Raw genomic sequence first — 54014 nt, 5'->3', positions numbered from 1 at the left:
AACAGCACGCCGTCCAGCGCGGAGTCGATCAGCTCGTTCGCCTTCACGGCGGTCTGGCCGAGGAACTCGCCCACCAGGTCGGCGCGCTGGGCCTCCACCAGGTGGTCGCCGGAGAGCAGCCCGAGGGCGTGGAAGACCCGGCCGAGGATGCGGGCCACGGTCGTCTTCCCGGTGCCCGAGGGGCCGGAGAAGACGAAGTGGCGCTTCGGCGGCTGGACCGGCAGGCCCTGTTCGGCCCGCAGTCGGGACATTCTCAACTGGGCGGACAGTGCCCGTACCTGGCGCTTGACCGGCTCCATGCCGACCATCAGCGAGAGTTCCGTCAGGGCCGCGTCCAGCTCCCGCTCGTCGCCGCCGGCCCGGGGCTCGGGCACGGCGGCGGCGCGGGGCTGTACCCGGCCGAGGGCGGGCAGTGACGGTGGTACGGCGGCGCCGCCGGGCGGCGCGCCCGAGCCGGAGCGCTCCCCGGCGGCCTGCGGCGCGCCGTCGGCCGGCGAGCCGTCCAGCAGGGCGCCGCCGGTCGGGCCGCCACCGTTCAGGGCCCCGTCCGCCGGGGGGCCGTCGACCGGTCCGGCGTCCATCAGTCCGGCGTCGACCAGTCCGGCCTCCGCCAGGGTGGCGTTCACCGAGGGCCCGCCGTCGGGGAACCCGCCGGTCGGTACGGTGCCGTTCGACACCCCGTCGCCGGAGACGGTCGCGCCGCTCGGCCCGCCCGCCGCGTCCCCGAACTCCTCGCCGTACCCGGGCAGTCCGGCGAACCCGGCCTCCTCCGGAAACCCGGCGTCGACACCCGGCCCGCCCGGTCCCGCGGCGTCGCCCGCACCCGGGCGCCCGCCCGTCGGCAGCCCGTCCGCGAGCACGTCGGTGAGTCCGTCCGCCAGCCCGTCCTCGGCCGAGATGGCCGTCAGCCGGGCCGCGGCGTCCATGAACGCCGGATCCGCCCGGTGCACCGCCCGGTAGAGCGGCAGCGCCGCGGCGCTGCGCCCGGCCCCCTCGTACGCCCGGGCCAGCCAGTACCGCAGCTCCTTGCGCTGCGGCTGCTCGGAGCGGCAGCGGGCCAGCGAGGCGGCCAGCGGGGCCTGCGCCTGGGCGCACATGTCGAGGCGCACCCGCGCCATGCCGGCGAACAGCCCGGCCTCGATGCCGAGCAGCGGGTCGTCCAGCAGCCGGTCGGTGTCCCGGATCAACTGCTCCCAGTCCTTGAGCAGGTAGGACCGGCAGGCGTACAGGAAGCGGGCGGACGGGTCCTCGCCGGGTGCCGGGCACTGCTCCAGCGCCCCGTCCAGCTCGGCCAGGTGGCGGCCGTCCAGCCAGTGCGAGGCGTGTGCCAGCGCGAGGTCGCGGGCGTCCTCCAGCACCGGCTGGACCCACCAGCCCAGCCAGTACCAGGAGCTGAGCGGCCGTCGGTGCAGCCGCCGCTGCTCGCCGAACCGCTTCTGGTGGCGGTACATGGCCAGCAGGGCGGCCGAGGTGTCGCTGCGCAGCGCGTGCAGTCCGAGCCAGGCGTCGGCCATGCCCGGGTCCAGCCGGACGGCGGCCCGGAACTCCTCCTCGGCCCGGGTGTACGCACCGGCCGTGTACGCGTCCATGGCGCGCAGCCAGGCGCGGTCGGCGAGCCGGTCCGGCCCACCCGCCGTGCTGTCGGAACTGTCCACCGTCGTCACTCACGCCCCCCGCGGTGCGGCCGGGGCTCGGCCGGCGAGTCGCCTGCGCCCAGCCTGGCCGGTGGTCGTCGACCCCCTGTCGCGCATATGCGCCTGCCAGGAATCGTACCGGCGCGGGGCTGATCCGGAAGGGTGCCGTACAGGGTCAAATGTGAACGCGCGAGCGGCTCTTGAGCGCTCGGACGAGGAAACGGGCGGTGGGGGAGCGAGTTTCGGAAACGGACCGGACGGCGTCCCCGGCTCACGGGGGAACAAGCCGGGGGCGCCGGGTCCGAGGCGGCCGGAAGCTGTGGTTCCGGCGGCTGGGGAGAACCTAGATCCTGGCGACGTCGCAGGTCAAGGCGATGGTTGAAGGTTCACCCACGGTGCCCGGGGCGATCCGGCCGGTCACCCCGTCGACCCGCGTCGCGGCGTACGGACGGCTCGGATCGGCGGCGAAATGCGCCGATTCGGCCCGGGCCCAGCCCGCCCAGAACTCGGCCAGATCCGGACCGTCCCGCTCCTCGCCGCGCCGCCGGGCCGAGGCCGCGTCCAACTCCATCCAGATCACCCGGGCCAGCCAGGGCCGCACCGCCCGCCGCCCGGCGCCGACCCCCTCCACCAGCACCACCGGGGCGGCCGGCACCCGCGCCGTGCCCGCGAAGCGGCGCAGCGTCCAGTCGTACACCCGGTACTCGGCGTCCTGCCCGGCCGTCAGCGGCTCCAGCACCTGCTCGCGCAGCCGTCCGGTCCAGCCGAAGAGCTCGCTGTGGGTGGCCAGGTCGTCGAGGTGGACCACGGGGGCCCCGCCGAGCGCCGCCGCCAGTCGTCCGGCGAAGGTGGTCTTGCCCGAGCCCGCGTGCCCGTCCACCGCGACCAGCCGCACCGGCCCGCAGGAGGGCGGCAGCGCGCGCAGCTCCGCCGCGAGCGCGGTCAGCCGGTCGTCCGGAGCGGGCCGGGGGCGGGGCGGGAAGGGTTCGGATGCAGCCACAACGTCAACCCTACGGTGCCGTAGCCCGCCACTGCGGACAGATCATCTGTGCAGGTCGTGACGCCGACGCGGGTTTCGGGCATACTCGCCTTCGCCACGACTGTGAACGGCCGTTCACCGCAACCCGGTGCCGGTCGGTCCGACCAGCCACACCCACGCCGGGTCAGCCGACACCTCGGTCCGGCGCCCGATCGAGGAGGCGACCACCGCCATGACCCCCTCCCCTGTGAAAGCCGTGGAGCGCCAGCTGCCCAGCGAGGAGGCCCGCGAGCTGCTGAGCCTCACCCGCGACCTGGTCCAGCGCGAGCTCCAGCCCCGTGCGGCGGAGGACGAGGCCGCGGGCCGCTTCCCGCGAGAGGTCTTCCGCACCCTCGGCGAGGCCGGCCTGCTCTCCCTCCCGTACGACGAGAAGCACGGCGGCGGCGAACAGCCCTACGAGGTGTACCTGCAGGTGCTGGAGGAGCTCGCGGCCGGCTGGCTGGCCGTCGGCCTCGGCGTCAGCGTGCACACCCTCTCCTGCCACGCGCTGGCCACCTTCGGCACCGGCGAGCAGCGCGACACCTGGCTGCCCGCCATGCTCTCCGGCGAGCAGCTCGGCGCCTACTGCCTCTCCGAGCCGCAGTCCGGCTCCGACGCGGCGGCGCTGCGCACCCGCGCCGACCTCGACGGCGACGTGTACGTGATGAACGGCACCAAGGCCTGGATCACCCACGGCGGCCGGGCCGACTTCTACAGCGCCCTGGTGCGCACCGGCGGTGACGGTCCCAAGGGCATCAGCTGCCTGCTGGTCCCCGGCGACCAGCAGGGCCTCTCCGCGGCCCCGCCTGAGCACAAGATGGGCATGCGCTCCTCGCCGACCGCGCAGCTGCACTTCGACGGCGCCCGGGTGCCCCGCGAGCGGCTGATAGGCGAGGAGGGGCAGGGCTTCCAGATCGCGCTCGCCGCGCTGGACTCCGGCCGCCTCGGCATCGCCGCCTGCGCGATAGGCGTCGCCCAGGCCGCGCTCGACCTCGCCGTCGACTACGCCCGCACCCGGCGCCAGTTCGGGCGCCCGATCGCCGAGTTCCAGGGCCTGTCCTTCATGCTCGCCGACATGGCCACCCAGATCGAGGCCGGCCGCTCGCTCTACCTGGCCGCGGCACGGCTGAAGGACGCAGGTCGGCCGTTCTCCAAGGAGGCGGCGATGGCCAAGCTGTTCTGCACCGACGCGGCGATGCGGGTGACCACCGACGCCGTCCAGGTGCTCGGCGGCTACGGCTACACCCAGGACTTCCCGGCCGAGCGGTACATGCGCGAGGCCAAGGTGCTGCAGATCGTCGAGGGCACCAACCAGATCCAGCGGCTGGTGATCGGCCGCCACCTCACGAAGGCCTGAGGCCTTTCCTCCACACGGCCTCCGGCCGTCACTCCAGGGTGCGGAGTGACGGCCGGAGGCGTTCCCGGTGGCGTGTCAGCTCGCCTTGGCGGTGCGGCCGGCCAGCGCCGGACGGCGGCGGCGCTGCTCGGGGATCGCGGCCCGCAGCGCGGCGACGGTCGGGAGGGCGGGCGCCGCCGGAGCGGGGGCGACCGCGGCGAGCCGCACCGGCCGGTGCGCGACCGCGTGCGAGAACGGCTGGGTCCGCCAGTCCAGCCCGGTCGGGAGCTTGAACAGCGCGTCGAACCGGGCCGGCTCGGCGTCCTCCGGGGCCTCGACCTCGGCCAGGTCGTCCGTCGGCGTGCCGGAACCCGGGCAGATCGCGGGGGAGAAGGGGTTCCAGGCGGTCGGCAGCAGCGCGTGCTGCGGTAGCCGCTCCTCGTCCGCGACCAGGGCGATCGGGCGGCGGCACTCGGGGCAGTCGACCCGGAAGATGTCCCAGTTCTCCGCCTCGCCCGGGTCGGTGCCCGGCATGTGGTCGACCGCGAGGTCCTCGCGGTCGGTCATATCGTCGGTCTCGTCGGCGCCCAGCACGCGCTGGTCAGTAGCAGGCATGAGGATCCCCCTAGGATCGGGCCCGGCGTGGTCGTCCAGGGCCACAACCAGCAATTCCCTGTGATCCGGACTCATAACCCTGCGCTCCCGTGCACCGTGATGCACCGGGTGTGTCCTTGGCCACACCGGATGCCACATTCGCCCGGCATGTGCCCGCCCGGCACCTGCGGTCCTGTCCTGTGCCACCTCGTGCGCCCCCCGTGCTCCCGACCGGGTAGGTTTGCGCACTGTGGAGGATCTCGACCAACGCATCGTCCAGCTGCTCCTCGAAGACGGCCGGATGAGCTACACGGACCTGGGCAAGGCCACCGGCCTGTCCACCTCGGCGGTGCACCAGCGGGTGCGCCGCCTCGAACAGCGCGGGGTGATCCGCGGCTACACCGCGATCATCGACCCCGACGCCGTCGACCTGGCACTGACCGCGTTCATCTCGGTCAAGCCCTTCGACCCGAGCGCCCCGGACGACACCCCCGAGCGGCTGGCCGGCCTGCCCGAGATCGAGGCCTGCCACAGCGTCGCAGGCGACGAGAACTACATACTGAAGGTCCGCGTCGGCGCCCCAGGCGACCTCGAGGACCTCCTCGCCCGCATCCGCAGTGCCGCCGGCGTCTCCACCCGCACCACCGTCGTACTGTCCACCCCGTACGAGGCGCGTCCCCCGAAGCTCTGAACCGCGGGCCGGTCTCCGCGGAGGAACCGGTGACGTGCAGACTTGGCCGCATGACCGAACGCAATCTCCGGACCGTCCTGCTGCGCGGCGGCGCCGTCTACAGTCCCGCCGACCCCTTCGCCACCGCGATGCTCGTGGAGGGCGAGCACGTCGCCTGGGTCGGCAGTGACGGCGCCGCCGAGGCGTACGCCGCGACCGCCGACGAGATCGTCGAGCTGGACGGCGCCCTGGTCACCCCCGCCTTCGTGGACGCCCACGTGCACGTCACCGCCGCCGGTCTGGCACTCACCGGTCTGGACCTCACCGGCAGCCCCTCGCTGGCCGCCGCCCTGGAGGCCGTCACCGCCTTCGTGGACGCCCGGCCCGAGCCCGGCGGGGTGCTGATCGGCCACGGCTGGGACGAGACCGGCTGGCCCGAGGGCCGCCCGCCCACGCCGGCCGAACTCGACGCCGCCGCCCGCGGTGCCGCGCTCTACCTCTCCCGCACCGACGTGCACTCCGCGCTCGCCACCACCGCGCTGCGCACCCTCACCGAGGGACTGGCAGAGGCGCCCGGGTTCGACCCCGAGGGCCCGCTCACCAAGGACGCCCACCACGCCGTCCGGCAGACCGCGCTGGCCCACCTCACCCCCGAGCAGCGCCGCCGCGCCCAGCGCGCCACCCTGGCCCGCGCCGCCGAACTCGGCATCGGCGCCCTGCACGAGTGCGCAGGCCCGGAGATCTCCTCGGAGACCGACCTGGCCGCCCTGCTGGCCCTGGCCGCCGAGCACGAGGGGCCCGAAGTCTTCGGGTACTGGGGCGAGTTGGGCGGCGTCGAGACCGCCCGCAGGCTCGGCGCGGTGGGCGCCGGCGGAGACCTCTTCGTGGACGGCGCGCTCGGCTCGCACACCGCCTGCCTGCACCACCCGTACTCCGACGCGGAGCACACCGGCACCGCCTACCTGACCGCCGAGCAGGTCGCCGACCACGTCGCCGCCTGCACCGAGGCCGGGCTCCAGGCCGGCTTCCACGCCATCGGCGACGCGGCCGTCGCCGCGGTGATCGAGGGCGTCCGGGCGGCCGGCGCCCGGGTCGGCGCCGACCGGGTCAAGGCCCTGCGCCACCGCGTCGAGCACGCCGAGGCCCTGGACGACGAGGCCGTCGCCGCCTTCGCCGAACTCGGCCTGACCGCCTCCGTCCAGCCCGCCTTCGACGCCGCCTGGGGCGGCCCCGAGGGCATGTACGTCCAGCGCCTGGGCGCCGAGCGGGCGGCCGCCCTCAACCCCTTCGCCGGGCTGCTGCGGGCCGGCGTCCCGCTGGCCTTCGGCTCGGACGCCCCGGTCACCCCGCTCGACCCCTGGGGCACCGTACGGGCCGCCGCCTTCCACCAGACCCTGGACCACCGGATCTCGGTGCGGGCAGCCTTCACCGCCCACACCCGGGGCGGCTGGCGCGCAATCGGCCGGGACCAGGACGGCGTCCTGGTCCCCGGCGCGGTCGCCAGCTTCGCGATCTGGGCGGCCGGCGAGCTGGTCGTCCAGGCCCCGGACTCCCGGGTGGCCGGCTGGTCCACCGACCCGCGCTCCGGTACCCCCGGCCTGCCCGACCTCACCCCGGGCCACCCGCTGCCGACCTGCCTGCGCACCGTGGTCCGCGGCCGCACGGTGCACCAGCGGTAAACCCCGTGGAGCGGCGGGCCGCCGCGCCCTAGGTTGACCGCCATGACCGAACTGGTGCCCGCCGACTTCACCGTCCCGCGCGAGCTGCTCGCCCCGGAGTTCCGCCTGGAGCCCCTGGGCGAGCGGCACAACGCCTCCGACCACGCCGCCTGGAGCGGCAGCATCGAGCACATCCGCGCCACCCCCGGCTGGGCCGGCCGCCACTGGCCTCCCGCCGCCGGGATGCCCCTGGAGCGGAACCTCGCCGACCTGCGCCGGCACGCCGCCGACTTCGAGGCCCGCACCGGCTTCACCTACACCGTCCTGGAACCCGACCGCGACGAGGTGATCGGCTGCGTCTACATCTACCCGGACCGCGAGGACCCGTCCGCGGTCTCCGTCAGCTCCTGGGTCCGGGCCGACCGCGCCCACCTGGACGCGCCGCTGTACCGCGCCGTCTCCGACTGGCTCACCACCCGGTGGCCCCTACGGGAGTTCCGCTACGCCCCGCGCTGACCCCGGGTGCCGTACCACCGGGCACTCCCGGGTCCGAGCCGACCGGTGGGACGGCCCTACCACCCTCACCTCACGGGCCACCGACGTTCCGGGGTACCTTCTTCGCACAGCGTCCGAACAGCAAGCCCCAGGAAGATGGTGCGCCGGTGGCCACTCCCGTCACCCAGGAACGGTCCGAGGCCGTCCCCGAGCCGCAGGAGCCGGCGCCCCGACCGAGCCGCGGAGCCCGCGCGCTCGCCAAGGTCCGCGCCGGGCTGCCCCGCACCGGCCTCGCCGCGCTGGCCGGCCTGCTGCTGGCCCTCGCCTTCCCGCCGTACGACCTGTGGCCGCTGTCGCTGCTCGGCGTCGCCGCGCTCTCGCTGCTCACCCGGGGCCGCACCTTCCGCCAGGGGCTGTGGACCGGCTTCGCGTTCGGCCTGCCGTTCTTCCTGATGCTGCTCAGCTGGCTGCGGGTGGTCGGCTGGGACGCCACGATCGGCCTGTCCGTCGTGGAGGCGCTGTTCCTGGCCCTGCTCGGCGGCGCGCTGGCCGTCACCTCCCGGCTGCCCGGCTGGCCGCTCTGGGCGGCCTGCCTGTGGATCACCCAGGAGTGGGCCCGGGACCGGCTGCCGCTCGGCGGGTTCCCCTGGGGCCGGCTCGCCTTCGCCAACACCGCCACCCCGTACACCCCGCTGGCCGCGCTCGGCGGCGCCCCGCTGGTGACCTTCGCGGTCGCCCTGTCCGGCGCCCTGCTGGCCTGGGCCGCGCTGCGCCTGCGCGGGCCGGCGAAGGCCCCGAAGGCCGCCGCGCTGGCGGCGCTCGGCGCGGTGGCCGCGCTGCTGGCCGGCTACCTCGTCCCGGTGCCCACGGCCGCCGCCGACACCGTCAAGGTCGCCATCGTCCAGGGCAACGTGCCCAACCCGGGCATGGACTTCCTGGGCCGCCCGATGATGGTCCTCAACAACCACGCCTCGGCCACCGAGCGGCTCGCCGCCGACATCAGGGCCGGCAAGGTCGAGCGCCCCGACATCGTGATCTGGCCGGAGAACTCCTCCGACCTCGACCCGTTCAGCGACCCGCTGGCCCGCCAGCGGATCGACGAGGCGGTCAAGGCGATCGGCGTGCCCACCCTGGTCGGCACCCTGGTGGACGGACCGGACGCGCAGCACGTCCAGAACGAGGGCATCGTCTGGGACCCGGTCACCGGCCCCGGCGCCTCCTACACCAAGCAGCACCCCGTCCCGTTCGGCGAGTACGTCCCCTTCCGCGCCCAGCTGATGACGGTGATCACCCGCCTCCAGCGGGTCGCCCGGGACTTCTACCCCGGCGACCACAACGGCGTGATGCAGCTCGGTCCGGCCCGGATCGGCGACGTGATCTGCTTCGAGGTCGCGTACGACGAGATCGTCCGCGACACCGTGGACAGCGGCGCCCGGGTGCTGGTCGTCCAGACCAACAACGCGACGTACGCCAGGACCGGCCAGCCCGAGCAGCAGCTGGCGATGAGCCGGTTGCGGGCCGTCGAGCACGGCCGGGCGGTGCTGATCGCCGCCACCAGCGGCATCAGCGCGGTGATCGCTCCGGACGGCAGCGTCCAGCAGCGCACCGAGGAGCTGACGGCGGCCGAGCTGTCGGCCACCGTCCCGCTGCGCGACGGCACCACGGTGGCCGACCGGGTCGGTGCCGCCCCGGAGTGGACGCTGGCCCTCGGAGGCCTGCTGGCCTGCGGCGCGGCCGTGCTCATCGGCCGCCGCAAGAAGGACGCTGCCGGAACACCGGCCGAGTAGGAATCGTTGGACCAGGTGGTGCCGTAGCCGGCCCGGACCTCCCGTGCGGCGCGCAGAGCACCGCCTGGAGTGGATTCGTACCGTGACCCAGCAAGCTACCCCCACCCGTCCGGCCCCGCGTAGCAGGCTCCGCCGGGTGCTGCCGCTGCTGATCACCGCCTGGCTGGTGCTGGAGATCTGGCTGCTGGTCCAGGTCGGCTCGTGGCTGGGCGGCTTCACCGTCCTGCTGCTGCTCGTCGGGGGCGCCCTGATCGGCGGCTCGCTGATCAAGCGGGCCGGTCTGAAGGCGTTCTCGGCGGCGGTCGAGCAGAGCAAGAACCCGCAGTCCGAGCAGCCGCAGACCGGCACCAGCATGACGGTGCTGGCCGGCGTGCTGCTGATCGTCCCCGGCTTCCTGTCGGACCTGGTCGCCCTGACCCTGCTCTTCCCGCCCACCCGGGCGCTGTGGCGGGCGGTCGGGCGCCGGGTCGCGGACAAGGCGCTGCGCAGCGCCCCGCCGGCCGGCACCGACCCGCTCGCGGACGCGATGCGGCTCCAGGAGCAGCTGCGCATCCACCGTCCGGACGGCAAGGTGATCCAGGGCGAGGTCGTGGACCAGGAATCCGGCCCGCGCGGCCCGCAGGGCCCGGACACCACCTACCGCCCGCCGATCTCGGGCTGATCCGACCGTTCCCACCGGGCCGCCCGGGGCGCACGCCGCCCCGGGCGGCCCGTCCTTCGCCCGGCGACGGCTCCCGGCCCGTGCCGGGCAGCCGACCGGTCGGACAACGGACCGGGACCGGCCAGCGGACCGGTCGGACAACGCGAAAGGGACCCTGGTGACCAGGGTCCCTTTTCGCGTCCTCCCGCTCGGGGCGGGAGCGAGGTGTCAGGCGCTCTTACGGGTGTCCCGCGGGTGTACCGCGAGGTTCATCCCACCGGAGCGGAGCACGGCCAGCCGTTCGGCCAGCACCTCCTCCAGCTCCTCGCGCGTCCGGCGCTCCATCAGCATGTCCCAATGGGTGCGCGTCGGCTTGATCTTCTTCTCTTCCGGCTCGTCGCCGTCGAGAAGCGCCGCCTCCTGGCCACAGAAGCGACATTCCCAGGTCGCGGGGATCTCCGCCTCGACCGAGAAAGGAACCTCGAAACGGTGTCCGTTCTGACATGCGTACTCGACGGTCTGGCGGGGAGCCAGATCGATACCACGGTCGGTCTCGTAGCTAGTGGCCCCGAGTCGCGTGCCGCGGAGAGCTCGCTCGCTCATGAATCGTGCCTCCCGGGCTTATGGCCCACAGGACTAGTGGTCGCTGTTCTTCGTCGTTCGGTCAACGCTCGGCTTCCGACGAAGATTCCCGTCCCGGGACATGCGTCGTCTGTAGTGCCGCCCCTGTTTGTACCCACCTGCGCCCGATTTGTCACATCTGGCCGGTGATATCACCCTAGGTGTCACCTATTTCACATCTGGTGATCGTGCGGGCTTTCCGTGACGAGCCTACCGGGCCGGGATTCGACGGCGAGGGCCGCCCCCCGGGCGGAGGCCGGAGAACCGGCTCCGGGAGGCGGGTCGGCCCGGCGGTCAGGAGATCGGCCGTGAGCGGATCATCGGCTCGCCCTTGGCCAGCTCGACCGGGTGGGCCGCGGCGGCCGGGTCGGCCGCGGGGACCGTCGGCGGGTGCTCCGGGCGGGGCGGCACGGCGGCGGCCTCGGTGCGGGTGTCCCGGTGCGGCAGCAGGGCGATCACCGCGTCCCGCAGCGGGGCCGGGGCCTCGTCGTCCAGTGGGTCGATGGTGGCGGGCACCTGGAGCCGGACGGGGGCGCCGTTGCCGATCCGGGCGTAGCCGCGGCCGATCGGGGCGTGGGCGGCGGGTGCGATGTCCAGTGGCGCGCCGAGCGCGTCGTGCGCCTCGTCGGGGCCGGCCGGGCCGAGCACCACCCGGGCCCGGGTGGTGGCGCGGACGGTGGCGGTGATCCGGTCCCGGGCGTCGAGGTCGTCGGCGACCACCACGGTGACCCGGGCGGCCCGGCCGTGCCGCAGCGGGAGCTCCAGCAGGTCCTGCGGGTCGGGGCGGCCCTCGGCCCGGGCGAGTTCGCTCAGCTCGGTCGGGTGGTCCAGCAGCAGCCACAGCGGCCGGGTGGCGTCCTCGGGCGGGGCGCTGCCCGCATGCCGGGCGGCGTTGAGCGCGGCCAGCCGGCGCTCGGTCTCGCCGACGGCCCAGTCCAGGGCGGCGAGCGCGCCGTGCAGGCTGGTCTCCACGGTGTGCACGCCGGGCCGGTTCACCAGGCAGGCGTGCTCGCCGGTGCCCGCACCGTCGACCACCACCAGGTCGGCGTACGGGAGGGCCTGGAGCGCGACCGAGCGCAGCAGGCTGGAGGTGCCGTAGCCGGTGACGCCGAGCACCAGCAGGTGCGGCTCGGAGGAGCGCGGGCCGGTGCGCCAGACCACCGGCGGCTGCTGGACGGTGGCACCGCGCCGGATGACCGGGATGGTCCGGGCGGTGCCGTCCTCGTCGGTGAAGCCCAGCACGATCTCGCCGGGCGCGGCCACGAAGCGCTGGGCGGCGATGTCGGCGGGGAGCGGGGCGAGCGCGGTGATTCGCAGCCGGTTGGACTCCTCGTCCCAGTCGAAGCGGTACTCGCGGGCCCGACCGGCCTTCCCCTGGACCACCTGCTCGATCCGGGCCCGGGCGGTCGGCTCGGTGTCGGTGAAGTAGGCCGGGTAGCTCATGTCCAGCCGGGCGAGCCGGCCCTCGCCGTCGAACTCCCACGCGCTGAAGGCGTTCTTGTGGCTGCCCGCGAAGTGGTACAGCGGGTTGGCGTCCTCGGGGCCGCACAGGTACGGGGTGAGCGCCGCGTAGAGGGCCGCGAGCTTGACGTCGGCGACGTTCGGTGCGGGCGGTGCGGGCGCCGCCTTGGGGGTCCGGCCGGCCCAGGCGGCGCTGGCCATCAGGGCGATCAGGGCGAACAGCAGGCCGTGCGGCAGCAGGTAGACGCCGATCAGCATGGCGGCTGTCAGGAACAGCGTCGGGCCGCGGCGATCCTTCGGGGTGTCCTGCCAGCGGGCCTTGGCCCAGTCGACGTGGTGGCGCAGGCCGCGGCCGATGACGGAGAGCGGGGCGAACATGTCGGAGGCGTGGTCCCCGGCGGTCCGGGCGATCGCGCGGCCCTTGCTGAAGTTGCGGTGGAGCGGCATTCCTTGACTCCCCGGGCGGTGGGACGGGTGGGGTGGCGCGGGTGGGGACCGACGGGGCCCGGGGCGGTGGGATCCGCGCCCGGGCCGGTACGGGGGAGGACGGGGCTAGAACTTGATGCCGCTGAGCAGGCTGGCGAGGCTGGCGCCGCCCGCGGTGATGCTCGGCGCGATCGAGGAGCCGGCGATGTAGAAGCCGAGGAGGGAGCAGACGATGGCGTGGGAGACCTTTAGTCCGTCCCGGCGGAAGAAGAGAAAGGCGATGGTGCCGAACAGGACGATGCCGGAAATCGAGAGGATCACGTTCCGCTCCTCAGGAAGGGGGGACAAGCGGGGGTGTTACGGAAAGTGCACTAATCGTGACAAAAAGTAATAGATGATGGAACGGTGCAAATGGGTGGTTCTGCCGTTCAATACCGTTCCGGCGGCCGGGCGGCGGTATGCGGACCGGCCGGGGTGGGGGCCGGGCGTCGCGGGGATTCGGTGTGCCGAGACATTCCCGGGCGGCGGGCGGGAAGTTTCCGGGGGGTCCGGGAAGTTCGCTCGAATGGCTGCGCAACGCGCGCGGCCGCGTGTCGTGGCGGTCGCGGGCCGTCATCCGGATTCCGGACGCCCGCTGGTCCGCCCCGGCACCGGCCGTTACCGTGCCCTGGGCGCAGTCCCGAACCGTCCGACGACCCGACCGGAAAGGCCGCCGCCATGACCGACGCCGCCAGCCAGCAGCCCGCCGACGCCCCCGACGCCGAGGTGATCGCGCTCGCCGGGAAGCTCTTCGACGCCGCCCGGGCCGGGGAGACCGACACGTTGTCCGCCTACCTGGACGCCGGCGCCCCGGCCGACCTGACCAACGGTCGCGGCGACACCCTGCTCATGCTGGCCGCCTACCACGGCCACGCCGCCACCGTGGCGGAGCTGCTCCGGCACGGCGCCGACCCGAACCTCGCCAACGACCACGGCCAGACCCCGCTGGCCGGCGCCGTCTTCAAGGGCGCCACGGACGTGCTCGACGTCCTGCTGGCCGGCGGCGCCGACCCGCGGGCCGGTGCCCCGAGCGCCGTGGACACCGCGCGGATGTTCGGCAAGGACGACCTGGTCGCCCGGTTCGAGGTCGGCTGAGCGGGGACCGTAGGCTCTTCGACCATGAGCACCAGCACCACCCGGGACATCGGCACCGTCGAGTTCCGCATCACCGGCTACGCCCACCCCGACGCCCAGGCCCTGTCGGCGGAGGTGCAGCAGGAGTACGTGCGCCGCTACGGCGACCCGGACGAGACTGTCATGCACCCCGAGGACTTCGAGGCGCCGGCCGGACTGTTCATGATCGCCTACCTGGACGGCCGCCCGGTCGCCTGCGGCGGCTGGCGGGCCAAGCAGGCCGGCCCGGACGACCTGCGCGACGGTGACGCCGAGGTGAAGCGGATGTTCGTGATCCCCGAGGCCCGCGGCCGCGGCCTGGCCCGCGCGGTGCTGCGCCGCCTGGAGCGGACCGCGATCGAGGCCGGGCGGGGCCGTTTCGTCCTGGAGACCGGCACCGAGCAGCCCGAGGCCGTCGCGCTCTACCAGTCCGAGGGCTACGCCGCGATCCGGAAGTTCGGCATCTACAAGGACCACCCGCAGAGCATCTGCCTCGGCAAGGAGCTGACTCCGGCGGTCTGAGCCCCCGCCGCGTGGGGAAGGCTTCCCTCGGCCCGGGCCGAGGAGGGGACGGATGAGTCAGCGAGCACCTGGACCCAAGGCACCCGGAGCGGACCGGCTCCCCGGCCTGGCCGCGCCCGGCGGGGAGCTGGACCGGCTGGTCGGGGACGGCGCCCGCACCGTCGGGGCGGGCGCCGTCTGGGCCGTCGGCGATGCCGGCGGCACGCTCGGCGGGGGTGCCCACGGCGTGCTCGGGCAGGGCCCGTACGCGCGGCTGCGGCCCGGGCCGGACACGCTGTACGACCTCGCCAGCCTCACCAAGGTCGTCGCGCTCTGGCCCTGCGCCGGGGTGCTGTGGCAGTCCGGCCGACTTCCGCTGGACGAACCGCTCGGCCGCTGGTGGCCGCCGGCCGCCGGGCGCCCCGCCGGGGTTGTGACGGCCCGTCAACTCCTCGCCCACACCGCGGGAATGCTCCCGTACACCCGCTTCGAGCAGCTCTACGGGCGGGAGCCCGCGGCGATCCGGGCCGGGGTCCTCGCCGCGCCGCTGCACCGGACGCCGGGCACGGCCGTCGAGTACACCGACCGGGCCGCCGTCCTGCTCGCCCACCTGGTGGAGGATCTCGGCGGCGCGCCGCTGGACGAGCTCGCCGCGCGCCTGGTCTGGGTGCCGCTCGGCATGGCCGACACCCGCTACGGCCCGCTCGACGCGGCGCTCGCCGTTCGTACCGCGCCCACCGAGTACCAGGAGGCGGCCGGCACCCACCTGTGCGGCGTCGTCCACGACCCCTCCGCCCGGCTGCTCGGCGGGGTCTCCGGCAACGCCGGGGCCTTCTCCACCGCCCGCGACCTCGCCCGCTTCCTCACCGCGGTGCTCGCCCCGCCGCCCGGGCTCCGCTGGGGCGGGGCGTGGATCGACGAGTCGCTGCGCGAGCAGACCGGCGGCCTGCTCCCCGCCCGCGGCCTGTCCTGGCTGTACGCCCCCGGCACCGACCCGGCCGAGGGCACCTTCGTCCACTACGGCTTCACCGGCACCGGCTTCTGGGTCTCCCGGCGGCTCGGCCGCTGGGCCCTGCTGCTCACCAACAAGGTGCACTACGACCGGGGCACCGAGCGGCTCACCGAACTGCGCAACGACTTCCGGCGGGCCGTGTTCGGCTGACGCGCGTCCGAGGCAAGCCGGCGGCACTCATTCGGGTGGATTCGGCGCGAACCGCCGTTTCGTGGAGGGGGATTGCGGCAGATTGTCCTCCGAGGGCGGCAGTCGGCGGAGGAGGCGCGATGACGGACACCTGGGCACTCTCGGAGCAGGAGTGGCTTGCCGGGCTGGTGCGCGCCTATGTCGGGTGCAGTGTGCTGCTCACCGACGAGGCCGGCAAGGTCCTGCTGCTGAAGGCCAGTTACCGCGACCAGTGGCAGTTCCCCGGCGGCGGGATGGACCCGGGGGAGGGGCCCGCCGAGTGCGCGGCCCGCGAACTGTACGAGGAGACGGGGCTGTTGGCCGGCCCGCTGCGGCTGCTCGTCGTGGAGTGGCGCGACGCGATCCCGGACCAGGGCGAACACGCCCACCCCGCCGTGCAGTTCATGTTCGACGGCGGAACGGTCGCGGCCGGCGCGGTGATCCGGGCCCAGGCCGAGGAGATCGCCGACCACGGGTACTTCACCCCGGCCCAGGCGGCCGTCCTGCTGCAGCCCGGTGCGGCGCGCCGGCTCACCGGGGCCCTGGAGGCCCGGCGGACCGGCGCCGCCGCGCTGCTGCACTCGCACGGGTACGTCGGGTGAGGGCCGGTCAGAGGAGGGTGCTCCAGTAGTACCAGAACCGGTTGAGGATCAGCAGCGCGATCACCGCCGCCCACAGCACCGGCAGCGCCCAGTGGTACCGGGCCGCCTCCCGGACGGCCGTCCGCAGCCCCGGGCCCACCGGAATCACGCCCGAGCGCAGGTTGTGCAGCGTGGTGTACCAGAACACCACCACCACCGTCGCCCACACCACCATGCAGTACGGGCAGAGCGCGCCGATGTCGTACAGCGCCTGGTAGATCAGCCAGTGCGCGAACACCACGCCCACCGCGGTGCCCGCGTTCAGCCCCAGCCAGAACCAGCGACGGTACGCGGCACCGGCGACCAGCCCCGCGCCGATCGCCGCCAGCGCGCCGAAGGCGGCCAGCCCGAGCAGCGGGTTCGGGAAGCCGAAGACCTCCGCCTGCTCGGTGCGCATCACCGAACCGCAACTGATGATCGGGTTGATGTTGCAGTTCGGGACGTAGGAGGGGTTCTCCAGGAGGCGGAGCTTGTCGAAGGTCAGGACGGCCGAGGCGGCCAGCCCGACCAGCCCGCCGAGGAACAGCAGGAAGGCGTAGGCCCGGCCGGCGGCGACCGGGGCCCGGCGGGCGTCGTCAGGGGCGGAGCGGGGCGGGTGCACGATGGTAGCGGCGGACATGGCAGCACACTCCGGTGGCTGGCTGGGAGGAGCCGGCCCGGCCGGGAGTTCGGCCGGGCCGGGTGGTGCCGTACGTGCGGGGCCGCGGCCTACTGGAGGCCGGCGGCCTGCTTCACCTGCGCGGTGAACTGCTCGGGCGAGACCGACGCGTTGCCGGCGAACAGGTTGATCTGCTTGCCGTCGACCTTGACGGTCGGCGTGCCGGTCACCCCGCTGTCGTTGAACGCGTCGGAGACCTTGGCCGCCCACGGGGCGTAGGTCCGGTCGGTGACCGCCTTCACGAAGGCGTCCGTCTTCAGGCCCGGCACCTGGCCGGCCAGGTCCAGGATGTGGTTGACGTCGCCGAAGCCGTCCTCGCGCTCGTCCGGCTGGTTGGCGTACAGCACGTCGTGGAACGCCTTGAACTGGTCCACGCCCTCGTTCAGCGCGGCGCCGACGGCGGCCAGCGCGGTGCGCGAGCCCTTGCCGCCGAGGTTCTTGTCCAGGAAGGCCGCCAGGTGGAAGTTCACCTTGATCTGGCCGTCCTCGGTGAGCTTCTTGACGGTCTCGCCGTTCGCCGCCTCGAAGTGCTTGCAGACCGGGCAGCGGAAGTCCTCGTAGATCTCCATGGTGTGCGGGGCGTCCGCCTTGCCGTAGGTGATCACCGTGCCGTTCGGGCCGGAGGCGTTGGCGGGCACGACCAGCGGAGCCGAGGCGGCCGCGGAGGACTTGTCGTTCTTGTCCGAGGCCGAGCCGATCGCGACGGCCACGCCGCCCGCGAGGGCCAGGACGACGACGGCGGAGACCGTCACCACGATCCGCTGACGGCGCTTGGCGGCCTGCTTCTCGCGGCGCTGCGCCTCCTGGATCCGCTCACGGGCACTGACGCGCTTCTTGTTCTTGTCCTGCGACATGGGGAAGTCAACTCCTGTACGCGGCGCGCGGGTGCGCGCGGGGAGCCACACCGGGTGCGGCGGGGTCGGTGAACGCGGGAGTCGTGCGCACTGCCTGCGGGCGTACCGGGGCCGTTCGGCCGGGTACGGGGGTGATCAGCCCGGAGAGGGGATCAGCCGGGAGAGGTGATCAGCAGGCAGGCGCGAAGGCGGGCGGGCCACGCCGGGGCGCCGGGCTCAGCACCACGTCCTCGCGGCGCGGCCGGGCACGGTCCGACTCCGGCAGCGGCACCCGCAGCACCGGACGCACCGGAGCCGGGACCAGCAGGACGACCAGGGCGTGCAGCGGGGCGGCCAGCGACTGGCGCAGTGCGCACAGCGCCCGGGCCAGACCCGACAGGGCGGCGTCGCCCATCCGCAGCCAGGCCGAGGCGGCCAGGGCGATCACCACGTGCACCAGCAGGAGCAGCAGCTGGGTCGCGGCGGGGGCCAGCTGCCCGGCGTGGCCCAGCGGGCCTGCCAGCAGTGAGCCGTCCACCGAACCGCCACCACAGACCAGCAGGTTCACCCCGCGTGCGGGCACCTGACCGGTCAGCACCGGCGAACAGCCGGCCTGGCCCAGGTTGAACGTGGTGTTGAGCAGCAGCTCGACCGGCACCATCACGCCGGAGATGTGCAGCATCCGCCGCTCCCCGCCGGCCAGCACGGCGGCGACCAGGAAGACGACGGCACCGGCCGAGGCCACCAGCGTCAGCGGCAGCGGGCGGCCTGTGATGACGACCTGGCCCAGCGCGGCCATGGGCACGGCGAGCGCGGTGAACACCGCGGCCCGCAGGGCCCTGGTCGTGGGGGAGGAGGTCGTCACGCTCCGGAGTATGTCATGGGGTCCGTGCCCGGCACGAGGGCCCGTAGGTCCCTGGTGCGGCTGACGCGCGCTCAGTAGCCTGCGAGGTCGGCCACGAGTTCGGCCGGGGGTCACTCGCCGGGCTGCCGCCCGGTCGACAGCGGCCGTCCGCGGATTAGCCTGGAAGACGTTCCCGCTGACCCGACGAGGGGGCGAGCACGCATGGCGAGACCCGAGCCCACGGTGGGGGAGGTGCTGCTGGCCCGCATCGAGGCGCAGACGGCGGAGCTGGCCGGACTGGACGACGCCGTCCGGGCGGACGAACCGGACGCCGTGCACCGGATGCGGGTCGCCTGCCGCCGGCTGCGCAGCGCCCTGCGGACCTTCCGACGGCTTTTCACCCCCGGTGCCACCGACGAGCTGGTCACCGACCTGCGCTGGCTCGCCGCCGCCCTCGGCGCGGCGCGGGACCGCGAGGTGCTGGCCGAGCGACTGGCCGCCGAGGCCCGCGAGCTGCCCGCCGAGTGCGAGCCGCAGCGGGTCGCCGCCGCGCTGGAGCGGTGGGGCCGGGCCGAGTACCGCGAGGTGTGGCCCGAGGTGGTCGCCGCCCTCGACAGCCCCCGCCGCCGCGCCCTCGGCGAGGCCCTCACCACCCTGCTCGCCGACCCGCCGCTGCGACCGCGCGCCGCCCGCAGCGCAGTCCCGGAGCTCTCCCGGATCGCCGCCCGCGAGCAGCACCGCACCGCCGAGCGCGTCCGCACCGCCCTCGCCGCCGCGCCCGCGGACCGGGCCGTCGCCCTCCACGAGGCCCGCAAGGCGGCCAAGCGCGCCCGCTACGCCGGTGAGACCGCCGCCGCGGCGATCGGCGCCCGGGCCGAGCGCTACGCGCGGCGGATGAAGGCCGTCCAGGACGTCCTGGGCGAGCACCAGGACGCGGTGGTCGCCGCCGGCGCGCTCGCCGCCCGCGCGGCGGGCAGCGGCGAGCCGTTCGGCTACGGGGTCCTGTACGGCCGCCAGCTGGTCACCGAGGAAGCCGCCCGGCGACGGCTGCCGGACGTCTGGCGGCGGGCGGGCAAGCGCAAGCTGGCCCGGTTCGGCTAGCGCCCGGGCGGCGTGCCCCGGGGCACAGGCGCGCCTTGCGGTGTCGTGGTCGGTCGGCGCCCGGGTGCACCTGCGGGCGCGGCGGCGCTTGGGGCTACCGGGGGTCGAGCCCGGCCGAGCGGGCCGCCTCGCGCAGCAGGTCGCGGAGCATCGTGGTGGTCAGCCGACCGGTGTTCGTGTTGCGGGGGCTCACGTGGTAGCAGCCGTACATCCGCAGCTCCGGGCCGCCGTCGCGGGCCGGGAAGGTGGCCAGGGCGGCGTGGCCGAAGGCGGGGCGGGGCCGCGGGACCTGCCAGCCGGCGTCCGCGATCACCGGCAGCATCGCCTGCCAGGCGAAGCCGCCGAGGGCGACGACGGTGCGCACGGTGGGGCGCATCAGCTCCAGCTCCCGGCTGATCCAGGGCCGGCAGGTGTCGCGTTCCGCGGTGCTGGGCTTGTTGTCCGGCGGGGCGCAGCGGACCGGGTCGGTGATCCGGACGCCGGACAGCTCCAGTCCGTCGCCGTGGCGGACGGACTCGGCGCGGTTGGCGAACCCGAGCTCGTACAGGGCGGCGTAGAGCAGGTCGCCGGAGGGGTCGCCGGTGAAGATCCGGCCGGTGCGGTTGGCGCCGTGGGCGGCGGGGGCGAGGCCGACCAGGACGAGCGGGGCGTCCGGGGGGCCGAAGCCGGGGATGGGGCGGGCCCAGTAGTCCCAGTCCTGGTAGGCGCGGCGCTTGGTGCGGGCGGTCTCCTCGCGCCACTCGACCAGGCGCGGGCAGGCCCGGCAGCCGGTGACGACGCGGTCCATCGCGGCGAGCGTGCCGGCCCGGGCGGCCGCCTCGGCGGGGTGCCGGGGGTCGTCGGGGTCGTCGGCGGGGGAGGAGGGTGCGGCCACGGTCGGCATGGCCGAGATCCTAGGGGCTCCCGGACGTTCGTTCCGGCCCCGAGCCGGGCAGGCGTAGCGTGGAATCAGTTGCTCCGGCGGTCCCCGGCCGGTCCGGGTCGGCGGCGGCCGGACGTGCCGGTGTGCGCGCAGGCCGCAAGGAGGCCGCGATGATCGTCGATTCGGTGCTGGGTGCCCTCGCGGGGCTCGCCGGGCTGGGGGCGATCTGGGCGATCACGAGCATCAGGGTCGTCCAGCAGTTCCAGAAGGGCGTGGTGTTCCGCTTCGGGAAGGTGCGCGACGAGGTGCGCGATCCCGGGCTGGTGGCGCTGATGCCGGTCGCGGACCGGCTGCACAGGGTGAACGTGCAGATCGTGACGATGCCGATCCCGGCGCAGGAGGGCATCACCCGGGACAACGTGACCGTGCGGGTGGACGCGGTGGTCTACTTCCGGGTGGTGGACCCGGTGAAGGCCACCGTCAACGTGCAGGACTACAACTTCGCGATCTCCCAGGTCGCGCAGACCTCGCTGCGCTCGATCATCGGCAAGAGCGAGCTGGACGACCTGCTGGCCAACCGGGAACCGATCAACCAGGGGCTGGAGTTGATGATCGACAGCCCGGCGCTGGGCTGGGGCATCGAGATCGACCGGGTGGAGATCAAGGACGTCGCGCTGCCGGAGTCGATGAAGCGTTCGATCGCCCGGCAGGCGGAGGCCGAGCGGGAGCGGCGGGCCCGGATCATCACCGCGGACGGCGAGTACCAGGCCTCGGAGCGGCTGTCGGAGGCCGCCGCGGTGATGAGCGCGACCCCGACCGCGCTCCAACTGCGGCTGTTGCAGACCGTGGTGGAGGTGGCCGCGGAGAAGAACTCGACGCTGGTGCTGCCCTTCCCGGTGGAGCTGCTGCGCTTCCTGGACAGCGCGACGGAGGTCCAGCAGCGGAACCTGCTCACGGCCGCCGCGGCCGCGGCCGGGGCGAAGGCCGCGGAGGACGCGGTGGAGAGCGGCGAGGTCCCGGAGGAGGAGCTCGAACCGGACCAGCCCCGGCACGAACTCCCGCCGCTGGAGGAGGTGCTGGATCGCTCGCCGCTGAACCGTACGGAGTCGCCGGACGGTCGGGTCGAGCCGGACGAGGCCACCGGGCCGGGCGGAGGGGGCTGAGCACACCGCCCGGGCGGGACGGGCGGGACGGCCCCGGTGGCGTCGGCGATCCACCCGGACCACGATGGACGTGGGAAGGGAAGCCAGGTCAGGAGGCGGACCATGACCATAGCCAGCGACATCATGCACCCGGGCGCGGAGTGCATCCGCGAGCACGAGACGCTCGCGGCTGCCGCCCGGATCATGCGGGAACGCCATGTGGGCGCCCTGCCCATCTGCGGGCCGGGCGACAAGCTGTTGGGGATCTTGACCGACCGGGACATCGTGCTGCGCTGCGTCGCCGAGGGTCGCGACCCGGCGTCGGTGACGGCGGGCGAACTGGCTCAGGGGCGGCCGATGACGGTGGAGGCGGACGAGGACTGCGAGCAGGTGCTGCGGGTGATGGAGCAGTACCAGGTGCGCCGGCTGCCGGTGATCAACCACCCGGAGCACAAGCTGGTCGGCATGATCAGCGAGGCGGACATCGCACGCGGTCTGCCGCAGGCGCGGGTGGCCGAGTTCGTGGCGGCGGTCTGCGCGGAGGAGGCGCCCGCGGGGGCCGCCCAGGGCTGATCGCCCAGGGCTGACACCGTCGTGCAAACGTGGGCCGTGGCCCCGCCCCGGCCCCCGCCGGGGTGGAGCCACGGTCGCGGTCGTGCCGGTCAGGCGGCCGGGGCGGCGGGGCCGTGCGCCTCGACGGAGAGTTCGGCCCACTCGGCCCAGCCGGCCAGCCGGTCGGCGTAGACCTGCTGGAGCATCGGCTGGCCCTGGGTGCCGAAAAACACCCGCAGCGGCGGCCGCTCGGCGTCGACGAGCCGGAGCAGGGCCCGGCCCGCCGCGGCCGGGTCGCCGACATCGAGTGAGGCGGCGTGGGCGGCGAAGGCCGCGCGCAGCCCGTCGTAGTGCGGGTCGGACTCGGCGCGTACGGCGGAGGCGACCGCGTCGGTGGCGTAGCTGCCCGGCTCGACCACGGTCACCTTGACGCCGAACCCGGCGACCTCCTGGGCGAGCGTCTCGCTCAGGCCCTCCAGGGCCCACTTGGAGGCGCAGTACCCGCCGCCGAGCGGGAACGCGGCGACGCCGGCCACCGAGGAGATCTGGACGATGTGCCCGGAGCCCTGGGCGCGCAGCAGGGGCAGTGCGGCCTGGACGACCCGCAGCGGGCCGAACAGGTTGGTGTCCAGCTGGTCGCGCAGCTGCTCCTCGGAGAGTTCCTCGACGGCGCCGGACAGGCCGTAGCCGGCGTTGTTCACGAGGACGTCGAGCCGGCCGAAGTGCCGGTGGGCCCGCTGGACGGCGCGGTGGACGGCGTCCCGGTCGGCGACGTCCAGCGGGAGCGGGAGCACCGCGTCCCCGTGGGCGGCGACCAGGTCGGCGAGCCGTGAGGTGTCGCGGGCGGTCGCGGCCACCTTGTCGCCGCGGGACAGGGCCGCCTCGACGAAGGCGCGGCCGAGGCCGCGGGAGGAACCGGTGACGAACCAGACCTTGCTCATGTGTGCGCTCCACTGTGTCCGATGACGGGGTCCCGATGACCTGGCGGCATGAGGACACCGGCGGGCACGGCGGTGTGACACCCGGGTGGTGGTCGGGTCACCCCAGGGCGTAGACGGCGGTGGCGTGGGCGGCCGGGTCGCCGGTGTCCTCGGGGCTTTCGGCGCCCTCGGGGATGAGGGTGATGTCGAGGAAGGCGATCCGGCGGCCGAGCTTGGTGATCCGGGCGTGCACCAGGACGTCCTGGGCGAGCACGGCCCGCTGGAAGGTGGTGGACTGCTGGACGGTGGTCATCGGGCCGAAGCCGCCGCGGGCCGCCGAGAGGGCGATCACGCAGGCCGTGTCGGCGGCGGCCATCAGCGCCTGGCCGGACAGCGCGCCGCCCTCGCGGGCGAGCCGGTCGGTCCAGGGCAGCCGCAGTACGGCGTGGCGCTCGCCGGTCTCGACGGTCGACAGCCCCAGGTCCCGCACCCAGGGGGCGAAGTGCTCGGTCAACAGCTTGTCCGCGTCGGCGGTGGTGAGGGTCATCGCGCCATTGTGCCGGGGGAGTCGACGTTCCGTCAGGAGTGCGGTGCGGCAAGGGTGTCGAGGTGGCGGCGCAGCACCCCGCGCAGTTCGTCCGGGCCGACCAGGTCGGGGTGCTGGACGGCCTGGAGGGCGAGGCCGTCCAGCAGGGCGGAGAGTCGGCGGGTCTCGAGGTCGAGGTCGAGGCCGGGGGCCAGGCCGCCGGCGCGTGCGGACTCGGCGAGGATGCGGCTGACCAAGTCGTCGAGTCCGGCCTGCAGTTCGGCGGCGCGGGGTCGCAGGCCGGGCCGGGTGCGGGCGGCGGTGACGAAGGAGAGCCAGAGTGCGGACTCCTCCCGGCGCTCGGCGTCCAGCGGGAGGGTCTCGGCGAGCAGTCGGGCGGTCCGCTCGCGCCGGTCGGTCCCGGCGGCGGCAGGGTCGAGCAGGGCGGCGGCGTGGACGCGGATGCGGGCCTCGATCCGGTGGGCCAGCTCGCCCATCGCGAAGATCATCAGCTCCGAGCTGCCGGCGAAGTAGTGCCGCACGGAGCCGACGGCCAGTCCGGCCTCCTCGGCGACGTTGCGCAGTGAGGCGTGCTCCAGCCCTTCGCGGGCCGCGACGCGCAGTACGGCGTCGGCGACGGCCTGGCGGCGCTCGGCGGGGTCGACGATCTTCGGCATGTTGCCGTTATAGCACGGGCGAGCTAAATTGCTGATTTAGCACGGTCGAGCTACAAAACTTGGGGGAGCGGGAATGAACGGCTGGGTGCACGTGGGGCTGATCGCCGCCGTGGTCGTGGCGGTGGTGATCCGGCGGCTGCGCGGCGAACCGCTCAACGCCCGGGACCTCTTCGCGCCGCCGTTGGTGCTCACCGGCCTCGGCGTCTGGGCGCTCGCGCAGCGGCACGGCCTCGGTGCGGCCGACTACGGATGGATCGTGGCGGGCGCCGCGCTCGGCGTCGCGCTGGGGGCGGCGCGCGGCGCGACCGTACGGGTCTACGAGCGGGAGGGAGTGCTCTGGCAGCGCTACACCGGGTGGACCTTCCTCGTGGCGGCGCTGTCGCTGGCCCTGATGGCCGGCTTCGCCGCGCTCGCCGCGCACTTCGGCCTGGCTGCGGACGCCCGGCCGGTCCAGCTGTCGATCGGCGTGGGCTTCCTGGGGGAGGCCCTGGTGGTCGGCCGGCGGGGGCTCTCCTCGGGGATCCCTTTCGCGCCGGAGCGGCGGGGTTCGAGCCCGTCACTCGGGGATCGGCTTCGTCGGTAACTTTTGTTGTCGAAATCGGATCCGGTAACTAAAGTTGTCGCCATGACGATCGCGGAGATCACCCATGAGGAACGGGCCGAGCTGGCCAAGGCCCTTCTCGATGCCCTCGACCCCCTTGCCGCCGCCGTGCGCGCCCGCGCGACCGGCCTGCCCGCGGAGCGGATGTGGAACGCCGAACCGGTCGAGGTGGCCCTCTCCGTGCTGTCCGCCTGGAAGCTGGTGGACGCCGAGGTCAAGCGGCTCACCGCGGGCGCGGCCGCCACCGCGGGCTCCTACGGTGCCAGCTACGAGCAGCTCGGTGCCGTCTGGGGCATCACCCGGCAGGGCGCCCGGAAGAAGTGGCCGGAGGCCGTCAGTCGTCCGGCGACGCGGCCGGGGTCGCTGGAACTCTTCGGTGGTGAAGCCGAGTTGGTGGAGGGTTCCGACGGCTGGCGCTGGACCGCCACCGGCGCCGACGGCGCGGCCGGCGAGGCGGCCACCGGCCACCGGACCCGGGAGGAGGCCGCGGCACACGCCGGGGCCTTCCTCGCCGGGCACGCGCGTTAGCGGCGCAGCTCCCGGGCGATCAGCTCCGCCAGGTGCAGGGCCTGCCGCCCGTCGGCGAGTTGGGCGATCTGGGTTCGGCAGCTGAAGCCGTCCGCCAGCACCACCGTCTCCGGCCCGGCGGCGCGGACCTCGGGCAGCAGCACCCGCTCCGCGATCGCCTCGGACACCTCGAAGTGCCCTTGCTCGAAGCCGAAGTTGCCCGCCAGCCCGCAGCAACCGGCCTCCAGCACCCGGTTGTTCAGCCCGAGCCGGGCCTCCACCCGGCGGTCGGCGGCGCTGCCGAGCACCGCGTGCTGGTGGCAGTGGGTCTGGGTGAGGGCGTCCAGCCGGATCCGGGGGAGCGGGGCGTCGGGGGCGTACTCGTCGAGGAACTCGGCGAAGGTGCGGGTGCGGTCGGCGAGCGGGCGGCCCTCCGTGCCGAGCAGTCGGGGCAGGTCCTCGCGCAGGGTCGCGGTGCAGCTCGGGTCCAGGCCGACCACGGGGGTGTCGGCCGGGAGCCCGGTTCCGTCCAGCATCCGCAGGCTGCGCCGCAACACCCGTCGGGCGGTGTCTAGTTGGCCGGTGGAGTACCAGGTGAGCCCGCAGCAGACCGGGCCCGAGGGCAGTCGGACGTCGAAGCCCAGGTGCTCCAGCACCTCGACGGCCGAGCGCAGCACGTTCGGCTGGAGGTGCTCGGAGAAGGTGTCCGGCCACAGCAGCACCGGCCGGGCGTCCGCCGGGGCCGGCCGGTCCGGGGCGCCGCCGCCGGCGCGGTGCCGCCGGTACCAGGCGGTGAAGGTCTCCGGCGGGAAGACCGGCAGCACCCGGCGCCGGTCGATCCCGCCGAGCCGCTTGAGCAGAGCGCCGGCCCGGGAGCGGGCGAGCGTGTTGGCGGCTCCGGGCGCGAGCGCGACGGCCCGCAGCCAGAGCGGCAGCCAGCCCATCGAGTAGTGCGCGAGCGGACGCGGCCGGTGCCGGTAGTGCTGGTACAGGAACTCGGACTTGTACGTCGCCATGTCGACGTGCACCGGGCAGTCGCTCGCGCAGCCCTTGCAGCTCAGGCAGAGGTCCAGCGCCTCGCGGACCTCCTGCGAGCGCCAGCCGTCCGCGACCGCGTCCCCCCGCAGCATCTCGGCGAGCAGCCGGGCCCGCCCCCGGGTGGAGTGCCGCTCCTCGCCGGTGGCCAGGTAGCTCGGGCACATCACCCCGCTGCCCGGGGCCACGCACTTGGCCACGCCCACGCAGCGGTGCACCGCCTTGACCAGGCTGCCGCCGTCCTGCTCGTACGGGAGCGCCAGCGGCAGTGTGCGGCGCGGGGCGGTGACGAAGCGCAGGTCGGCGTCGAGTGGGCGGGGATCGACCAGGGCGCCCGGGTTGAGCAGGTTCTCCGGGTCCCAGATCCGCTTGAACTCGCCGAACAGGCCGATGACTTCGGGTGGGTACATGCGCGGCAGCAGCTCCGCCCTGGCCTGTCCGTCGCCGTGCTCGCCGGAGAGCGAACCGCCGTACGAGACCGCCAGGTCGGCCGCCTGCTCCAGGAACTCCCGGAAGACCAGCACCCCTTGGGGCTCGTCCAGCGGGAAGTCGATCCGCAGGTGCACGCAGCCGTCGCCGAAGTGCCCGTACGGGACACCGCGCAGGCTGTGCCGGCGCAGCAGGGCGCGCAGGTCCCGGAGGTAGTCGCCGAGCCGCTCGGGCGGGACGGCGGAGTCCTCCCAGCCGGGCCAGGCCTCGCCGCCTCCGGGCAGCCGGGTGACGATCCCCGCGCCCGCCTCCCGGACGGCCCACAGCTGGCGCTGCTCGACCGGGTCGGTGACCAGCGCGACGGTGGCCGAGCGTTCGCGGCGCACCTCGTCGGCGAGTCGGCGGGCGGCCTGGTAGGCGGCCAGCGGGGTGTCGCCGCCGGTCTCCAGGAACAGCCAGCACTCGCCGGAGGGCAGCCGGTCCAGTGCGGGCGGGCGGGGCCCGGCGGCGAGCAGCGCGGCGATCAGGTCGGCCGCCATGCCCTCGGCGGTCAGCGGGCCGTGGGGCAGCAGCGCCGGGACGGCGTCGGCGGCGGCGCCCTCGTCGGGGTAGCCGGCCACCACCAGGGCCCGCGCGGGCGGGTCCTCGACCAGTCGGACGGTGGCGCCGAGCAGCAGCGCGCAGGTGCCCTCGGTGCCGGTGAGCGCCCGGGCCAGGTCGTGACCGTGCTCGGGCAGCAGCGCGTCCAGCGGGTAGCCGGAGGTTCGGCGGGGCAGCTGTGGCATGCCCTGCCGGATGACGGCGAGGTTGCGGTCGGTGAAATCCTGCAGCTCGGCATGGAGTCGACCGACCCTTCCGGGTCGCGCGGCGAGCGCGGCGCGCTCCCGGGAGGTGAGCCGTCCGCCGACGGTCAGCTCGGTGCCGTCCGCGAGCAGCAGCTCCAGCCGCTCGACGTTGTCGGCGGTGCGCCCCCAGGCGAGCGAGTGCGAGCCGCAGGAGTCGTTGCCGATCATGCCGCCGATGGTGCAGCGGCTGTGCGTGGACGGGTCGGGGCCGAAGCGCAGCCCGTACGGTCCGGCGGCGCGCTGGAGGTCGTCCAGTACGGTGCCGGGCTGGACGCGCGCGGTGCGGGCCTGCGGGTCGAGCTCCAGCACCGCGCCGAGGTGGCGGCGGAAGTCCAGCACCACCGCGCCCGGGCCGATCGCCTGCCCGCCGATGCTGGTCCCGGCCCCGCGCGCCACCACCGGCACCCGGTGCTCTCGGCACAGCGCCAGTGCCGTGCGCACGTCGTCGAGGTCGGCGGGTTTGACCACACCCAGCGGCAACTGCCGGTAGTTGGAGGCGTCCTGACTGTAGACGGTGCGCTCGGCGGCGCCGAAGCGGACCTCGCCGCGCAGCACGGCGGCCAGCTCACGGGCCAGCGCGGCCCCGGGTACGGCGGACGGACGGCTCACCAGGGACCTCCCGGGCGGGTGCGGCGACGGCTCCGCCGATGATCGCAGGCACCCGGCCGGACCGGTACCGGGCACGACGGGGGTACCGCCGACGGGGTGTCATGTGGCACCCTCGGCGGTCATGATCGACGAACCCGTGCCCGTTGACCCGGCCGGCCCCGAGGCCTACCTCGCCCACCTCCCGATCGGCGAGCCGCTGCCCTTCCCGGCGGAAGGCGCGCCGTCCTGGGAGATCTTCCCGTACGAGGGCGAGCTGACCGTCCGGGAACTGCGCGCGCCCGAGCTGCCGGAGCCGCCCCGCAATGGCGAGGACGGCCCGGAGAGCTGCCCGGACTGCGCCCGCCCGGACGCCGACTTCCTGTGGACGGACGAGTACTGGCGGCTCGGCACCACCGACGAGCCGGACGGCCTGCCCGCCACCCTGCTCCTCTGGCCGCGCGCCCACCACGACCTGCTGGACCTGCCGGCCGGACTGTCCGCGCAGCTGGGCCCGATGCTGCAGAGGGTGGAGCGGGCCGTACGGTCGCTCGGCGGCGTCGGCCGGGTCCACGTCAACCGCTGGGGCGACGGCTCGGCGCACCTGCACCTGTGGTTGCTCGCCCGCCCCGAGGGGGTGGCCCAGCTGCGCGGCTCGACCCTGCCCCTGTGGATGGACGTGCTGCCGCCGCAGCCCACCGGGGTGAGGGCCGAGCGGGCCCGCCGGATCGCGGCGGCGATGGCCGCCGAGGGCGGCACCGCGCACGCCCGCTGAGCTACTTCCGCCCGGTGAGCGTGCCGCGCGCGATGTGGGAGAGCTTGGCCACCTCGAACGCCGGGTAGGCGCCGCCCGCCAGCAGCGAGAACTTGATCCCCTCGCGGCCGCCGGGCCGGCGGTGGCCGGGCGGCTGGAAGCGCCGGTGGTGCTCGGCGGCGCGGTGGAAGAACTGCGGCCGCTCGGTGCGGGGGACGCAGCCGGCCAGGTCGAAGACGAACAGGTAGTGCCGGATCATCCGGACGAACAGCGCGTCGCGCACCGCGTACAGGTGCGGCTGGTCCTCCAGCAGGGCGAAGCTGCGCTCGTACTGTTCGAACAGGTCGAAGACGCTGCTGCCGGGCCCGCCCGCCGGGTGGACGGTCTCCCGGCGTCGCAGCTGGACGCACTCGCGCGCCAGCACGGCGGCGCTCCGGGCGCCGAGCAGCGCCGCGTGCGCCACCGGGACCTCCTCGTAGCGGCCGGGCGGGAAGGCCAGGCCCAGCTCGGCCCAGTGGCCGCGGCGGAGCAGCCGGTCCCAGATCAGCGGCGGCGCGCCGAACAGCTCGGGCCGGTCGAAGGGCGCGAACGGCTCGGGGCCGGCCTCGGCGAGCAACGCCTCGGCCCCGCCCGGCCAGTCCCGGTCCTGGTGGCGGCGGGAGTGGCCGAACAGCAGCACGTCCACCGGCCCGGTCTGCTTGAGCCGGTCGGCGAGCGTCCGCAGGGCGTCCCGGGGCAGCAGGTGGTCGGCGTCCAGGAACAGCAGGTACTCGCCGGCCGCCCGCGCCGCCCCCGCGTTCCGGCTCGCCCCGACCCCGACCGCCGCGTTCAGGTGCAGCACCGACACCCGCGGGTGCCGGGCGGCGTACGCGTCGGCGAGCCCACCCGCGGTCTCGGGGGAGCGGTCGGCGACCACGATCACCTCGATGTCGGCCAGGGACTGCGCGAGCAGCGAGTCCAGGCAGTCGGCGAGCTGTCCGTGCTGGTCGTAGGCGGGGACCACGACGCTGATCAGGGGTGAGGGCATGACGCCGGAGCGTAAGTGGGCCTGCGGACCGTGGCAAAGCCCTGACGGTCCGTAATTCCGAGCAATCGGTGGCAAATCGTACGAGCGTGCGCCATATCTTCACGCCGCCTGCCGGACGTGTCCACGCCCGTCCCGACCTGCGGCGATGTGCGCCGGGGCCCGCGACGCGAGGTGCGTCGCGGGCCCCGGTGGGCCGAACGGGTCCGGCTTAGTACCAGTGGTGGGCCTGCCAGAACGACCAGGCGGCGCAGGGGCTGCCGTAGCGGGTGTTCATGTAGTTCAGGCCCCACTTGATCTGGGTGGCCGGGTTGGTGCGCCAGTCGGCGCCCGCGGAGGCCATCTTGGAGCCGGGCAGGGCCTGGACCAGACCGTACGCGCCGGAGGAGGCGTTGACCGCGAGCGGGTTCCAGCTGCTCTCGCGGAACACGATGTTGCTGAAGCACTGGAGCTGGCCGGCCGGGACGATCTGCGCGGCGATCTGCTGCGGGGTGCCGGAGTAGGCGGCCGGCGCGCTGTCGAGGTTCTGGCGCTCCTGGGAGCGGGAGGCGGCGGCCTCGGCGTCGGCCTTGGCGTCGGCCTGCGCCTGCGCCTGGGCCTCGGCCTGGGCGGCGGCGTCCGCCTCGGCCTTGGCCTGGGCCTCCTGGGCGGCCTGCGCGTCGGCGGCAGCGGCAGCGGCAGCGGTATCGGCCTGGCCCGGCTCGGTGACCGGCCGGCCGTCCGCCGACACGGCGGCCACCGGGGCGGCCTCGGTGTTGTTCCCGGCCTGCGGGATGGCGAGGGCGGCGGTGGCGGCGCTCGCGACCACGAGGGTGGCGACACCGGTGATCAGGGAGTTGCGGCGGGCATGGCTGAGCTGGCTGAGCTGCATCGGGCGGACGATCCTTCTCCGTCGGGGGCCGTGCCGGTGGGCACCGGGGGCGGGGCATCGCGCGGGCTCCGGGTGAGCGGGGCCCGCTGCGGCCGCCCTGGACGGCCGTTGCGCCCCGGCCGGAGAGGCGGGGGCGGGCGGGCAGCGCGGCGGCGGAGGAGGTGAGGCTGCGCTGCCTGGCGACGGGCCATTCTTGGCAGGGCCGAGGACGGGTGGCAAAGGCGTTCTCTACTACGCCGGATCGTGGCTGCGGAGTCGGCATGGCGAGGATCGGCGGTTGGTTTGTGAGTATTTGCCCGAATTGCCCATCCGACGGCAGAGTCCGGGAGGCGGTGAGGGATCGCAGCGTCGACACCGACGGTGGCCTGTGTTCTTCAGGCGGAGCGCGGTCGTGGACGGTCCGCCCGGGGCGCCTCGACGGCGTCGGGATGGGGGCACCGGGGCGCGCGTCCACTATCGGGGATCGTGGATGGCGATCCCCCTGTGGGCGGGCTCACACGTTTGCCCACCCGATGTCGGCGCAGCGTGAGCGGAGGGTCACGGCCTCAGGGGGTCGCGTACGGATTGCCCGGGACGGGCGACCCGGTGGGGGTGGAGACGTCGGGGGTGGAGACGTCGGGGGTGGAGGCGTCGGGGGCGGAGACGTCGGGGGCCGGCCTCTCCCGCTCCTCCTGCGGTGCGGTCGGGACGAGGTCGCGGGCCAGCAGAGTGGCGCCGGCGACGGCCCCCGGCATGGCGAGCACCGTGACCAGTGGCACCAGGAAGGCCAGTATCAGCGGTGTGCCGAAACCCAGCGCCAGCCCGAGCCGGGCGCGCAGCAGCCGGATTCGCTCGGGCTGCGGCACCCGGCGCCGCTGCAGGGCGACGGCCGTCAGCTCGACGGTCATGAAGAAGCCGGACACCAGGAAGCCGAGCGCCGGGACCACCGTCTGCCCGACCACCGGGATGAACCCGCAGGCGAACAGCACCACGCCGAACGCGGCCACCCGCACCAGCACGTACAGGCTGTCGCGCACCGCGGTCAGCAGCTCGCGCCAGAGCGCGGTGTCCGGTGCGGCGGGCGCGTCGCCCTCGGTCTCGTCGACCTCGGCGCAGAGCGCCTCGTAGAAGGGCTGCCCGACCACCAGGGTGACCGCGGTGAAGGTGAGCAGGGAGAGCAGCAGTCCGCCGCCGAAGACGATCGCCGCGAGCGCGTCGCGCAGCAGTTCCCGCCAGGGTGAGCCCCAGTGGTCGGCGAACGGGGTGGCCCAGTCCGCGAGGTCCTTGGCCCAGGCGCCGAGGAAGGCGAGCGCGATGACGTAGCCGACCAGTGTGAGCAGGGCCGGCAGCATCCCGAAGCCCCACCAGCGGCCGTGCCGGCCCACCCATTTCTGGCCCTCGACCAGGTACTTCATCCCCGCCACAAGATCCCGCATGGGCGATCACCCTAGGGCCTCCCGGCCCGGAACCTTGCATTGCCGTGTTCCTGCCAGTTTCGACCGGCAAGGGCGCCCCCCTCCTGTAGCGCCGCCTGCCGGGCCACTCTCGGTCTTCCCCCACCTGCAAGGAGGAGTCCGATGAAGCGTCAACTCGGCAGGCTGATGAGCCTGTTGGTCGGTCTGGTGCTCGGCGTCGGCACGCTCGTGCTGCCCGCCGCCGCCTCGCCCGCGCCGTCGCCGAGCGTGGTCGGCGGCACGCGGGCCGCGCAGGGCGAGTTCCCGTTCATGGTGCGGCTCTCGATGGGCTGCGGCGGCGCGCTCTACACCTCGCAGATCGTGCTCACCGCCGCCCACTGCGTCGACGGCACCGGCGCCGACAGCAGCATCACCGTCACCGCGGGAGCGGTCGACCTGCGCAGCGGCACCGCGATCAAGGTCCGTTCCTCGTACGTCTACCAGGCGCCCGCCTTCACCGGCGCCGAGAACGGCGACGACTGGGCGCTGATCAAGCTGGCCTCGCCGATCAGCGGCAGCCTGGTCAGCACCCTGCCGATCGCCACCTCCACCGCCTACGACAACGGCACCTTCACCATCATGGGCTGGGGCGCCGCGAGCGAGGGCGGCGCCCAGCAGCGGTACCTGCTCAAGGCCACCGTGCCGTTCGTCGACGACGCCACCTGCGCCGGCGCCTACCCGGGCCTGAACAAGGCCGGCTCGCTCTGCGCGGGCTACGTCTCCCAGGGCGGCGTCGACACCTGCCAGGGTGACTCGGGCGGCCCGATGGTCCGCCAGGACGCGGCGGGCCGCTGGGTCCAGGTCGGCATCGTCAGCTGGGGCAACGGCTGTGCCCGCGCGGGCTACCCGGGCGTCTACTCCCAGGTGAGCACGTACGCGGCGGCCATCGCCTCGGCGGCGGCCGGCCTCTGAGCCGACCCGCAGGGGCCGCCGGACCGGTCCGGCGGGGCCGGCCACCACTCCCGCAGGTGGTGGCCGGCCCCGCTGCCGTGCGTCCGGGCGCCCGCGCGGCGTCCTGGCTTTCACCGGCGGCGGCGTCCGGGCCGGGGCCGCGGAGCCCGGGCTTTCACCGGCGCAGCCACTCCCCGGCCCGCCGCTGCTCGCGGGCGATGCGGCCGGTGGTGTTCGGGGGCAGCCGGGAGAGCAGAGCGGCCGCGGCGTCGGGGTGACCGGCGAGGGCGCGGGCGCCGGCGAGGCGGGCGGTGATCAGGGCGTGGTCGCGCGGGCGGGCGGCCCGGTCGAGTAGTCGCAGGGCCGCCTCCAGCCGGTCCGCCGCGGCGTGGGCGTGGGCGGTGCGGCCGGTGTGGAGGGCGAGGTCCCGGTGGCAGGTGCCATGGGCGACGGCCAGGACCAGTTCGGCGCGCTCCGTCCAGGGCGTCGGCGCGCCGGAGCGCAGTGCGGCGCCGGTCAGCCGCCGGGCGTCCGCCAGGGTCCGGTGGACCTGCGGTGCCTGTCCGGCCAGTGCGTGGGCGTGGGCCTGGACGACGGCGGCCCAGGCCCACAGCTCCGGCAGGGGAGGGGCGGTGCTCCGGGCGGCCTCCGCCAGGGTGAGCGCGGTGGCCGCGTCCCCGTGCCACCAGTACAGGGTGCTCTGGCGGGCGAGCAGGGCGGCCGTGGTGGCCCGGTCGTCGCTCGCGCGGGCCCACTCCAGCCCGGTGGCGTACCAGCCGAGCGCGTGGGCGTGGCGGTCTCCCTCGAAGTGGGCCCAGCCGGCGAGCTCGGCGTACTGGGCGGCGAGCGAACGGTCGGCGGCGGGGCTCTCGCGCGGGCCGGTGCGTGGCCGGCCGGCCAGGGTGCGGGCGTGGTGCTCCAGGACGGCGGCCAGCTCCTCGCCGCCGATCCGGCCGACGGCGGCGCGGTAGACGGCGAGCAGTTGGGCGAGCACCTCGACGGTGGCGGCGTCCGGTGGGGCGGTGCCAGCGGCGAGCGGTTTCCGGGCGGCGGCGGCGAGTTCGCCGAGGCGTCGGCGTTCCCGTTGGAGGGCCTGCCACAGCTGCGCCAGTTCGCCGTCGGCGAGGAGGAGTTCGTCGGCCCGGTCGGGCATCCCCGGCGGCGGCCAGCGGCGGGCGTTCTCCACCCGGCTGATCAGCGAGTCGTGGTAGCCGAGCAGCCGGCCGAGCTCGGCCTGGCTGAGGCCGCGGGCTTCGCGCCAGTGGCGCAGCCGACGGCCGAAGCGCAGGCGTGCGGACTCGGGTTCCGCACGGGGCGGTGGCGGGGAGGGCGGCGTGGGGGCGGGCGGGATCGGCACGGGGTCTCCCGGTGAGGGTCGGGAAGTGCTCGTGGGGGAGCGCTGGCCCAGGCATCCCCCTTGACGTGCCTTGGTCAAACTGGGGAGGGCGAACGGGGCGGCGAGCGGGACGCCCGGCGGGGCGTCGAGCCGACCGGCCAACGGGACGCCCGGCGGGACGGCGCCGGAGAAACGGCACCGGGCCCGGGAGCCTCCACATCGGCTCCCGGGCCCGGCGTTCCCGCACGGGGCGGGCGGGTCAGGAGCCCGCCGCCACCGCGGCCCGCCGCCGTCGGCCCACCACGGCCGAGGCCGTCAGCACGATGGCTGCGGCGACCAGCGACAGGTACATCTGCTTGCGCCCGTCGGCGTCGGTGAACATGTACGCCATGACGAACCCGATCATGCCCATGGCCGTCCAGGTCAGGTACGGGTACAGCCACATCCGGACGGTGTGCCGCTCGGGCATCTCACGCTCGATGATCTTCCGCATCCGCAGCTGGGTGGCGCAGATCACCAGCCAGACGAAGAGCGCGACGGCGCCGGAGGAGTTGAGCAGGAAGGCGAACACGGTGTCCGGCGAGGTGTAGTTGAAGAAGACCGCGACGAAGCCGAAGACCACCGAGGAGAGGATCGCCACCCGCGGCACGCCGCGCGAGGTCACCGTGGCGAAGGCCTTGGGCGCGTCCCCGCGCTGGCCCAGCGAGAAGGCCATCCGGGAGGCCGTGTACATCCCGGAGTTGAGGCAGGACAGCACCGCCGTCAGCACGATCACGTCCATCACCTGGCCGGCGCCCGGGATGCCGATGTGGTCCAGCACCGCCACGTACGGGCTCGCCTTGACGTCGGCGGAGTCCCACGGCAGCAGGGTGACCACGAGCAGGATCGAGCCCAGGTAGAAGATCCCGATGCGCCAGATGACGCTGTTGGTGGCCTTGCTGACCGCCTTCTCCGGGTCCTCCGACTCTCCGGCGGCCAGGGTGACGATCTCGCTGCCCATGAAGGCGAAGACCACGGTGAGCATTCCGGTGAACACCGCGCCCACCCCGTGCGGCAGGAAGCCGCCGTGGCCGGTGAGGTTGCTGGCGCCGACCGCGTGGGTGCCGGGCAGCAGGCCGAAGGCGGCGAGGGTGCCGATCACCAGGAATGCGGCGATCGCGACCACCTTGATCCCGGCGAACCAGAACTCGAACTCGCCGTAGGAGGCCACGGAGAAGAGGTTGGTGGCGGTCAGCACCGCCATCACTATCAGCGCCCACCCCCACTGCGGCACGCCGGGCACCCAGTTGTTGAGGATCTTCGCACCGGCCGTCGCTTCGACCGCGAGAACCACGACCCAGAAGAACCAGTACAGCCAGCCGATGGAGAAGCCGGCCCAGCGGCCCAGCGCGCGGTCCGCGTACGCCGAGAACGAGCCGCTCTGCGGGTCGGCCGCGGCCATCTCGCCGAGCATCCGCATCACCAGCACGACCAGCGCGCCGGCCAGGGCGTAGGAGAGCAGGATGCCCGGGCCGGTGGTCGCGATGCCCGCGCCGGAGCCGACGAACAGGCCGGCGCCGATCACGCCGCCGATGGCGATCATCGACAGATGGCGGTTCTTGAGCCCGGCCTTCAGGTGGCCGTCGCCGCCGTGTCCGACCGGACCGGTCTGCTGGGGGAGCTTGGTGGCCGTGGTGGGCCTGGTGGTGTCCGCACTCATCTCGGGACCCTGTGCCTTTCCAGCGCGGTGTGACCCTCGACTCGTCGTGCCGGAGGGTGGGGGACTTGCCCGCGCATTGCGTCGCAACCTAACTTCTACGCACCGATGATCGGAACAATTTTTTGGTAACTGTTCGCTCAACGAACGCAAAAGACCTGGTCGGGGTGGGTGGAAAGGTGGCATGAAAACCTCAAATCTGACGCCTCGTCAGCCTTTTGAGAGGTTTCCAAGCTCTGTTGGGGCTCAAATCGCCCGTGGGTGGGCGGTCAGATCGGCCGCACGTCGAGGACGGTGATCGAGGTCTCGTCCGCCGGTCGCCCGGTCAGCCGGGCGGCCAGGATCCGGGGGATGTCCTCCTCCTGTGAGTATCCGGGCAGGACGGCCACCTCCGCGCGCCGGGTGCCGGGCTCGCCCCGCACCGCGTACGTCACCAGGTAGCCGTACCGCTCCGGTGGGGGCGGCCCGGCCCGGTCCTGCCGGTCCTCCCGGCTACGGGCGGTCATCCGCATCGACCTCCTCGGCCCATTGTCGGCGCGGTGTGGCCGATCCTCGCAAATCCAGGCACAGTGGGACTCTCGGGGCATGCCGCAGGAGCATCCCGAGCGTTCGCGGCGCCGGCCGGCTCCCGGCGCCGGTCAGGAGCGACCCCATGCAGACCACCTGGAAGGGGACGATCAGCTTCGGGCTGGTCAGCATCCCCGTCCACCTGTACTCCGCGACCCAGGAGCACGACGTTCCGCTGCACCAGGTGCACGAGAAGGACGGCGGCCGGGTGCGGATGAAGCGGTACTGCGAGCGGGAGGAGAAGGAGATCCCGTACGCGGAGATCGCCAAGGGGTACGAGTCCCCCGACGGGCGGACCGTCACGCTCTCCGACGAGGACCTCGCCGACCTGCCGCTGCCCAGCAAGAAGATCATCGATGTGCTGGCCTTCGTGGACGAGAACGAGATCGACCCGCTGATGTTCTCCAAGGCCTACTACGTCGGCGTCGCCGACAAGGCCGCCGCCAAGCCGTACGCGCTGCTGCGCGACGCGCTCACCGAGTCCGGGCAGATCGCCGTCACCAAGATCGCGCTGCGCACCCGGGAGTCGCCCGCGGTGCTGCGGGTGCACGACAACACCCTGGTGCTCCAGACCTGCATCTGGCCCGACGAGGTCCGCCCGGCGGCCGGCATCGCGCCGGAGGGGGACGTCACCGTCCGGCCGCAGGAGCTCAAGATGGCGCGGTCGCTGATGGACACCCTCTCCGAGGACTTCGACCTCTCCCAGCTGCACGACGACTACCAGCAGGCCCTGCAGCAGGTGATCACCGCGCGGCTGGAGGGTGTGGAGGTCCCGCACGAGGAGGAGCCGGGCGAGGCGCCGGACAACGTGATCGACCTGATGGAGGCGCTGCGCAGCAGCCTCAAGCAGGCCAAGGGCGGGCGGGGCGGCGGGCCGGGCGGCGCCGAGGACGCCGAGGGGGAGGAGCCGGCGCCGCGCAGGCGCGCCCCGGCGAAGCGGACCGGCGCGAAGTCGGCCCCGAACGCCGCCCTGAAGGCGACCGCGAAGACCACCACCGGCGGCTCCGCAGGGGGTTCGGCGAAGGGCTCGGCGAAGGGTCCGGCCGCGAAGAAGACCACCGCCCGGAAGTCCTCGGCTCCCCGCAAGGCCTCCTGACCCTCCCGGGCCAGGCGTTCCTCCCGTCCAGCCGTCCAGCATTGGAGGCGATCCCGATGGACCTGCTGACCTACCAGGAAATCGACGCCAAGGAACAGGCCGAGCCCGAAGCCCAGCGGAACCGGGGCTTCGGGCACCGCGCCTGGCACTGGCTGCTCAGCCTCAGCCCCACCGTGGTGACGTTCATGGTCGCGCTCTCGATCGGCCTCTGCATGGTGGCCGTCCAGGTGAGCCTGCTGCCGGTGCTGATACCGATGGCGATCTTCTGGGGGCTGACGCTCATCGCGCTGGGCGGCGTGATCGCCCGCTGGATGACCCCCGGGCCGGGCCGCCACCGCGTGGCATCCTGACCGGCCCGGGGCGGGCGCGGGCCCGGGAGGGCTCAGCCGATCCACACCGTGGTGACGTTGCAGAACTCCCGGATCCCGTGCCCGGACAGCTCCCGCCCGAACCCGGAACGCTTGACCCCGCCGAACGGCAGCGCCGGGTGGGAGGCCGTCATCCCGTTGAAGAACACCCCGCCGGCCTGGATGTCCCGCACGAAGCGCTCCCGCTCGGCCTCGTCGGTGGTCCAGACGTTGGCGCTGAGCCCGAACGGGGTGTCGTTGGCGACGGCCACCGCCTCGTCCAGGTCGGCCACCCGGTAGACGGTGGCGACCGGGCCGAAGGTCTCCTCGTGGTGGATCCGCATCGCCGGGGTGATGCCGGTGAGCACCGTCGGCTCGAAGAACCAGCCGGAGTCCCAGCCGGTCGGCCGCCCGCCGCCGCACTCCACCCGGGCGCCCCGGGTGCGGGCGTCCTCGACCAGTTCCTCCAGGTCGTCCCGGCCCTGGCGGCTGGCCAGCGGGCCGACGTCGGTGCCCTCGTCCATCGGGTCGCCGACCTTCAGCGCGCGCATCGCCTCGGTGAAGGCGGAGGTGAAGCGGTCGTACACGTCGGTGTGCACGATGAAGCGCTTGGCGGCGATGCAGGACTGGCCGTTGTTCTGCACCCGGGCCCGGACGGCGGTGCGCGCCGCCTCGTCCACGTCGGCGCTCGGCAGGACGACGAACGGGTCGCTGCCGCCCAGCTCCAGCACGGCCTTCTTCACCACGTCCGCCGCGGTGGCCGCGACCGCCCGCCCGGCCGGCTCGCTGCCGGTGAGGGTGACGGCGGCGACCCTGGGGTCCCGGATCACGCCCTCGACCGCGCCCGAGCCGATCAGCAGCGTCTGGAAGCAGCCCTCGGGGAAGCCGGCCCGCTGGAACAGCTCCTCGATCACCAGCGCGGTGCGCGGCACGTTGGAGGCGTGCTTGAGCAGGCCGACGTTGCCCGCCATCAGCGCCGGTGCGGCGAACCGGACGACCTGCCACAGCGGGAAGTTCCACGGCATCACGGCCAGCACGGGGCCGAGCGGGCGGTATCGGACGTAGGCGTGGGCGGCGCCGGAGTCGGCGACGTCGGCCGGGGCCGGGTGCTCGTCGGCGAGCAGCGCCTCGGCGTTGTCCGCGTACCAGCGCATCGCCTTGGCGCACTTGGCGGTCTCGGCGCGGGCCCCGGCGAGCGGCTTGCCCATCTCCTCGGTCATGGTGCGGGCGACCGCCTCCTGCTCCTGGTCCAGCAGGTCGGCGGCGCGGCGCAGCAGTTCGGCGCGGGCCGCGAAGGAGGTGCCGCGGTAGCTGTGGAAGGCGGCCTCGGCGCGGGCCAGCCGCCGTTCGATGCCGGCCGCGTCGAGCGGCTCGAAGGTCTGGACGGTCTCGCCGGTCGCGGGGTTGACGCTGGCGATGGGCATGCGGGGCTCCCAGGAGGTTCGGGTCCGGTGCGTCTGCCCTCACACCCTCTCCGACGGCCCGGCTCCGGGCACACCACCGCGCGCCCGGCGTGTCCCGGCGGGCGCGCGGCCCGCTCCGGTCACTCCGGCAGCGACTCCACCCGGGCGGCCGCCTCCCTGGCCCTGGCCCCGGCCCTGGTCCGGGCCGCGGTGACCTGCCGGTTGGGGAAGCGGTGCAGGTACTCGGCCTCCAGCTCGCCGGTGCGCAGCGTGTGCCGCTTCAGCGCGTCCTCCGAGCCGTACAGGAAGGTCTCGTGGCGGGTGCGGTGCAGCTGTTCCAGCTCGTGCAGGAGCGTGTCGTTGCCCAGGGCATGGGGGGAGATGCCCGCGGGCCGGATGTGCGGGTCTTCGGCGTGCCGCATCTCGGTGCCTCCTCGGCGGAAGTCCCCTCCTACAGGGTGCCCGCGGAGCGTCGCCGGTGCACCCGGTCGGGGCCGGCCGGGCAGGTCCGGGCGGGTCGCCCGCCGAGCCCCCACGTCGACAAGCTCATAGGATGATCCTTCCGTCACCTCCGGGTCCACCCGCTACCGCTGGACAGATCGCACATGCCGCTTCCCAAGGCCGAACTCCACCTGCACATCGAAGGCACCCTGGAGCCCGAGCTCGCCTTCGAGCTCGCCGCCCGCAACGGCGTCGAGCTGCCGTACGCCGACACCGAGGCGCTGCGCGAGGCGTACTCCTTCAGCGACCTCCAGTCCTTCCTGGACCTCTACTACGCGCTGATGGCCGTGCTGCGCACCGAGGACGACTTCGCCGACCTCGCCGACGCCTACCTCGCCCGCGCCGCCGAGCAGGGCGTGCGCCACGCGGAGATCTTCTTCGACCCGCAGGCGCACACCGCCCGCGGCGTCCCGCTGGGCGTGGTGGTGGACGGCCTGACCCGGGCACTGGAGCGCAGCGAGGAACGGCACGGCGTCAGCACCCAGCTGATCATGTGCTTCCTGCGGGACGAGTCCGCCGAGTCCGCGCTGGAGACCTTCGAGGCCGCCCGCCCCTACTTCGACCGGATCGCCGGCATCGGCCTGGACTCCGCCGAGGTCGGCCACCCGCCGGTGAAGTTCCGCGAGGTGTACCGCCGGGCCGCCGAGGCCGGGCTGCGCCGGGTCGCCCACGCGGGCGAGGAGGGCCCGGCCGCGTACATCACCGAGGCGCTGGACGTCCTCGGCGTCGAGCGGATCGACCACGGGCTGCGCTGCCTGGAGGACGGCGAGCTGGTCGCCCGCCTGGTGCGCGAGCAGATCCCGCTGACCGTCTGCCCGCTCTCCAACGTCCGGCTGCGCTGCGTCGACACCCTCGCCGACCACCCGCTGGGCGAGATGCTGGACGCCGGCCTGCTGGTCACCGTCAACTCCGACGACCCGGCCTACTTCGGCGGCTACGTCGAGGACAACTTCCGCGCCGTCCGCGAGGCCCTCGGCCTCGACCAGGAGGCCCAGCGCCGCCTGGCCGCGAACTCCTTCCGCGCCTCCTTCATCAGCGAGGAGCGCTGTGCTGAACTCCTCGCCGAGGTCGAGGCGTACACCTTCTGACCCGAGCGCAGCGGCGGCCCGTCACCCGTCCAGCGGGGACGGGCCGCCGCGCTCGTAGTGGAGCAGGGTGACGCCGTTGGTGAAGCGGTGGGTGTCCTTGAAGGTGAGCGGGACGGGGTGGTCGGCGGGGCGGAAGAAGAGGGTGCCGCGGCCGAGAACGACGGGGTGGACGTAGCAGCGGAACTCGTCGACGAGGTCCTGGGCCAGGAAGGACGCCGCCAGGTTCGCGCCGCTGAGGGCGAGGTCGCCGCCGGGACCGGCGGTGAGGGCGGCGACCGACTCCGGGGTGACCTCGCGGACGACGGTGGTGTTCCAGTCGGCGTGGTCGAGGGTGCGGGAGAAGACGGTCTTCGGCATGTCGCGCCAGATGCCCGCGAACTCGGCCGTCACGGCGTCGGCGTCCGGGTCCTGGTCGGCGGTGGGCCAGACGGAGGCCATCAGCTCGTGCGTCACCCGGCCGGAGACGAAACCACCCATCCGGGCGAGCACCCGGTTGAAGTGGGTGTGCACCTCGTCGTCGACGAGGTTCCAGCCGAGGTCGTGGTCCGGGCCCTCGAAGTAGCCGTCGACCGACACGGAGACGAAGAGAACGATCCTGCGACGCATGGCACCCCACGGGGAGGACGGTCCGCCGCCCTCCCGCCGGAGCGGGCAGGGCGGCGGACGGGGATCAGATCAGGGTGCTCCAGTAGTACCAGAACCGGTTGAGGACCAGCAGCGCGATCGCCGCGTACCAGAGCGTCGGGACGACCCAGTGGTAGCGGGCCGCCTCCCGGACGGCCACCCGCAGCCGCGGGCCCACCGGGAGCACGCCCGAACGCAGGTTGTGCAGCGTGGTGTACCAGAACAGCGGGATCACCGCGGCCCACACCACCATGCAGTACGGGCAGAGCGCGCCGATCCGGTACAGCGCCTGGTACATCAGCCAGGTCACGAAGCCGACCCCGAACACCGTCCCGGCCTGCAGGCCCAGCCAGAACCAGCGCCGGAACGCCGCGTCCGAGAGCAGCCCGGCACCGACCGCGACGACCACCCCGAAGGCGACCAGCCCGATCAGCGAGTTGGGGAAGCCGAAGGCCTCCGCCTGCTCGCTGCGCATGATCGAACCGCAGCTGATGATCGGGTTGATGTTGCAGTTGGGGACGTACGACGGGTCCTCCAGCAGCCGGATCTTGTCCAGCGTGAGGACCGTCGAGGCGAACAGGCCGACCGCGCCGCCGATCAGCAGCAGCCAGGCGAACGGGCGGCTCGCGCCGTACGTGGGCCGTACGGCGGGGGAGCCGGCCGTCATCCGGTCACCTGCTTGACCATCGCGGTGAACTGCTCGGGGGAGACGGCCTTGCCGTTGCTGAGGACGTCCAGCTTCCTGCCGTCCAGCTTGACGGTCGGGGTGCCGGTCACGTCGCTCTTGTTGAACTCCTCGTTGACCTTGGCCGCCCACGGGGCGTAGGTCTGGTCGGTGACCGCCTTCACGAAGGCGTCGGTCTTCAGACCGGGCACCTGGCCCGCCAGGTCCAGGATGTGGTTGACGTCGCCGAAGGCGTCGCTGCGCTCGTCCGGCTGGTTGGCGTACAGCACGTCGTGGAAGGCCTTGAACTTGTCCACGCCCTCGTTCAGCGCGGCGCCGGCGGCGGCCAGCGCGGTGCGCGAGCCCTTGCCGCCGAGGTTGTTGTCCAGGAACGTCGCCAGGTGGTACTCGACCTTGTAGGTGCCCTCGTCGGCGAGCTGCTGGATTGCCTTGCCGGTGGTCGTCTCCAGCTGCTCGCAGAACGGGCAGCGGAAGTCCTCGTAGACCTCCAGGGTGTGCGGGGCGTCGGCCTTGCCGTAGGTGATCACGGTGCCGCCGGTGCCGCCCGCGTTGGCCGGCACGACCAGCGGGCCGTTCGCGGCGCCCGAGCCGGAGCCGGAGGAGCCGCCGACGGCGAAGGCCACGCCCGCCGCCAGGGCGAGCACGGCGGCGCAGGCGCCGCCGACCACCACCCGGCGGCGGATCCGGTCGGAGCGCTCGGCCTGGGCCCGGGCGGCGCGCATGCGGTCGGTGGCGGAGGCCTTCTTGTCGGCCTTGCGGGTGTTGCTCATGGGGTGTCGTCCTGTGCTCTCGGGCGTACGGGGAGGCACGCGGTCGGTCGGGGACCGCGTGGAGGGGCCGGTCGGGGACCGTGGGGAGGGGAGAGAACAGCCGGTCGAGCGGGCGGGAGCGCCGTCGCTCAGGCGGCCAGGGCGAACACCGGCGGACCGCGCCGGACGGCCGGACGGACGACGACGTCCTCGGCGGGGACCAGCGTGCGGCTGGCCCGGGGAAACGGCACCCGCGCCGGCGGACGGGCCGGCAGCGGGGCGAACAGCAGCCGCAGCCAGCGGGCGGCGGCGGGCAGGTGGCGGTGCAGGAACTCGCCCAGCATCCGGACGGCACCGGCCAGGCAGCACAGCGCGGCGTCCGCGCGGCGCAGCCAGTAGGCGCCGGCCAGCGCGATCACCGTGTGCAGCACGAGCAGGAGCAGCAGTACGCCGGTCTGCGCGGAGGCGCCGTGGCCGAGCAGGAACCCGCCGAGCGAGCCGCCGCCGCACAGCAGCGGCCGCAGGCCGTGCCCGGCACCGGGCGGCAGCGAGGGACAGGTGCTCTGCGCGAGGTCGAACAGCGCGCCGGTGCCCAGCTGCAGCGGCAGGAACACCGCCGCGATCGCCGGGTAGCCGCGCTCGCGGCCGGCCAGCGCGAAGGCCACCGCGAAGACGCCGGCGAAGGCCGGCAGCATCGGGCCGACCGGCAGCGCACGGCCGGTCACCAGCACCTGGCCGAGCCCGGCGAGCAGTACGACCAGCGCGGCGAAGACCGCCGCGCGGAGCGTCCTGGTGGCCGGGCCGATGTCCATGGGACCCGAGTCTGCCACAGGTTGAAACTGGAATGGTCTGCCGGGTGGTGAGCTGTGAAGAGCCTCACCACCCGTCCTGAGCTGGGCTTATGCAGCGCTTACGGGCGGTGGTGGTCGGGGGCTGGGGCGGGGGTGCCCGACGGTTCCGGGTGGGCCTCGGCCTCGTTCACCCGCGCCTCGACCAGCTCCCGGAAGTGGTCCAGATCCTCGCGCACCGCCCGCTCGATCGCCCCGGCCTGGGCGAAGCCGCGCGGCCCGCCGAACTCCCGGTGCACCGCGTCCGGGTCGTACTCCACCCGGATCTGCACCCGGGTGTGCCCGGCGTCGAGCGGCAGCAGCGCGAAGGTGCCACGCAGCCGGGGGGCGTCCGTGGTCCGCCAGGACATCACCCGGCCCCGGCCGCGGTCGGTGATCTCGGCGTCGACCGAGCGCTCGTCGCCGTCGATCTCCACCCCGAGGTGCGCGAGGTTCCGGCCGTGCGGGTGGGCGCTGCGGACGCCGTCGACGAACTGGGGGTACTCGTGCACCCGGTGCAGCTGCTCCCAGGCGGCGAGGACGGGGACGGCGATGTCGATCTGTTCCTCAAGGGTGCTCATGGTGCGGTGCACCTCCCTGTGTTCCAGCCTGCGCCCTGGGGGTGGGGTGGGCAACGGGGGGTGCTGGGGTGCTGGGGGTGGACGGGGCTTTCGGGAGGGTGGGGGCCGGGGGCGGCTCCGGGGGTGGGTGCTCCGGGGGCTGGATGATTTTCAGACTGCCAACCCTGGCGGTGGGGCGTTGAGACCGTTGGCAGTCTGAAAATCACCCGCCACGCCCCTCTCCGCACCCACCCCCTCCGCCGCCCCCTCCCGCAGCGCGTCCCTCTCGCCTGGGAGGGGGAGGGGTGGGTGGGTGGTTGCTGGGGGTGGGGATGTTTCCCTCGCTGGGTGGTGGGGTCTGTTGGGGGTGGGGTCTGGGGCTTTTTGGCGCGCGGGTGGGGGCGGGGCGGGGGAGACTGGGCGCATGCCGGAGCTGCCTGAGGTCGAGGCGCTGAGTGCCTTTCTGTCCGAGCGGTTGACCGGGCGGGTGATCGCTCGGGTGCAGCCGGTGGCGATCAGTGCGTTGAAGACGTTCGATCCGCCGGTGACGGGGTTGGAGGGGCGGACGGTCGGCGGGGTGAGCAGGCGGGGCAAGTTCCTGGACATCGAGGTGGAGGGGCTGCACCTGGTGGTGCACCTGGCTCGGGCCGGGTGGTTGCGGTGGAAGGACAGGCTGCCCGCCGAGCCGCCGCGGCCGGGGCCGCGCAATCCGCTGGCGTTGCGGGTACGGCTGGCGGGGGAGGCCGGGGACGGTTTCGAGCTCACCGAGGCCGGGACGAAGAAGGGGCTGGCGGTGTACGTGGTGCGCGATCCGGCCGAGGTGCCGGGGGTGGCCGGGCTCGGGCCGGACCCGCTGGACCCGGGGTTCGGCCTGGCGGACTTCGCCGGGCTGTTGCGCGGCGAGCGGCGGCGGCTCAAGGGGGTGCTGCGGGACCAGAGGGTGCTGGCCGGGGTGGGCAACGCGTACTCGGACGAGGTGTTGCACGCGGCGCGGATGTCGCCGTACAAGATCGCCGGGAGCCTGACGGAGGACGAGGTGGCCCGGCTGTACGAGGCGCTCGGGGGGACGTTGCGCGAGGCGGTGGAGCGTTCGCGGGGGCTGGCGGCGGGGGAGCTGAAGGCGGAGAAGAAGCTCGGACTGCGGGTGCACGGCAGGGCCGGCTCGCCGTGCCCGGTGTGCGGGGACACCATCCGCGAGGTGTCGTTCGCGGACTCCTCGCTGCAGTACTGCCCGACCTGCCAGACCGGGGGCAAGCCGTTGGCGGACCGGCGGCTGTCGCGGCTGCTGAAGTGACGCCTCCGTCCGACGGGGCCCGTCGGACGGAGGCGTGCCGGTGGCGTCAGCGCTTGATCGCGACGCCGCCCCAGTAGTACGCCGCCTTCGGGTCCGCCGGGGGCTCGCCGTCCGGGCGCCAGGCCAGCACCGGGGCGACGCCCGGCTCGACCAGCTCCCAGCCGTCGAAGAAGCGGACCACGTCGTCGTAGCCGCGCGGCACCAGGGTCATGCCGCCGGCCCGGGCGGCCTCGGCGACCTTGCCGACGGCCTCCGGGTCGAAGTCCGGGGTGGGGGTGGTCAGCGCGATGCAGCTGCCGACCGGCAGGGCGTCGCGCAGCGCGGCGACCCGGCCCCACGGGTCGTCCTCGTCGGCGATCAGCATCAGCACGGCGATCATCAGCAGGCCGACCGGCTGGGTGAGGTCGAGGGTGGAGGTGAGCGCCGGGTCGGCGAACAGTTCCTCGGGCTTGCGCAGGTCGGCGTGGATGTAGGTGGTGCGGCTGGCCGGGCTGGAGACCATCAGCGCGCGGGCGTGGGCGAGCACGATCGGGTCGTTGTCGACGTAGACCACCCGGGTCCCCGGGCTGACCGCCTCGGCGATCTCGTGGGTGTTCGGCGAGGTCGGGATGCCGGTGCCGAGGTCGAGGAACTGGCGGATGCCGTGCTCCTGGGCGAGGTAGCGCACGGCCCGGCCCTGGAACGCCCGGTTGGCCTTGGCCATCGCCTTGACGCTCGGTACGGCCTGCTCGATGGCCTGCCCCATGGCGCGGTCCGGCGGGAAGTTGGTCTTTCCTCCCAGCCAGTAGTCGTAGACGCGCGCAGAGTGCGGGGCGGTGGTGTCGACACCGAAACGTTCCCACTGGCTGAGCTCGGTCGCGTGGTCGTCCTGCTGGCCCTGGTGGGGGAAGTCCTGACTTGTCGTCATGGCCACGTCCTCTGATGGCAGATCATCACACTGGGGAAGGCACAGCGTAGCGGGCCCGGGAGGAGGCGGGGCGTCCGGTCGGGGAAGATCCGTGGAAGAACCCGGGAAACGGGGTGTGCGGCAGGAGCCCTTGGGCCGTCGGAGTGGTGATCGGGTCCGTCTGAGTTGCCTCCGGGGAGCGGCGGTGACGGCCGGGGGAAGCATCCACAATGCTGTCAGATCGTCAGATTACTTCGCGTAGATTGCTGCTGGTTGCGGCCGGAATGTCCCTCCTGGGGACGGCTGCCGGATGTCGGGGCACCTGGGGCGAGGGGGAGGGCGGCGCCACGGCGGGGGCGACCGATGCCGCCGCCCCGTCCGCTCCGGCGGGGCCCGAGGGGGCGGCGGGCGAGCCGTCCGCCGCGGCCACCCCGGGGAGCGGGCCGTCCACGGTGACCTCGCCGGTGCCGCCGTCCGGGTCCCCGTCGGCCACCGTGCCCAGTGCGGTGCCCCTGCGCCGGGTGCTCACCGAGGAGGAGGGCAAGCCGGTGTACGACCTGGACCCGGATCGGCGGGCGGTGGCGCTCACCATCGACGACGGTCCGGACCCCCGCCACACCCCGACCGTGCTGGCGCTGTTCGAGCAGTACGGGGTCAGGGCGACCTTCTTCCTGATCGGCGAGAACGCCGTCGAGCACCCCGCCCTGGTGCGGGAGATCGCGGACCGCGGCCACCACATCGCCAACCACACCTGGACCCACCCTGACCTGCGGCACCTCCCGGAGGGCAAGGTGCGGGACGAGCTGGAGCGCACCTCGGACCTGCTGCAGCGGACCGCCGGCCGGCAGCCCACCTGGTTCCGCGCGCCGGGCGGGGACTGGTCCCCGACCTCGCTCAAGGTGGCCGCCGACCTCGGGATGCGGAACATGGCCTGGTCGGTGGATCCGCGGGACTGGGCGCGGCCCGGGACCTCGGCGATCATCGACCGGGTGCTCAAGAACGTCCGGCCCGGGTCGATCGTGCTCAACCACGACGGCGGCGGGGACCGGTCACAGACGGTGGCGGCGCTGAAGGCGTACCTGCCGGTGCTCGTCGACTCCGGGTACAGCTTCACGGCCCCGCCGAACTGAGTGGGATTTCCGGTGGCTTTCGAATGAAGGCGAGTAGCGGTTTCAACCTCTAAATCACTCGAATAGGTGGATTAGAAGAAGCGTTTCTGCGGATTTTGGGCCTCTAGGGTGATCTCGCATCACTAACCGGGTACCGCCGAGTACCACCTGAAAGGCCCTCACCCATGCGTCTCCGCAACGCCGTGCTCGCCGCCGCCAGCGCCGTCGCCCTCGTCCTCGCCGTCCCGTTCTCCGCCAATGCCGCGACGGGCGACTTCCTCTACAAGGTCGGCCCCGGAGTCGTCACCGGCCTGGCCGACCCGCCGAGCGGCGAGTGCATCGACCTGCCGTGGACGACCGAGGACGACCCGGGCTTCGCGCCGGAGAACCTCACCCGCTCCACGGCCACGGTCTACCTGGCCGCCGACTGCGCGGGTGACGTGTTCTACGTCATGAACCCCGGCAAGAAGCTCGGCGACCGGCTGAAGCTGCGCTCCGTCGTCTTCTCCTGAGCGGAGCGAGAAGAGCGAGGGGCGAGGGGGCTGGGGGGCGAAGAGCGAGGGGGCGCGGGGTGGCCCGGGCCGGACGGACGGCGTAGGTTCGAACTGTCCGGCCCGGTCGCCGGCGACTCGCCGTGCCCGTACGTCCTGCCGTCGTCGCGCGGCCCGCTGAGCCCGTGGTCGGGCGCCGCAGCCTGGGCAGAGCGAAGGAGGGCCTGGGATGACCGGCAACGGCTACGCGCACCCCGAGGCGTTGGTCCACACCGAATGGCTGGCCCACCACCTGGACGACGGGACGATCCGGGTCGTCGAGGTGGACGAGGACACCGAGGCCTACGACCGGGACCACATCCCCGGGGCGGTCGGCTGGAACTGGACCACCGATCTGCACAGCCAGGTCGGCCGGGACTACATCGACCGCGACGGCGTCCAGCACCTGCTGAGGGCGGCCGGGGTCGAGGACGACACCACGGTGGTGCTCTACGGCGGCAACAACAACTGGTTCGCCGCGTACGCCTACTGGCTGCTGCGGCTGCGCGGCTTCGGGCCGGTGCGACTGCTGGACGGCGGGCGCAAGAAGTGGGAGCTGGAGGGGCGGGAGCTCACCCACGAGGTGATGGACTACCAGCACAGCGGCTACCGGCTCGACGGGCCCGAGCGGCCGGAGCTGCGGGCACTGCGGGACGAGGTCCTGGCGAAGGCCGAGGTGTTCGCCAAGCCCGGCGCGGACGCGGTGCTCGTGGACGTCCGCTCGCCCGCCGAGTTCCGGGGCGAGCTGATCGCGCCCCCGCACCTGCCGCAGGAGCAGGCGCAGGTGCCCGGGCACATCCCGGGCGCGGTCAACATCCCGTGGTCGCAGGCGGCCAACGACGACGGGTCGTTCCGCTCGGCGGAGGAGCTGCGGGCGCTGTACGGGGGGAAGGGCGTGGAGTCGGAGCGCGAGGTGATCGCGTACTGCCGGATCGGCGAGCGGTCCGCGCACACCTGGTTCGCGCTCACCGAGCTGCTCGGCTACCCGCACGTCAAGAACTACGACGGCTCGTGGACGGAGTACGGCTCGCTGGTGCGGGCGCCGGTGGTGCTCGGGGCGTGAGGGCGGTGGGCGTGAGGAGTGGGGCGGGCATGAGGGCGGGCGGGGGTGAGACGGAGTGACGGCTTCGCGGCAGTGCTGCGAAGCGGTGATTTCGGCGCGTTTCTTTTCATGAACATCTCAGATGTGGGGAGTGGGAGCGGGGCCTCCGGGACATGGATCGATCCGACCCAATCGTTCCGGTGATCCCTGGAGGACCACGTGCGCAAGAGGCTGATCGTCTCCGCTGCCAGTGCCCTGAGCCTGTTCCTTGCCGTCCCCGCCTCGGCAACCGACTTCCAACCCGGCGCGGCCGGGGTCGGCGACTCGTACTACCCCACCTACGGCAACGGCGGGTACCGCGTCTCGCACTACGACATCCGGCTGAAGTACCAGCCCGCCACCGACGAGCTGGAGGGCACCACGACCATCCTCGCCACGGCGACCCAGAACCTCTCCCGGTTCAACCTCGACTTCGCGCTGAACGTCTCCGAGGTCCGGGTCAACGGCCGGCCCGCGAGCTTTGCCACCAGCGGGGAGCAGGAACTGGAGATCACCCCCGCCCGGCCGCTCGCCAAGGGCAGCCAGGCCACCGTGGTGGTGCGGTACAAGGGGGTGCCGTCCACCGTGAAGAAGTACGGGTTCACCAGCTGGCACCGCACCCCGGACGGCGGGATCGCGGCCAACGAGCCCGAGGCGGCCTGGTGGTGGTTCCCCAGCAACGACCACCCGAGCGACAAGGCCACCTACGACGTCTCCGTGCTGGTACCGGACGGCACCCAGGCGATCAGCAACGGCCTGCTGACCGGCACCACCTCCCAGGCCGGCTGGACCCGGTACAGCTGGCGGGAGAACAAGCCGCAGGCGACGTACCTGGCCACGCTGGCGATCGGCAAGTTCGACGTCACCCGGGACACCACGCCGAGCGGGCTGCCGGTCTACAACGCGTACAGCAAGGACCTGGGCGAGAACGCGGATGCCGCCCGGGCGAGCGTGGAGCGCACCGGCGAGCTGGTCGACTGGCTGAGCGGCTACTTCGGCGAGTACCCGTTCAGCTCGGTCGGCGGCTACGTCCCCAACGTCCCGACCGGCTACGCCCTGGAGACCCAGACCCGGATCTTCTACAGCCCCCGGCAGTTCGCGAAGGGCTCCAACACCTCGGTGGTCGTGCACGAGCTGGCCCACCAGTGGTACGGCGACAGCGTCTCGCTCTCGCGCTGGAGCGACATCTGGTTGAACGAGGGCTTCGCCCGCTACGCCCAGTTCCTCTGGTCGGAGCACGAGAACGAGGGCACCGCACAGGAGTTGGCCGACTACGTCTACGCCTCGCACCCGGCCGACGACCCGTTCTGGAGCATCAAGCCGGGCGACCCGGGCGAGGAGAACCAGTTCGCGAGCGCCGTGTACGAGCGCGGCGCGGTGGCCGTCCAGGCGCTGCGCAACGCCGTCGGGGACGAGAAGTTCTTCCGGATCCTGAAGGGTTGGCCCACCGAGCGCCGTTACGGCAACGCCACCATTCCGGAGTTCCAGGCGTACGCGGAGAAGGTGTCGGGCCGGAAGCTCGGCGACGTGCTGAACACCTGGCTGTTCACCCCGAGCAAGCCGGCCGTCGGGCCGGTGGCGCCGGGCGCCGCGGCCGTCGCCTCGTTGGCGCCGGGTGCGGAGACGGGCGCGGGCAAGGCGCAGGGGCAGCTGCCGGTGGAGCCGAAGTCCTGGAAGAAGATCCAGGAGACCAACTCGGTGCACGAAGCCCACAACTGACGACATATCGGCAACGAGTGGCGTGACGGCTTCGCGGCAGTGCCGCGAAGCCGTCATTTCGGCGTGTTTCTTTTCATGAAGGTCTCACGATCGGGGAGTGGGAGCGGGGCCTCCGGGACAAGGATCGGTTCAACCCAATCGTTCCGGTGACTCCTGGAGGACCATGTGCGCAAGAGGTTGATCGTCTCCGCTGCCAGTGCGCTGAGCCTGTTCCTTGCCGTCCCCGCCTCGGCTGCCGACTTCCAACCCGGCGCGGACGGCGTCGGGGACCCGTACTACCCGACCCTCGGCAACGGGGGGTACGACGTCTCGCACTACGACATCCGGCTGAAGTACCAGCCCGCCACGGATGAGCTGGAGGGCACCACGACCATCCTCGCCACGGCGACCCAGGACCTCTCCCGGTTCAACCTCGACTTCACGCTGAACGTCTCCGAGGTCCGGGTCAACGGCCGGCCGGCGACCTTCGCCGCCAGCGGCGATCAGGAGTTGGAAGTCACCCCCGCCCGGCCGCTCGCCAAGGGCAGCCAGGCCACCGTGGTGGTGCGCTACAAGGACGTGCCGTCCACCGTGAAGAAGTACGGCGGCTACACCGCCTGGCGCCGTACCCCGGACGGTGCGGTCGCGTCCGGCGAGCCGGTGTCGGCCGGGTGGTGGTTCCCGAGCAACGACCACCCGAGCGACAAGGCGACCTTCGACGTCTCGGTGCAGGTGCCGAACGGCACCCAGGTGATCAGCAACGGCGTGCTGGCCGGCACCACCTCCCAGGCGGGGTGGACCCGGTACAGCTGGCGGGAGAACAAGCCGCAGGCGACGTACCTGGCGACACTCGCGATCGGCAAGTTCGACGTCACCCGGGACACCACGGCCGGCGGGCTGCCGGTCTACAACGCCTACAGCAAGGACCTGGGCGAGAACGCGGATGCCGCCCGGGCAAGCGTGGAGCGCACCGGCGAGCTGGTCGACTGGCTGAGCGGCTACTTCGGCGAGTACCCGTTCAGCTCGGCCGGCGGCTACGTCGCCAACATTCGGTCCAGCGGCGCCCTGGAGACCCAGACCCGGGTCTCCTACGGCCCCGGGCTGTTCGCCAAGGGGTCCAACACCTCCGTGGTCGTGCACGAGTTGGCCCACCAGTGGTACGGCGACAGCGTCTCGCTCTCGCGCTGGAGCGACATCTGGTTGAACGAGGGCTTCGCCGAGTACTCGCAGTTCCTCTGGTCCGAGCACGAGAACGAGGGCACCGCACAGGAACTGGCCGACTACATCTACGCCTCACGCCCCGCCGACGACCCGTTCTGGACCGTCAAGCCGGGAGACCCGGGTGAGGAGAACCAGTTCTCCGGCGCGGTGTACTACCGCGGCGCGGTGGCCATCCAGGCGCTGCGCAACGCCGTCGGGGACGAGAAGTTCTTCCGGATCCTGAAGGGCTGGCCCACCGAGCGTCGCTACGGCAACGCCACCATTCCGGAGTTCCAGGCGTACGCGGAGAAGGTGTCGGGCCAGAAGCTCGGCGATCTGCTGAACACCTGGCTGTTCACCCCGAGCAAGCCGGCCGTCGGGCCGGTGGCGCCGGGCGCCACGGCCGTCGCCTCGTTGGCGCCGGGTGCGGAGACGGGCGCGGGCAAGGCGCAGGCGCAGCTGCCGGTGGAGCCGAAGTCCTGGAAGAAGATCCAGGACGCCGCCTCGGTGCACGAGGACCGTCACTGACGGCATGCGGGAACGAGTCGGCGGTTCCGCGCGTACGGCGGGACCGTCGGCCCGGCCTATGCCGCTCCGGGGCCGTCCGCCGCCAGCAGCTCGGTCAGGCGGCGGACGGCGAAGGGTATGAGGTCGCGGACCGGGATCAGACGGCAGGGCGCGTCGCCGACCAGCACCTCCCGGATTCCCGCCCGCTCCTCGAACTCCCGCCCCACGACCGGGAAGTGGGTGCCGTTGTCGTCCGCGACGTCCGGCGCCTCGATCCAGACCCGCTCGCCCTGGATCGCCATCGGGAAGCGGCGGAGCTTGAGCCGGCGGTTGGGGGCGAAGGTCTCGGCGTAGTGCAGGAAGGTGTTGCGGTTGTGGCCGACGCCGACCAGCAGCACGTACCCGCCGAGGTCGTGCAGCGCACCGAACGGCGACTCCCGACCGACGGCGAAGCCGAGCGAGCGCCGGGCGGTGACCTCCCGGGCGTGCGCGCCGACGGCGGCGACCGAGACCTGCGGGTGGCTGCTGCGGAGGCTCTCCGGCAGGGCGCGCAGCGCCTCCGCCACCGCACCCGTGGTGGCGGGCAGCCCTGGGTGGAAGAGCGGGACGGCGGCGCGGAGCTCGGCGACCCCGGGGCCGGGCGGGCCGCTGTGCCCGGGGGCCGGGTCACGGACGGTGTCCGAGGTGAAGGTGGGCGCGGCGACGGTGCCGCCGCGCCCGACCGCCTCGCGCAGGCTGGCCACCACGGCCGCCGCGCCGCCCTCGACCCGGCCGAGGCTGGAGAGCGAGGAGTGCACGATCAGCGCCATGCCCGCACGGACGCCCACCCGGTGCCAGCCCTCCACGAGGTCGGCGGTGGTGAGCGGGCCGGTGCCCGGTGTGGTCATGGTGCCCCCTGGTGACGGTGGTGCTGTTCGTGCTGGGATCGTTCGAGGCCGACCATAGCGTGTGGCACTGACAGTCGGTCAGGACGGCCTCGGGGTCAGGCGTGGTCGGCGGGCCCGGGGGCGGCTGGGTCGACCTCCGGAGTGGTCCCGGCGTCGGCCTCGGTGACGGCCTCGGTGAGGATCAACTCCTCGACCCCGTAGAGGAACCGCTCCATCGCGGAGCGCGGGAGCACCGACGGATCCGCCGTCATGGCCAGGCTCAGCGCGTCCGCGGTCTGCAGGGCGTCCAGGGCGTAGGTCAGGCCGGGGCGGGGTTCGAACTCCACCGGCCAGCTGAGGGTGGTCCGGTCCCCGCCGGGGTCGGCCGTGGCCGGCAGCAGTTCCCTGGTGTCGTTGAACACGCAGGAGCGGTCGGCCAGTCGGACGCCCTCGGCGGTCA

Annotated in this window: 56 protein-coding genes (2 of these 56 cut by a window edge); 26 read left to right on the top strand and 30 right to left on the bottom strand. The window is 73.7% G+C overall.

Features of this window, described 5'->3' with window-relative positions; translation table 11 throughout:
- Together ACGF13_RS27515 and ACGF13_RS27510 are read right to left on the bottom strand one after the other, a co-directional pair.
- On the bottom strand, positions 1–1589 hold the 5' portion of the coding sequence (locus ACGF13_RS27515) for an AAA family ATPase (RefSeq protein ID WP_392880286.1). The gene continues 508 nt to the left of window position 1, outside the view; the window shows 1589 of its 2097 coding nt (coding positions 1–1589); the start codon lies at positions 1587–1589; its stop codon lies off the left edge, out of view.
- A 388-nt stretch (positions 1590–1977) separates the two neighbouring features.
- A complete protein-coding gene (locus ACGF13_RS27510) occupies positions 1978–2634 on the bottom strand; it encodes a uridine kinase (RefSeq protein ID WP_392879929.1) in 657 nt (218 codons plus the stop codon).
- A 211-nt stretch (positions 2635–2845) separates the two neighbouring features.
- Here ACGF13_RS27510 and ACGF13_RS27505 point away from each other — a divergent pair, with 211 nt between their 5' ends.
- Positions 2846–4009: an acyl-CoA dehydrogenase family protein gene (locus ACGF13_RS27505; RefSeq protein WP_392879927.1), complete on the top strand. Its 1164-nt coding sequence runs from the start codon at positions 2846–2848 to the stop codon at positions 4007–4009.
- Positions 4010–4084: 75 nt separating this feature from the next.
- On the opposite strand, the gene ACGF13_RS27500 is transcribed toward ACGF13_RS27505, so the two are convergent.
- Positions 4085–4603, bottom strand: a complete 519-nt coding sequence (locus tag ACGF13_RS27500) for a hypothetical protein (protein WP_392879925.1) — start codon at positions 4601–4603, stop codon at positions 4085–4087.
- A gap of 229 nt (positions 4604–4832) precedes the next feature.
- On the opposite strand from ACGF13_RS27500, the gene ACGF13_RS27495 reads away from it, so the two are divergent.
- The 5 genes from ACGF13_RS27495 to fxsA all read left to right on the top strand — a co-directional run bounded on the left by ACGF13_RS27495 (position 4833) and on the right by fxsA (position 9853).
- Positions 4833–5273 (top strand): Lrp/AsnC family transcriptional regulator, encoded by a 441-nt coding sequence (locus tag ACGF13_RS27495; protein WP_045694655.1) that lies wholly within the window; start codon positions 4833–4835, stop codon positions 5271–5273.
- Positions 5274–5323: 50 nt separating this feature from the next.
- Positions 5324–6931 carry an amidohydrolase gene (locus ACGF13_RS27490; protein ID WP_392879922.1) on the top strand — a complete coding sequence of 536 codons (1608 nt, stop codon included), beginning with the start codon at positions 5324–5326 and terminating at the stop codon, positions 6929–6931.
- Positions 6932–6973: 42 nt separating this feature from the next.
- On the top strand, positions 6974–7426 hold the full coding sequence (locus tag ACGF13_RS27485; RefSeq protein ID WP_392879920.1) for an N-acetyltransferase: 453 nt from the start codon (positions 6974–6976) through the stop codon (positions 7424–7426).
- A gap of 146 nt (positions 7427–7572) precedes the next feature.
- Positions 7573–9192 (top strand): apolipoprotein N-acyltransferase, encoded by a 1620-nt coding sequence (gene lnt, locus ACGF13_RS27480; RefSeq protein ID WP_392879917.1) that lies wholly within the window; start codon positions 7573–7575, stop codon positions 9190–9192.
- Between the two features lie 82 nt (positions 9193–9274).
- Positions 9275–9853, top strand: coding sequence for an FxsA family membrane protein (gene fxsA, locus ACGF13_RS27475; RefSeq protein WP_392879915.1), 579 nt, complete (start codon positions 9275–9277; stop codon positions 9851–9853).
- Between the two features lie 207 nt (positions 9854–10060).
- Here fxsA and ACGF13_RS27470 read toward each other — a convergent pair whose 3' ends face one another.
- The 3 genes from ACGF13_RS27470 to ACGF13_RS27460 form a co-directional block, all read right to left on the bottom strand.
- Positions 10061–10435, bottom strand: a complete 375-nt coding sequence (locus tag ACGF13_RS27470; protein ID WP_049655293.1) for an RNA polymerase-binding protein RbpA — start codon at positions 10433–10435, stop codon at positions 10061–10063.
- A 312-nt stretch (positions 10436–10747) separates the two neighbouring features.
- Positions 10748–12361 (bottom strand): hypothetical protein, encoded by a 1614-nt coding sequence (locus ACGF13_RS27465; protein WP_392879913.1) that lies wholly within the window; start codon positions 12359–12361, stop codon positions 10748–10750.
- Positions 12362–12466: 105 nt separating this feature from the next.
- On the bottom strand, positions 12467–12661 hold the full coding sequence (locus tag ACGF13_RS27460; RefSeq protein ID WP_392879911.1) for a hypothetical protein: 195 nt from the start codon (positions 12659–12661) through the stop codon (positions 12467–12469).
- Positions 12662–13057: 396 nt separating this feature from the next.
- Here ACGF13_RS27460 and ACGF13_RS27455 point away from each other — a divergent pair, with 396 nt between their 5' ends.
- The 4 genes from ACGF13_RS27455 to ACGF13_RS27440 all read left to right on the top strand — a co-directional run bounded on the left by ACGF13_RS27455 (position 13058) and on the right by ACGF13_RS27440 (position 15775).
- The gene (locus ACGF13_RS27455; protein ID WP_392879909.1) at positions 13058–13474 is read left to right on the top strand and encodes an ankyrin repeat domain-containing protein; all 417 of its coding nucleotides are present in this window, start codon (positions 13058–13060) and stop codon (positions 13472–13474) included.
- A 24-nt stretch (positions 13475–13498) separates the two neighbouring features.
- On the top strand, positions 13499–14014 hold the full coding sequence (locus tag ACGF13_RS27450; protein WP_392879906.1) for a GNAT family N-acetyltransferase: 516 nt from the start codon (positions 13499–13501) through the stop codon (positions 14012–14014).
- A 52-nt stretch (positions 14015–14066) separates the two neighbouring features.
- Entirely contained in the window at positions 14067–15155 is a 1089-nt protein-coding gene (locus tag ACGF13_RS27445) for a serine hydrolase domain-containing protein (protein WP_392879904.1), read from the top strand.
- A gap of 119 nt (positions 15156–15274) precedes the next feature.
- Positions 15275–15775, top strand: a complete 501-nt coding sequence (locus ACGF13_RS27440; RefSeq protein ID WP_392879902.1) for an NUDIX domain-containing protein — start codon at positions 15275–15277, stop codon at positions 15773–15775.
- Between the two features lie 7 nt (positions 15776–15782).
- On the opposite strand, the gene ACGF13_RS27435 is transcribed toward ACGF13_RS27440, so the two are convergent.
- The 3 genes from ACGF13_RS27435 to ACGF13_RS27425 form a co-directional block, all read right to left on the bottom strand.
- Complete coding sequence (locus ACGF13_RS27435; protein WP_392879900.1) at positions 15783–16433, bottom strand: vitamin K epoxide reductase family protein; 651 nt, start codon at positions 16431–16433, stop codon at positions 15783–15785.
- 89 nt (positions 16434–16522) lie between these two features.
- Entirely contained in the window at positions 16523–17326 is an 804-nt protein-coding gene (locus tag ACGF13_RS27430) for a DsbA family protein (protein WP_392879898.1), read from the bottom strand.
- Positions 17327–17495: 169 nt separating this feature from the next.
- Positions 17496–18170 (bottom strand): hypothetical protein, encoded by a 675-nt coding sequence (locus ACGF13_RS27425; RefSeq protein WP_392879896.1) that lies wholly within the window; start codon positions 18168–18170, stop codon positions 17496–17498.
- A gap of 201 nt (positions 18171–18371) precedes the next feature.
- On the opposite strand from ACGF13_RS27425, the gene ACGF13_RS27420 reads away from it, so the two are divergent.
- Positions 18372–19250 (top strand): CHAD domain-containing protein, encoded by an 879-nt coding sequence (locus ACGF13_RS27420; protein ID WP_392879893.1) that lies wholly within the window; start codon positions 18372–18374, stop codon positions 19248–19250.
- A 94-nt stretch (positions 19251–19344) separates the two neighbouring features.
- Here ACGF13_RS27420 and ACGF13_RS27415 read toward each other — a convergent pair whose 3' ends face one another.
- On the bottom strand, positions 19345–20133 hold the full coding sequence (locus tag ACGF13_RS27415; protein WP_392879891.1) for a uracil-DNA glycosylase: 789 nt from the start codon (positions 20131–20133) through the stop codon (positions 19345–19347).
- Positions 20134–20282: 149 nt separating this feature from the next.
- On the opposite strand from ACGF13_RS27415, the gene ACGF13_RS27410 reads away from it, so the two are divergent.
- Positions 20283–21275 (top strand): slipin family protein, encoded by a 993-nt coding sequence (locus ACGF13_RS27410; protein ID WP_392879889.1) that lies wholly within the window; start codon positions 20283–20285, stop codon positions 21273–21275.
- Between the two features lie 102 nt (positions 21276–21377).
- Positions 21378–21827 carry a CBS domain-containing protein gene (locus ACGF13_RS27405; RefSeq protein ID WP_392879887.1) on the top strand — a complete coding sequence of 150 codons (450 nt, stop codon included), beginning with the start codon at positions 21378–21380 and terminating at the stop codon, positions 21825–21827.
- Between the two features lie 89 nt (positions 21828–21916).
- On the opposite strand, the gene ACGF13_RS27400 is transcribed toward ACGF13_RS27405, so the two are convergent.
- From ACGF13_RS27400 to ACGF13_RS27390, 3 genes are all read right to left on the bottom strand, one after another.
- Positions 21917–22747, bottom strand: coding sequence for an SDR family NAD(P)-dependent oxidoreductase (locus ACGF13_RS27400; RefSeq protein WP_392879884.1), 831 nt, complete (start codon positions 22745–22747; stop codon positions 21917–21919).
- Positions 22748–22844: 97 nt separating this feature from the next.
- The gene (locus tag ACGF13_RS27395) at positions 22845–23273 is read right to left on the bottom strand and encodes a PaaI family thioesterase (protein ID WP_392879881.1); all 429 of its coding nucleotides are present in this window, start codon (positions 23271–23273) and stop codon (positions 22845–22847) included.
- 32 nt (positions 23274–23305) lie between these two features.
- Positions 23306–23929, bottom strand: coding sequence for a TetR/AcrR family transcriptional regulator (locus ACGF13_RS27390; protein WP_392879879.1), 624 nt, complete (start codon positions 23927–23929; stop codon positions 23306–23308).
- A gap of 73 nt (positions 23930–24002) precedes the next feature.
- Here ACGF13_RS27390 and ACGF13_RS27385 point away from each other — a divergent pair, with 73 nt between their 5' ends.
- Both ACGF13_RS27385 and ACGF13_RS27380 read left to right on the top strand, forming a co-directional pair.
- The gene (locus ACGF13_RS27385) at positions 24003–24512 is read left to right on the top strand and encodes a DUF1453 domain-containing protein (protein WP_392879876.1); all 510 of its coding nucleotides are present in this window, start codon (positions 24003–24005) and stop codon (positions 24510–24512) included.
- Between the two features lie 42 nt (positions 24513–24554).
- Positions 24555–25058, top strand: coding sequence for a hypothetical protein (locus ACGF13_RS27380; RefSeq protein ID WP_392879874.1), 504 nt, complete (start codon positions 24555–24557; stop codon positions 25056–25058).
- Here the strand turns inward: ACGF13_RS27380 and ACGF13_RS27375 are convergent.
- Entirely contained in the window at positions 25055–27955 is a 2901-nt protein-coding gene (locus ACGF13_RS27375; protein WP_392879872.1) for an FAD-binding and (Fe-S)-binding domain-containing protein, read from the bottom strand. The genes ACGF13_RS27380 and ACGF13_RS27375 overlap by 4 nt on opposite strands.
- A 121-nt stretch (positions 27956–28076) precedes the next feature.
- Between ACGF13_RS27375 and ACGF13_RS27370 the strand changes: the two genes are divergently transcribed.
- Entirely contained in the window at positions 28077–28706 is a 630-nt protein-coding gene (locus ACGF13_RS27370; protein ID WP_392879870.1) for a hypothetical protein, read from the top strand.
- 1 nt (position 28707) lies between these two features.
- Here the strand turns inward: ACGF13_RS27370 and ACGF13_RS27365 are convergent, their stop codons facing one another.
- The 3 genes from ACGF13_RS27365 to ACGF13_RS27355 form a co-directional block, all read right to left on the bottom strand.
- Positions 28708–29712: a glycosyltransferase family 2 protein gene (locus tag ACGF13_RS27365; RefSeq protein ID WP_392879868.1), complete on the bottom strand. Its 1005-nt coding sequence runs from the start codon at positions 29710–29712 to the stop codon at positions 28708–28710.
- A gap of 208 nt (positions 29713–29920) precedes the next feature.
- On the bottom strand, positions 29921–30580 hold the full coding sequence (locus ACGF13_RS27360; RefSeq protein WP_392879865.1) for a transglycosylase SLT domain-containing protein: 660 nt from the start codon (positions 30578–30580) through the stop codon (positions 29921–29923).
- Between the two features lie 545 nt (positions 30581–31125).
- Complete coding sequence (locus ACGF13_RS27355) at positions 31126–31995, bottom strand: EI24 domain-containing protein (protein WP_392879863.1); 870 nt, start codon at positions 31993–31995, stop codon at positions 31126–31128.
- Positions 31996–32136: 141 nt separating this feature from the next.
- Here ACGF13_RS27355 and ACGF13_RS27350 point away from each other — a divergent pair, with 141 nt between their 5' ends.
- Complete coding sequence (locus ACGF13_RS27350) at positions 32137–32925, top strand: S1 family peptidase (RefSeq protein WP_392879861.1); 789 nt, start codon at positions 32137–32139, stop codon at positions 32923–32925.
- A 154-nt stretch (positions 32926–33079) separates the two neighbouring features.
- On the opposite strand, the gene ACGF13_RS27345 is transcribed toward ACGF13_RS27350, so the two are convergent.
- From ACGF13_RS27345 to ACGF13_RS27335, 3 genes are all read right to left on the bottom strand, one after another.
- Complete coding sequence (locus ACGF13_RS27345; RefSeq protein ID WP_392879858.1) at positions 33080–34261, bottom strand: helix-turn-helix domain-containing protein; 1182 nt, start codon at positions 34259–34261, stop codon at positions 33080–33082.
- 238 nt (positions 34262–34499) lie between these two features.
- Positions 34500–35939, bottom strand: a complete 1440-nt coding sequence (locus tag ACGF13_RS27340) for an amino acid permease (RefSeq protein ID WP_392879856.1) — start codon at positions 35937–35939, stop codon at positions 34500–34502.
- Positions 35940–36205: 266 nt separating this feature from the next.
- A complete protein-coding gene (locus ACGF13_RS27335) occupies positions 36206–36442 on the bottom strand; it encodes a hypothetical protein (RefSeq protein ID WP_392879854.1) in 237 nt (78 codons plus the stop codon).
- Between the two features lie 146 nt (positions 36443–36588).
- Between ACGF13_RS27335 and ACGF13_RS27330 the strand changes: the two genes are divergently transcribed.
- Together ACGF13_RS27330 and ACGF13_RS27325 are read left to right on the top strand one after the other, a co-directional pair.
- Positions 36589–37599, top strand: coding sequence for a Ku protein (locus tag ACGF13_RS27330; protein WP_392879852.1), 1011 nt, complete (start codon positions 36589–36591; stop codon positions 37597–37599).
- A gap of 56 nt (positions 37600–37655) precedes the next feature.
- On the top strand, positions 37656–37949 hold the full coding sequence (locus ACGF13_RS27325; protein ID WP_392879849.1) for a hypothetical protein: 294 nt from the start codon (positions 37656–37658) through the stop codon (positions 37947–37949).
- Between the two features lie 32 nt (positions 37950–37981).
- Here ACGF13_RS27325 and ACGF13_RS27320 read toward each other — a convergent pair whose 3' ends face one another.
- Positions 37982–39370, bottom strand: coding sequence for an NADP-dependent succinic semialdehyde dehydrogenase (locus ACGF13_RS27320; RefSeq protein ID WP_392879847.1), 1389 nt, complete (start codon positions 39368–39370; stop codon positions 37982–37984).
- Between the two features lie 119 nt (positions 39371–39489).
- On the bottom strand, positions 39490–39771 hold the full coding sequence (locus tag ACGF13_RS27315; protein WP_392879845.1) for a DUF6158 family protein: 282 nt from the start codon (positions 39769–39771) through the stop codon (positions 39490–39492).
- A 183-nt stretch (positions 39772–39954) separates the two neighbouring features.
- Between ACGF13_RS27315 and ACGF13_RS27310 the strand changes: the two genes are divergently transcribed.
- Positions 39955–40938, top strand: a complete 984-nt coding sequence (locus ACGF13_RS27310) for an adenosine deaminase (RefSeq protein ID WP_392879843.1) — start codon at positions 39955–39957, stop codon at positions 40936–40938.
- 21 nt (positions 40939–40959) lie between these two features.
- On the opposite strand, the gene ACGF13_RS27305 is transcribed toward ACGF13_RS27310, so the two are convergent.
- The 5 genes from ACGF13_RS27305 to ACGF13_RS27285 all read right to left on the bottom strand — a co-directional run bounded on the left by ACGF13_RS27305 (position 40960) and on the right by ACGF13_RS27285 (position 44404).
- Positions 40960–41544 carry a dihydrofolate reductase family protein gene (locus ACGF13_RS27305; protein ID WP_392879841.1) on the bottom strand — a complete coding sequence of 195 codons (585 nt, stop codon included), beginning with the start codon at positions 41542–41544 and terminating at the stop codon, positions 40960–40962.
- Between the two features lie 64 nt (positions 41545–41608).
- Positions 41609–42229 carry a vitamin K epoxide reductase family protein gene (locus ACGF13_RS27300; RefSeq protein WP_392879839.1) on the bottom strand — a complete coding sequence of 207 codons (621 nt, stop codon included), beginning with the start codon at positions 42227–42229 and terminating at the stop codon, positions 41609–41611.
- Positions 42226–43017 (bottom strand): DsbA family protein, encoded by a 792-nt coding sequence (locus tag ACGF13_RS27295; protein WP_392879836.1) that lies wholly within the window; start codon positions 43015–43017, stop codon positions 42226–42228. Before ACGF13_RS27295 ends, ACGF13_RS27300 begins: the two co-directional genes overlap by 4 nt.
- Before the next feature lie 128 nt (positions 43018–43145).
- Positions 43146–43808, bottom strand: a complete 663-nt coding sequence (locus ACGF13_RS27290) for a hypothetical protein (RefSeq protein ID WP_392879834.1) — start codon at positions 43806–43808, stop codon at positions 43146–43148.
- A gap of 98 nt (positions 43809–43906) precedes the next feature.
- Positions 43907–44404, bottom strand: coding sequence for an SRPBCC family protein (locus tag ACGF13_RS27285; protein ID WP_392879831.1), 498 nt, complete (start codon positions 44402–44404; stop codon positions 43907–43909).
- Between the two features lie 403 nt (positions 44405–44807).
- On the opposite strand from ACGF13_RS27285, the gene ACGF13_RS27280 reads away from it, so the two are divergent.
- Positions 44808–45677, top strand: a complete 870-nt coding sequence (locus ACGF13_RS27280) for an Fpg/Nei family DNA glycosylase (protein ID WP_392879829.1) — start codon at positions 44808–44810, stop codon at positions 45675–45677.
- 46 nt (positions 45678–45723) lie between these two features.
- Here ACGF13_RS27280 and ACGF13_RS27275 read toward each other — a convergent pair whose 3' ends face one another.
- Entirely contained in the window at positions 45724–46584 is an 861-nt protein-coding gene (locus tag ACGF13_RS27275; protein WP_392879826.1) for an SAM-dependent methyltransferase, read from the bottom strand.
- A gap of 473 nt (positions 46585–47057) precedes the next feature.
- On the opposite strand from ACGF13_RS27275, the gene ACGF13_RS27270 reads away from it, so the two are divergent.
- The 5 genes from ACGF13_RS27270 to ACGF13_RS27250 all read left to right on the top strand — a co-directional run bounded on the left by ACGF13_RS27270 (position 47058) and on the right by ACGF13_RS27250 (position 52709).
- The gene (locus ACGF13_RS27270; protein WP_392879823.1) at positions 47058–47693 is read left to right on the top strand and encodes a polysaccharide deacetylase family protein; all 636 of its coding nucleotides are present in this window, start codon (positions 47058–47060) and stop codon (positions 47691–47693) included.
- A gap of 164 nt (positions 47694–47857) precedes the next feature.
- The gene (locus ACGF13_RS27265) at positions 47858–48184 is read left to right on the top strand and encodes a hypothetical protein (protein WP_392879820.1); all 327 of its coding nucleotides are present in this window, start codon (positions 47858–47860) and stop codon (positions 48182–48184) included.
- 208 nt (positions 48185–48392) lie between these two features.
- Entirely contained in the window at positions 48393–49265 is an 873-nt protein-coding gene (locus ACGF13_RS27260) for a sulfurtransferase (protein ID WP_392879818.1), read from the top strand.
- A gap of 198 nt (positions 49266–49463) precedes the next feature.
- Positions 49464–51002 (top strand): M1 family metallopeptidase, encoded by a 1539-nt coding sequence (locus ACGF13_RS27255; protein WP_392879816.1) that lies wholly within the window; start codon positions 49464–49466, stop codon positions 51000–51002.
- Positions 51003–51167: 165 nt separating this feature from the next.
- The gene (locus tag ACGF13_RS27250; RefSeq protein ID WP_392879813.1) at positions 51168–52709 is read left to right on the top strand and encodes a M1 family metallopeptidase; all 1542 of its coding nucleotides are present in this window, start codon (positions 51168–51170) and stop codon (positions 52707–52709) included.
- A 56-nt stretch (positions 52710–52765) separates the two neighbouring features.
- On the opposite strand, the gene ACGF13_RS27245 is transcribed toward ACGF13_RS27250, so the two are convergent.
- Positions 52766–53575: an aminoglycoside N(3)-acetyltransferase gene (locus ACGF13_RS27245; RefSeq protein ID WP_392879810.1), complete on the bottom strand. Its 810-nt coding sequence runs from the start codon at positions 53573–53575 to the stop codon at positions 52766–52768.
- A 95-nt stretch (positions 53576–53670) separates the two neighbouring features.
- Positions 53671–54014: the 3' portion of a condensation domain-containing protein gene (locus ACGF13_RS27240; RefSeq protein WP_392879808.1), read on the bottom strand. The gene runs 1072 nt beyond the window's last position; the window shows 344 of its 1416 coding nt (coding positions 1073–1416); the start codon falls outside the window, past its right edge; its stop codon occupies positions 53671–53673.

The sequence above is a fragment of the Kitasatospora sp. NPDC048286 genome (genome assembly GCF_043201735.1).
Classification (GTDB): Bacteria; Actinomycetota; Actinomycetes; order Streptomycetales; family Streptomycetaceae; genus Kitasatospora.
The sequence above is the reverse complement of the archived record's forward strand: the minus strand, read 5'-3'. Positions and strand labels throughout refer to the sequence as shown.

What these genes read in the sequence shown, in the direction of transcription:
- ACGF13_RS27505 (WP_392879927.1), top strand. Translation starts at nt 2,846, where the DNA reads ATGACCCCCTCCCCTGTGAAAGCCGTGGAGCGCCAGCTGCCCAGCGAG.
- ACGF13_RS27500 (WP_392879925.1), bottom strand. Translation starts at nt 4,603, where the DNA reads ATGCCTGCTACTGACCAGCGCGTGCTGGGCGCCGACGAGACCGACGAT.
- ACGF13_RS27490 (WP_392879922.1), top strand. Translation starts at nt 5,324, where the DNA reads ATGACCGAACGCAATCTCCGGACCGTCCTGCTGCGCGGCGGCGCCGTC.
- ACGF13_RS27485 (WP_392879920.1), top strand. Translation starts at nt 6,974, where the DNA reads ATGACCGAACTGGTGCCCGCCGACTTCACCGTCCCGCGCGAGCTGCTC.
- ACGF13_RS27470 (WP_049655293.1), bottom strand. Translation starts at nt 10,435, where the DNA reads ATGAGCGAGCGAGCTCTCCGCGGCACGCGACTCGGGGCCACTAGCTAC.
- ACGF13_RS27465 (WP_392879913.1), bottom strand. Translation starts at nt 12,361, where the DNA reads ATGCCGCTCCACCGCAACTTCAGCAAGGGCCGCGCGATCGCCCGGACC.
- ACGF13_RS27455 (WP_392879909.1), top strand. Translation starts at nt 13,058, where the DNA reads ATGACCGACGCCGCCAGCCAGCAGCCCGCCGACGCCCCCGACGCCGAG.
- ACGF13_RS27450 (WP_392879906.1), top strand. Translation starts at nt 13,499, where the DNA reads ATGAGCACCAGCACCACCCGGGACATCGGCACCGTCGAGTTCCGCATC.
- ACGF13_RS27445 (WP_392879904.1), top strand. Translation starts at nt 14,067, where the DNA reads ATGAGTCAGCGAGCACCTGGACCCAAGGCACCCGGAGCGGACCGGCTC.
- ACGF13_RS27440 (WP_392879902.1), top strand. Translation starts at nt 15,275, where the DNA reads ATGACGGACACCTGGGCACTCTCGGAGCAGGAGTGGCTTGCCGGGCTG.
- ACGF13_RS27435 (WP_392879900.1), bottom strand. Translation starts at nt 16,433, where the DNA reads ATGTCCGCCGCTACCATCGTGCACCCGCCCCGCTCCGCCCCTGACGAC.
- ACGF13_RS27430 (WP_392879898.1), bottom strand. Translation starts at nt 17,326, where the DNA reads ATGTCGCAGGACAAGAACAAGAAGCGCGTCAGTGCCCGTGAGCGGATC.
- ACGF13_RS27420 (WP_392879893.1), top strand. Translation starts at nt 18,372, where the DNA reads ATGGCGAGACCCGAGCCCACGGTGGGGGAGGTGCTGCTGGCCCGCATC.
- ACGF13_RS27415 (WP_392879891.1), bottom strand. Translation starts at nt 20,133, where the DNA reads ATGCCGACCGTGGCCGCACCCTCCTCCCCCGCCGACGACCCCGACGAC.
- ACGF13_RS27410 (WP_392879889.1), top strand. Translation starts at nt 20,283, where the DNA reads ATGATCGTCGATTCGGTGCTGGGTGCCCTCGCGGGGCTCGCCGGGCTG.
- ACGF13_RS27405 (WP_392879887.1), top strand. Translation starts at nt 21,378, where the DNA reads ATGACCATAGCCAGCGACATCATGCACCCGGGCGCGGAGTGCATCCGC.
- ACGF13_RS27400 (WP_392879884.1), bottom strand. Translation starts at nt 22,747, where the DNA reads ATGAGCAAGGTCTGGTTCGTCACCGGTTCCTCCCGCGGCCTCGGCCGC.
- ACGF13_RS27395 (WP_392879881.1), bottom strand. Translation starts at nt 23,273, where the DNA reads ATGACCCTCACCACCGCCGACGCGGACAAGCTGTTGACCGAGCACTTC.
- ACGF13_RS27390 (WP_392879879.1), bottom strand. Translation starts at nt 23,929, where the DNA reads ATGCCGAAGATCGTCGACCCCGCCGAGCGCCGCCAGGCCGTCGCCGAC.
- ACGF13_RS27385 (WP_392879876.1), top strand. Translation starts at nt 24,003, where the DNA reads ATGAACGGCTGGGTGCACGTGGGGCTGATCGCCGCCGTGGTCGTGGCG.
- ACGF13_RS27380 (WP_392879874.1), top strand. Translation starts at nt 24,555, where the DNA reads ATGACGATCGCGGAGATCACCCATGAGGAACGGGCCGAGCTGGCCAAG.
- ACGF13_RS27370 (WP_392879870.1), top strand. Translation starts at nt 28,077, where the DNA reads ATGATCGACGAACCCGTGCCCGTTGACCCGGCCGGCCCCGAGGCCTAC.
- ACGF13_RS27365 (WP_392879868.1), bottom strand. Translation starts at nt 29,712, where the DNA reads ATGCCCTCACCCCTGATCAGCGTCGTGGTCCCCGCCTACGACCAGCAC.
- ACGF13_RS27360 (WP_392879865.1), bottom strand. Translation starts at nt 30,580, where the DNA reads ATGCAGCTCAGCCAGCTCAGCCATGCCCGCCGCAACTCCCTGATCACC.
- ACGF13_RS27355 (WP_392879863.1), bottom strand. Translation starts at nt 31,995, where the DNA reads ATGCGGGATCTTGTGGCGGGGATGAAGTACCTGGTCGAGGGCCAGAAA.
- ACGF13_RS27350 (WP_392879861.1), top strand. Translation starts at nt 32,137, where the DNA reads ATGAAGCGTCAACTCGGCAGGCTGATGAGCCTGTTGGTCGGTCTGGTG.
- ACGF13_RS27340 (WP_392879856.1), bottom strand. Translation starts at nt 35,939, where the DNA reads ATGAGTGCGGACACCACCAGGCCCACCACGGCCACCAAGCTCCCCCAG.
- ACGF13_RS27335 (WP_392879854.1), bottom strand. Translation starts at nt 36,442, where the DNA reads ATGACCGCCCGTAGCCGGGAGGACCGGCAGGACCGGGCCGGGCCGCCC.
- ACGF13_RS27330 (WP_392879852.1), top strand. Translation starts at nt 36,589, where the DNA reads ATGCAGACCACCTGGAAGGGGACGATCAGCTTCGGGCTGGTCAGCATC.
- ACGF13_RS27325 (WP_392879849.1), top strand. Translation starts at nt 37,656, where the DNA reads ATGGACCTGCTGACCTACCAGGAAATCGACGCCAAGGAACAGGCCGAG.
- ACGF13_RS27320 (WP_392879847.1), bottom strand. Translation starts at nt 39,370, where the DNA reads ATGCCCATCGCCAGCGTCAACCCCGCGACCGGCGAGACCGTCCAGACC.
- ACGF13_RS27315 (WP_392879845.1), bottom strand. Translation starts at nt 39,771, where the DNA reads ATGCGGCACGCCGAAGACCCGCACATCCGGCCCGCGGGCATCTCCCCC.
- ACGF13_RS27310 (WP_392879843.1), top strand. Translation starts at nt 39,955, where the DNA reads ATGCCGCTTCCCAAGGCCGAACTCCACCTGCACATCGAAGGCACCCTG.
- ACGF13_RS27305 (WP_392879841.1), bottom strand. Translation starts at nt 41,544, where the DNA reads ATGCGTCGCAGGATCGTTCTCTTCGTCTCCGTGTCGGTCGACGGCTAC.
- ACGF13_RS27300 (WP_392879839.1), bottom strand. Translation starts at nt 42,229, where the DNA reads ATGACGGCCGGCTCCCCCGCCGTACGGCCCACGTACGGCGCGAGCCGC.
- ACGF13_RS27295 (WP_392879836.1), bottom strand. Translation starts at nt 43,017, where the DNA reads ATGAGCAACACCCGCAAGGCCGACAAGAAGGCCTCCGCCACCGACCGC.
- ACGF13_RS27290 (WP_392879834.1), bottom strand. Translation starts at nt 43,808, where the DNA reads ATGGACATCGGCCCGGCCACCAGGACGCTCCGCGCGGCGGTCTTCGCC.
- ACGF13_RS27285 (WP_392879831.1), bottom strand. Translation starts at nt 44,404, where the DNA reads ATGAGCACCCTTGAGGAACAGATCGACATCGCCGTCCCCGTCCTCGCC.
- ACGF13_RS27280 (WP_392879829.1), top strand. Translation starts at nt 44,808, where the DNA reads ATGCCGGAGCTGCCTGAGGTCGAGGCGCTGAGTGCCTTTCTGTCCGAG.
- ACGF13_RS27275 (WP_392879826.1), bottom strand. Translation starts at nt 46,584, where the DNA reads ATGACGACAAGTCAGGACTTCCCCCACCAGGGCCAGCAGGACGACCAC.
- ACGF13_RS27265 (WP_392879820.1), top strand. Translation starts at nt 47,858, where the DNA reads ATGCGTCTCCGCAACGCCGTGCTCGCCGCCGCCAGCGCCGTCGCCCTC.
- ACGF13_RS27260 (WP_392879818.1), top strand. Translation starts at nt 48,393, where the DNA reads ATGACCGGCAACGGCTACGCGCACCCCGAGGCGTTGGTCCACACCGAA.
- ACGF13_RS27245 (WP_392879810.1), bottom strand. Translation starts at nt 53,575, where the DNA reads ATGACCACACCGGGCACCGGCCCGCTCACCACCGCCGACCTCGTGGAG.